General features: G+C 60.6%; 45 protein-coding genes and 1 pseudogene. 12 read left to right on the forward strand and 34 right to left on the reverse strand.

Annotated features, from left to right (window positions below):
- On the reverse strand, nt 1–464 hold a 464-nt coding region (locus tag J4G14_12615), incomplete at its 3' end, for an AMP-binding protein (GenBank protein ID MCE2458633.1).
- A gap of 573 nt (nt 465–1,037) precedes the next feature.
- Nucleotides 1,038–1,817, reverse strand: coding sequence for a YceI family protein (locus J4G14_12620; protein MCE2458634.1), 780 nt, complete (start codon nt 1,815–1,817; stop codon nt 1,038–1,040).
- A 174-nt stretch (nt 1,818–1,991) separates the two neighbouring features.
- Here J4G14_12620 and J4G14_12625 point away from each other — a divergent pair, with 174 nt between their 5' ends.
- The 6 genes from J4G14_12625 to J4G14_12650 all read left to right on the forward strand — a co-directional run bounded on the left by J4G14_12625 (nt 1,992) and on the right by J4G14_12650 (nt 7,837).
- Nucleotides 1,992–2,723 (forward strand): intradiol ring-cleavage dioxygenase, encoded by a 732-nt coding sequence (locus tag J4G14_12625; protein ID MCE2458635.1) that lies wholly within the window; start codon nt 1,992–1,994, stop codon nt 2,721–2,723.
- A 220-nt stretch (nt 2,724–2,943) separates the two neighbouring features.
- On the forward strand, nt 2,944–3,705 hold the full coding sequence (locus tag J4G14_12630) for a trypsin-like peptidase domain-containing protein (protein MCE2458636.1): 762 nt from the start codon (nt 2,944–2,946) through the stop codon (nt 3,703–3,705).
- A gap of 150 nt (nt 3,706–3,855) precedes the next feature.
- Nucleotides 3,856–4,857: a MoxR family ATPase gene (locus J4G14_12635; protein ID MCE2458637.1), complete on the forward strand. Its 1,002-nt coding sequence runs from the start codon at nt 3,856–3,858 to the stop codon at nt 4,855–4,857.
- Complete coding sequence (locus J4G14_12640) at nt 4,832–5,749, forward strand: DUF58 domain-containing protein (protein ID MCE2458638.1); 918 nt, start codon at nt 4,832–4,834, stop codon at nt 5,747–5,749. The genes J4G14_12635 and J4G14_12640 overlap by 26 nt, the downstream gene beginning before the upstream one ends.
- An 11-nt stretch (nt 5,750–5,760) precedes the next feature.
- Nucleotides 5,761–6,747, forward strand: a complete 987-nt coding sequence (locus tag J4G14_12645; protein MCE2458639.1) for a VWA domain-containing protein — start codon at nt 5,761–5,763, stop codon at nt 6,745–6,747.
- 13 nt (nt 6,748–6,760) lie between these two features.
- Nucleotides 6,761–7,837, forward strand: a complete 1,077-nt coding sequence (locus J4G14_12650; GenBank protein ID MCE2458640.1) for a VWA domain-containing protein — start codon at nt 6,761–6,763, stop codon at nt 7,835–7,837.
- 294 nt (nt 7,838–8,131) lie between these two features.
- On the opposite strand, the gene J4G14_12655 is transcribed toward J4G14_12650, so the two are convergent.
- The 10 genes and pseudogenes from J4G14_12655 to J4G14_12700 all read right to left on the reverse strand — a co-directional run bounded on the left by J4G14_12655 (nt 8,132) and on the right by J4G14_12700 (nt 18,938).
- Nucleotides 8,132–8,551 (reverse strand): PIN domain-containing protein, encoded by a 420-nt coding sequence (locus J4G14_12655; GenBank protein ID MCE2458641.1) that lies wholly within the window; start codon nt 8,549–8,551, stop codon nt 8,132–8,134.
- Entirely contained in the window at nt 8,548–8,826 is a 279-nt protein-coding gene (locus J4G14_12660; GenBank protein ID MCE2458642.1) for a type II toxin-antitoxin system Phd/YefM family antitoxin, read from the reverse strand. The genes J4G14_12655 and J4G14_12660 overlap by 4 nt, the downstream gene beginning before the upstream one ends.
- 218 nt (nt 8,827–9,044) lie before the next feature.
- On the reverse strand, nt 9,045–10,277 hold the full coding sequence (locus J4G14_12665; protein MCE2458643.1) for an amidohydrolase family protein: 1,233 nt from the start codon (nt 10,275–10,277) through the stop codon (nt 9,045–9,047).
- 29 nt (nt 10,278–10,306) lie between these two features.
- Entirely contained in the window at nt 10,307–11,185 is an 879-nt protein-coding gene (locus J4G14_12670) for an ABC transporter permease (protein ID MCE2458644.1), read from the reverse strand.
- 30 nt (nt 11,186–11,215) lie between these two features.
- Nucleotides 11,216–12,110: pseudogene (locus J4G14_12675) on the reverse strand (ABC transporter permease).
- Nucleotides 12,111–12,267: 157 nt separating this feature from the next.
- Entirely contained in the window at nt 12,268–14,073 is a 1,806-nt protein-coding gene (locus tag J4G14_12680) for an ABC transporter substrate-binding protein (protein ID MCE2458645.1), read from the reverse strand.
- Between the two features lie 196 nt (nt 14,074–14,269).
- Nucleotides 14,270–15,370, reverse strand: a complete 1,101-nt coding sequence (locus J4G14_12685) for an aryldialkylphosphatase (GenBank protein ID MCE2458646.1) — start codon at nt 15,368–15,370, stop codon at nt 14,270–14,272.
- Nucleotides 15,371–15,400: 30 nt separating this feature from the next.
- Nucleotides 15,401–16,501 (reverse strand): aryldialkylphosphatase, encoded by a 1,101-nt coding sequence (locus J4G14_12690; GenBank protein ID MCE2458647.1) that lies wholly within the window; start codon nt 16,499–16,501, stop codon nt 15,401–15,403.
- Between the two features lie 43 nt (nt 16,502–16,544).
- Nucleotides 16,545–17,504 carry a hypothetical protein gene (locus J4G14_12695; protein ID MCE2458648.1) on the reverse strand — a complete coding sequence of 320 codons (960 nt, stop codon included), beginning with the start codon at nt 17,502–17,504 and terminating at the stop codon, nt 16,545–16,547.
- 333 nt (nt 17,505–17,837) lie between these two features.
- Complete coding sequence (locus J4G14_12700) at nt 17,838–18,938, reverse strand: aryldialkylphosphatase (GenBank protein MCE2458649.1); 1,101 nt, start codon at nt 18,936–18,938, stop codon at nt 17,838–17,840.
- 288 nt (nt 18,939–19,226) lie between these two features.
- Between J4G14_12700 and J4G14_12705 the strand changes: the two genes are divergently transcribed.
- The 3 genes from J4G14_12705 (at nt 19,227) to J4G14_12715 (ending at nt 21,948) form a co-directional block, all read left to right on the forward strand.
- Nucleotides 19,227–19,943, forward strand: coding sequence for an NERD domain-containing protein (locus J4G14_12705; GenBank protein MCE2458650.1), 717 nt, complete (start codon nt 19,227–19,229; stop codon nt 19,941–19,943).
- 112 nt (nt 19,944–20,055) lie between these two features.
- The gene (locus tag J4G14_12710; protein ID MCE2458651.1) at nt 20,056–20,256 is read left to right on the forward strand and encodes a hypothetical protein; all 201 of its coding nucleotides are present in this window, start codon (nt 20,056–20,058) and stop codon (nt 20,254–20,256) included.
- A gap of 3 nt (nt 20,257–20,259) precedes the next feature.
- Entirely contained in the window at nt 20,260–21,948 is a 1,689-nt protein-coding gene (locus tag J4G14_12715; GenBank protein MCE2458652.1) for a thiamine pyrophosphate-binding protein, read from the forward strand.
- Between the two features lie 123 nt (nt 21,949–22,071).
- On the opposite strand, the gene J4G14_12720 is transcribed toward J4G14_12715, so the two are convergent.
- Both J4G14_12720 and J4G14_12725 read right to left on the reverse strand, forming a co-directional pair.
- The gene (locus J4G14_12720) at nt 22,072–22,902 is read right to left on the reverse strand and encodes an NAD(P)-dependent oxidoreductase (GenBank protein ID MCE2458653.1); all 831 of its coding nucleotides are present in this window, start codon (nt 22,900–22,902) and stop codon (nt 22,072–22,074) included.
- A 169-nt stretch (nt 22,903–23,071) separates the two neighbouring features.
- Nucleotides 23,072–23,902: a DUF1989 domain-containing protein gene (locus J4G14_12725; GenBank protein MCE2458654.1), complete on the reverse strand. Its 831-nt coding sequence runs from the start codon at nt 23,900–23,902 to the stop codon at nt 23,072–23,074.
- 220 nt (nt 23,903–24,122) lie between these two features.
- Here J4G14_12725 and J4G14_12730 point away from each other — a divergent pair, with 220 nt between their 5' ends.
- Nucleotides 24,123–24,419 carry a hypothetical protein gene (locus J4G14_12730; GenBank protein ID MCE2458655.1) on the forward strand — a complete coding sequence of 99 codons (297 nt, stop codon included), beginning with the start codon at nt 24,123–24,125 and terminating at the stop codon, nt 24,417–24,419.
- A 35-nt stretch (nt 24,420–24,454) separates the two neighbouring features.
- Here J4G14_12730 and J4G14_12735 read toward each other — a convergent pair whose 3' ends face one another.
- The 10 genes from J4G14_12735 to J4G14_12780 form a co-directional block, all read right to left on the reverse strand.
- Complete coding sequence (locus J4G14_12735; protein MCE2458656.1) at nt 24,455–25,360, reverse strand: ABC transporter permease; 906 nt, start codon at nt 25,358–25,360, stop codon at nt 24,455–24,457.
- Nucleotides 25,357–26,298: an ABC transporter permease gene (locus tag J4G14_12740; protein ID MCE2458657.1), complete on the reverse strand. Its 942-nt coding sequence runs from the start codon at nt 26,296–26,298 to the stop codon at nt 25,357–25,359. Before J4G14_12740 ends, J4G14_12735 begins: the two co-directional genes overlap by 4 nt.
- Nucleotides 26,298–28,106 carry a hypothetical protein gene (locus tag J4G14_12745; protein MCE2458658.1) on the reverse strand — a complete coding sequence of 603 codons (1,809 nt, stop codon included), beginning with the start codon at nt 28,104–28,106 and terminating at the stop codon, nt 26,298–26,300. The genes J4G14_12740 and J4G14_12745 overlap by 1 nt, the downstream gene beginning before the upstream one ends.
- Nucleotides 28,107–28,377: 271 nt before the next feature.
- Complete coding sequence (locus tag J4G14_12750; GenBank protein ID MCE2458659.1) at nt 28,378–29,478, reverse strand: PQQ-binding-like beta-propeller repeat protein; 1,101 nt, start codon at nt 29,476–29,478, stop codon at nt 28,378–28,380.
- Between the two features lie 334 nt (nt 29,479–29,812).
- The gene (locus tag J4G14_12755; protein MCE2458660.1) at nt 29,813–31,513 is read right to left on the reverse strand and encodes a CocE/NonD family hydrolase; all 1,701 of its coding nucleotides are present in this window, start codon (nt 31,511–31,513) and stop codon (nt 29,813–29,815) included.
- 139 nt (nt 31,514–31,652) lie between these two features.
- On the reverse strand, nt 31,653–33,242 hold the full coding sequence (locus tag J4G14_12760) for an NAD(P)/FAD-dependent oxidoreductase (protein ID MCE2458661.1): 1,590 nt from the start codon (nt 33,240–33,242) through the stop codon (nt 31,653–31,655).
- Between the two features lie 45 nt (nt 33,243–33,287).
- Nucleotides 33,288–33,695 (reverse strand): PIN domain-containing protein, encoded by a 408-nt coding sequence (locus J4G14_12765; GenBank protein MCE2458662.1) that lies wholly within the window; start codon nt 33,693–33,695, stop codon nt 33,288–33,290.
- Nucleotides 33,692–33,919 carry a hypothetical protein gene (locus J4G14_12770; GenBank protein ID MCE2458663.1) on the reverse strand — a complete coding sequence of 76 codons (228 nt, stop codon included), beginning with the start codon at nt 33,917–33,919 and terminating at the stop codon, nt 33,692–33,694. Before J4G14_12770 ends, J4G14_12765 begins: the two co-directional genes overlap by 4 nt.
- A 109-nt stretch (nt 33,920–34,028) precedes the next feature.
- Nucleotides 34,029–35,222 (reverse strand): FAD-dependent oxidoreductase, encoded by a 1,194-nt coding sequence (locus tag J4G14_12775; protein ID MCE2458664.1) that lies wholly within the window; start codon nt 35,220–35,222, stop codon nt 34,029–34,031.
- Between the two features lie 244 nt (nt 35,223–35,466).
- Complete coding sequence (locus tag J4G14_12780) at nt 35,467–35,883, reverse strand: hypothetical protein (GenBank protein MCE2458665.1); 417 nt, start codon at nt 35,881–35,883, stop codon at nt 35,467–35,469.
- A gap of 141 nt (nt 35,884–36,024) precedes the next feature.
- Between J4G14_12780 and J4G14_12785 the strand changes: the two genes are divergently transcribed.
- On the forward strand, nt 36,025–37,182 hold the full coding sequence (locus J4G14_12785) for an alpha/beta fold hydrolase (GenBank protein ID MCE2458666.1): 1,158 nt from the start codon (nt 36,025–36,027) through the stop codon (nt 37,180–37,182).
- 247 nt (nt 37,183–37,429) lie between these two features.
- Here the strand turns inward: J4G14_12785 and J4G14_12790 are convergent, their stop codons facing one another.
- The 9 genes from J4G14_12790 to J4G14_12830 form a co-directional block, all read right to left on the reverse strand.
- Nucleotides 37,430–37,987: a redoxin domain-containing protein gene (locus J4G14_12790; protein ID MCE2458667.1), complete on the reverse strand. Its 558-nt coding sequence runs from the start codon at nt 37,985–37,987 to the stop codon at nt 37,430–37,432.
- A 231-nt stretch (nt 37,988–38,218) separates the two neighbouring features.
- On the reverse strand, nt 38,219–38,500 hold the full coding sequence (locus J4G14_12795; GenBank protein ID MCE2458668.1) for a HigA family addiction module antidote protein: 282 nt from the start codon (nt 38,498–38,500) through the stop codon (nt 38,219–38,221).
- A 12-nt stretch (nt 38,501–38,512) separates the two neighbouring features.
- Nucleotides 38,513–38,785 (reverse strand): type II toxin-antitoxin system RelE/ParE family toxin, encoded by a 273-nt coding sequence (locus tag J4G14_12800; protein ID MCE2458669.1) that lies wholly within the window; start codon nt 38,783–38,785, stop codon nt 38,513–38,515.
- A gap of 180 nt (nt 38,786–38,965) precedes the next feature.
- Nucleotides 38,966–40,141, reverse strand: a complete 1,176-nt coding sequence (locus tag J4G14_12805) for an aminotransferase class III-fold pyridoxal phosphate-dependent enzyme (GenBank protein ID MCE2458670.1) — start codon at nt 40,139–40,141, stop codon at nt 38,966–38,968.
- Nucleotides 40,142–40,811: 670 nt separating this feature from the next.
- A complete protein-coding gene (locus J4G14_12810; protein ID MCE2458671.1) occupies nt 40,812–41,279 on the reverse strand; it encodes a Gfo/Idh/MocA family oxidoreductase in 468 nt (155 codons plus the stop codon).
- A gap of 202 nt (nt 41,280–41,481) precedes the next feature.
- Nucleotides 41,482–42,624, reverse strand: coding sequence for a Gfo/Idh/MocA family oxidoreductase (locus J4G14_12815; GenBank protein ID MCE2458672.1), 1,143 nt, complete (start codon nt 42,622–42,624; stop codon nt 41,482–41,484).
- A gap of 170 nt (nt 42,625–42,794) precedes the next feature.
- Nucleotides 42,795–43,817, reverse strand: coding sequence for an SMP-30/gluconolactonase/LRE family protein (locus J4G14_12820; protein ID MCE2458673.1), 1,023 nt, complete (start codon nt 43,815–43,817; stop codon nt 42,795–42,797).
- Nucleotides 43,818–43,833: 16 nt separating this feature from the next.
- Entirely contained in the window at nt 43,834–45,246 is a 1,413-nt protein-coding gene (locus J4G14_12825) for a DUF1800 domain-containing protein (GenBank protein MCE2458674.1), read from the reverse strand.
- Between the two features lie 312 nt (nt 45,247–45,558).
- Nucleotides 45,559–46,401 (reverse strand): MBL fold metallo-hydrolase, encoded by an 843-nt coding sequence (locus tag J4G14_12830; protein ID MCE2458675.1) that lies wholly within the window; start codon nt 46,399–46,401, stop codon nt 45,559–45,561.
- Nucleotides 46,402–46,886: 485 nt separating this feature from the next.
- Between J4G14_12830 and J4G14_12835 the strand changes: the two genes are divergently transcribed.
- Complete coding sequence (locus J4G14_12835; protein ID MCE2458676.1) at nt 46,887–47,465, forward strand: NYN domain-containing protein; 579 nt, start codon at nt 46,887–46,889, stop codon at nt 47,463–47,465.
- A gap of 141 nt (nt 47,466–47,606) precedes the next feature.
- Here J4G14_12835 and J4G14_12840 read toward each other — a convergent pair.
- On the reverse strand, nt 47,607–48,018 hold a 412-nt coding region (locus J4G14_12840), incomplete at its 5' end, for an HAD family hydrolase (protein MCE2458677.1).

The raw sequence follows: 48,018 nt of genomic DNA on the forward strand, positions 1-48,018 counted from the left end.
CTGGCCAGCATTACCCCCTTCGGGTCTCCGGTCGTGCCCGAGGTGTAGGGGATGAACGCCAGGCTGTCAGTGGCGACGTGGGTACCACCGGCTGCTGCATCGAAGCTCCTCCAGGACTGATCACTGTCAATGGACAGTATGTGCGTCCCCATGAATCCGTCCAGTCTGGACAGGTGGGGAGATTTGGTGACCACCACCTTGGGCTGCGATTCTGCGACTATGGCCCGCAGCAAAGGTTCAGGAGAGTCGAGGTCCATGGGCATGAAGGCCCCGCCGGCCTTCAGAGTTCCGATGCTCGCGACGATGTACTCCGGGCAGGTCTCCATGAAAATGCCAACCGGGTCATCAGTTGAAACACCGCAATAGCGAAGGTAGACGCCAAGTGCGTCCGTCGCCTCATCAAGTTGACTGTAAGACATCTCCTCATGGCCGAACACTATTGCCGGCTCATCTGGAGTCTCCAAGGCTTGGGTCTTGAAAAGGTCTTGCAGACTATGCTCTACAGAAATCATAAGCGCTATCTCATCCTGCTCAGACACACATCAGGGAAGTATTGCGGAATTTGACACAATACCAATTGCGTGTGATTACGCCATGTGGTCGTTGGGTAGCCCGTTCGGATCGGCGATGACCTGCGAAGTGGAGCCAGAGAGCCCTGCTCTATGACCACATCGAGTCGTATGCGGCGCGATTAAGGCTAATTGTCATTAGCCTACAAAAGATTAGCCATAAAGTAAACCGGCATGAAGCATAAAGTAAACCGACCAACCGGAGCTTCACCACGGGAGTGGTGCCCCTTAGCTTGGCATTAGGCCACTTTCACCCTCACCCCGAGGGAGCTTACGGGGATAGGCATTCGCAAACCGTCATCCCGCGAAAGCGGGAACCCACGTTAGTGGCTCGCCGCTCGGCAATCCAGAGGACGGGGTGTCCTTCGACAAGCTCAGAGCCTGCGCCGGACTTGATCCTGTGACGAACGAGTTGTCGGTTTACCTACCCCTGTCAGCCCTGAGGAGAGGGGGTTATGCGAAGGAGCCTCAGTTTGCGGGCGTGGCTGACAGCACCACCTCTACCTTGACTTCGTCATCGAGGCTCACGACCGATCTGGCCGAAGGCTTCTGCATCTGCAGATCGTCCCATGTGAACGTCGTGCGGCCCGTTATGGAGATCACGGTCCCTTCGTCAAGTGCCTCGACCTCGAACGTCAGCGGGGCTGTCACTTCCCGGATCAGCAGATCGCTTTCGACATCAGTGGTAACGGTCTCTCCGCTGATGAACCCGCTCGGCAGATCACTCATTCCTTTTACGGTGACCACGCCGGTGGGGTGCTCGCCGAACATCCTGGACCGGATGTAGCGGTCCCGGAAGGAGTTGTCGCTGCTCAGGCTCTGAAGGTCGATCTCGATTACAGAGTCACGCCCGTCCAGGTGGATTTCACCCGAGAGCGCGGTCGTGCTTATCTTGGCATCGAATGGCAGCGGCACAGACGCCAGCTCCTCCCGCACGGAGAAAGTGACCTTGGAGCCCTCTCCAACGGTGAAGGTCACACCTTCCACATCTCCAACGGACCTCGCTTCAGCAACCGGAGCCTCCGTCGGAACTGGGGAGGGCTCTGATGTGGGTGCAGGAGCGGGAGTGTCGGCGGGCGCCGTCGCTGTGGGCTGACTTACCTCCGGTTCGTCCGACCCACAGGCTGCCAGGACGGCCGCCGCCAGGACGACCACCACACCCATCATTGCAATACGAAAGATGCGGGACCCTCCAAGTCGTCGGCGGGATAGGAATGGACCGGCTGTAACTGCGATTCTCTTACTCATTGTCTCCTCGAGTGACAGAAAAAGCTGCCAACTATGTAAACGGGAATCGGCCCCTGGAGTTAGTCCCGGATCGCCCCAATCCTAACCTCAGCCATCGCTGACACGTTACAGGCATTGTTGCCTGCGCGCCAAGTTCCGAAGTGCATCGCCCATGTGCAGTTGAGAAAAGACAACATGAGAGTCTCCCGGTGTGTCCCCGCTCTATTGCTGTTGCTCCTGACCCTGGCGTTCTCAGCCTGCGGAGATGATGCCGAAGACTCTTCAGGCAATGCTGCTCCAGCCGAGGTCAACACCGTCGTGACGCCCGCTGCTTCCACCGACGTGGCTCAGCCCTCCTGCGATCTCACCCCCTCGAAGACCGAAGGGCCGTTCTACTTCGACGCCGGCATGGTGCGGCGCGACATCACTGAGGGGAAGCCCGGCACGCCGCTGCTGGTCTCGTTCCGCCTGGTCGAGGCGGGCTCATGCGCGCCGATTCCCGACGCGTTCGTGGACATCTGGCACACCGACGCGGCAGGCCTCTATTCCGGCTACCGTGGACAGGGTGACGATGGCGCAGACACGTCCGGCCAGACTTTCCTGCGAGGAAAGCAGATTACCGACGCAGACGGACTCGCCGAGTTCGACACGATCTATCCCGGCGCGTATCCGGGCAGGACCATTCACATCCACTTCAAAGCCTATACAGACGAACAACGCCTGCTGACATCACAGATGCACTTCCCGGATGAAGTCACGGACGTCGTCCTGCAGTCGGAGCCCTACTCTGAGCATGGGCCTCGCAGCACGACGAATGAGAGCGATCGGCTGGTTAACGATGACTCGGAAGATCAGGCGCTGCTGGGGCAGGTGAGGCAGGACGGCGACGGGTATCATGTCGCGCTGACGATAGCAGTCAGGCGTTGAGAATGAGTCAATGCTGCTGTGTTACTCTCAGATAGGTCATGCAGCGTTCAGCGTGCGTGCAAGAGGCACTTAGGAGGCGGTACTGCGCCGCGGAACAATCCAGTCATACAGTCCTGACTCCGAGCCGCCGACAGCGGGGGAGTCCGAAGACAGATCGGCTTCCCGGCCCCTGGCGTGGGTGAGTCGATTCCGGTCGCTGCTCAGGCAGTCTTCGTTCTGGATGTATCTCGGCCTCCTGTCAATCCTGTTGCTGGTTACGCTGCTGCTCTGGAGGACTTACAGTAGCGACGAGGCCCAACCGGCCACTGCGAACGTGGACGAGGCGGTTGCGGAGGCCCTGGCATCCATGGCTGAGACGTCAGAGCCGGCCATATCGGCGCTGGTGTACCGGGCCATTCTGCCGTCCCTGGTTATCGTGCAGACGGACAGGGAAGACGAGGAAGAGGGATTCGGCATTGGGACCGGCGTGGTCGTCAACGCCGACGCCACGGTGCTCACATCGCTGCATATCGTCGATGGAGCGTCGGAGGTCCAGATCGCCTTCGCGGACGGGAGTGAGTCTCACGCCATAGTTTCCGGTGTCGATCCCGAGAGGGACATCGCGGTCCTGACGCCCACCTCGCTGCCGGGCCTCATAGTTCCGGCCACCATTGGCAGCTCGGCCGGACTGCGAGTGGGAGACGAGGTGTTTACGGTAGGCAACCCACTGGGTCTGGTAGCCTCGATGAGCGCCGGCGTGGTGTCTGGGTTGGACCGCGACTTCAAAGTATCGGGCAGCGACCAGGTCCTGAGGGACCTGATCCAGTTCGACGCGGCGGTGAACAAGGGGAACTCAGGCGGACCGCTTCTGGACCGCCGAGGCCAGGTGGTTGGCATAGTTACCGGACTGGTCAACCCTTCCGAACAGGGTGTCTTCATTGGTATAGGGTTCGCGGTGCCGATCGACATAGCAGCGGGCGCCGCCGGAGGCCCGGAGCGGTAGTGTATCAAGAGGTCTGACAGGGGTATGTATTTCAAACCGTCATTCCCGCGAAAGCGGGAATCCAAGGGCTGGGGGTGTCCTTCGACAAGCTCAGGACGAACGAATTGTCGGTCTACTCACCCCTGTAAGATCAAGAGGTGAAGAGCGTATATGACCAACACTGAACTAAACCAACCGATGGAACGGGTCCTCTACGAGGTGAAGAAGGTCATCGTGGGCCAGGATCACCTGCTGGAGCGCATGGTGGTTGCGTTGCTGGCCAGGGGCCACATCCTCGTGGAGGGAGTGCCGGGTCTGGCGAAGACCATGGCAGTCAAGACGCTCTCCCAGGCGATTGGCGGTGAGTTCCAGCGCATCCAGTTCACACCCGACCTCATGCCGGCCGACCTGGTGGGCACCCGCATCTACAACCAGAGGACGGGGGAGTTCAACACGTCGCTGGGACCTGTCTTCACCAACCTGCTGCTGGCCGACGAGATCAACCGCGCGCCGGCAAAGGTCCAGAGCGCCCTGCTCGAGGTGATGCAGGAGCGGCAGGTCACCATCGGACGCGAGTCCTTCCCTGTGCCGAATCCGTTCCTGGTCATGGCAACCCAGAACCCCATCGAGGCCGAGGGCACCTACCCGCTGCCCGAGGCGCAGGTGGACAGGTTCATGATGAAGGTGCTCGTCGGCTACCCGAGCGCGACCGAGGAGTTCGTGATCGTGGAGCGCATGACGACCACGCTGCAGGACGTGCAGCCGGTGGTCAGCGTCGACGAGATGCTCGAACTCCAGCGCCAGGCGGACAGGGTCTACGTGGACCCGGCTCTCATGGAGTACTCGGTCAGGCTGGTCACGGGGACTCGCGAGCCCGAACAGTACGGCCTCGAAGACCTGAGTCGGTACATACTGTTCGGGGCAAGCCCCCGCGCGTCCATCAACATGATACTCGCGGGAAGGGCCCTCGCCTTCGTACGTGGACGCGACTACGCCCTGCCGGAAGACGTTCGCGACGTTGCACTCGACACCATAAGGCACCGTCTTGTGCTCTCGTACGAAGCCCTTTCGGACAACATCGAAAGCGACGATATTCTTGCCAGGCTAATGGACGCCATCCCGATGCCGGATGTGCCGTTGAGAGAGTATGCAGGCGCCCGTCCAGTCAGATAGCCCACAGACCCCGGAGCGGGTGCTGCAACGCCTCGAGTGGCAGGTGCTGCGCCGTCTCGACGGGATCCTCCAGGGAGACTACCGCAGCCTCTTCATGGGTGGCGGCCTGGACTTTGCCGAACTGCGCGAGTACCAGCCGCCGGACGACGTTCGCCACATCGACTGGAACGTCACGGCCCGGATGGACAGGCCCTACGTGCGCCAGTTCATGGAAGACCGCGAGGTCACGGCATGGTTCCTGCTAGACATGAGTCCGTCTATGGCTTTCGGCGCCGTCGAGAGGCATAAAGAGTCGGTCATGGTCGACTTCGTCGGCATGCTGGCGCGCCTGCTCACGCGAAACGGGAACCGGGTAGGGGCCATCCTGTATGACAACGATGAGCAGGTCGCGATTCCTCCCCGCGGCGGCCGGGCTCAGGTGCTCCGCCTGATCAACGACATCCAGAGACAGCATCAGGCGCCCGGCGGGACGATGACCAACCTGACGAAGCTGCTGGAGTCCGGGTTCAACAGCATCAGGCGAAGCTCGCTGGTCTTCGTGGTGTCCGACTTCATCTGCATCCCCGGCTGGGACAGTGCCCTGGACCGGCTTGGCAGGAAGCACGAGCTGCTCGCCGTGCGTCTGTGGGACCCGCGCGAGATGGACCTGCCAGACGTCGGAGTCGTGCTGGTCGAGGACTCGGAGACGGGCGCGCAGCTCAGCGTGGACACGAGCGACAGAGGCTTCAGACGACGGTTCAGGGAAGCGGCGTTGCAGCGGGAGGAGGAGCTGGCGCAGACCTTCAAGCGCGCTGGCGTGTCCGAGCTGCCGCTGTCCACGGATGAGGACATCGTGCAGTCCATAGTGCGGTTCGTCGCACTGCGCAGCCGGATGCGGCTGCGTCCGCGGTAGGGGTGCACATAGTGTCTTTCATCTGGCCCTGGGTCCTCGTCTCTCTCCTCGCAATACCCGTTTGCGTCTACGTCTATATTCACCTGCAGCAGAAACGGACCAGGGACGCGGCCAGCCTGGGCACCCTTGGGATCGTGCGCGAGGGCGTTGCCGTACAGGCCGGATGGAGGCGACATCTCCCGCCAATCATATTCCTCGTCGGAGTGGCGCTCCTGGTGATTGCATCAGCACGCCCTGAAATCGAAATACCGCTGCCCCGCATGGAGGGCACCGTGCTGCTGACGTTCGACGTGTCGGGCAGCATGGCCGCCGATGACGTCGAACCGACGCGGATGGACGTCGCCAAGCAGGTCGGTCGGACCCTCGTCGAACAGCGTCCCGGCAGCGCCAGGATAGGAGTCGTGGCCTTTGGAGAGGGCGGGCTGGTTGTTCAGCCGCCGACCGACGACGACGAGGCGCTGATCGCGACCATCGACCGCCTGGTGCCCCAGAGCGGGACGTCGCTGGGACGTGGCATACTGACCGCGCTGAATTTGGTCTATCCCGAGTCCTACCTCGGCTCCGAGGGCACGGCCCCGCTGGCTGGGGATGCTCCTCAGACCGGCCTTGCGCCGTCCATCATCGTGCTGCTGACCGACGGTGAGAACACGGACCCACCTGACCCGCTTGAGGCCGCGCAACTGGCCATCGACCGGGGTGTGCGGGTCTACACCGTGGGACTGGGCACCTCGGAGGGGGCTGTGGTCGAGGTAGACGGCTTCAACCTCTTCACAGTCCTGAACGAGCCGGTCTTGCAGGAGGTCGCGCTGACTACCGAGGGAGAGTACTTCAGGATCGAAGACCTGGACGACGCGCCCCGGGTGTACGAAGAGATGGAGACCGAGTTCGTCGTCGAGTCGAGGGAGATCGAGATTACGGCGATTCTGGGTGCCGTAAGTATGCTGGTTCTGCTTGTTGCCGGAGGCCTGTCACTCTTGTGGTTCGGCCGGGTGCCATAGACGGAGGGGATGAATGGGACTGCTCTGGCCTGCCTACCTGCTGCTTCTGATCGCGATACCACTGGTCGCACTCGTCTACCTGCTGGTGCTCAGGCGGAGGCGACGGTTTGCCGTCCACTACTCCAGCCTGTCGCTGGTGAGACAGGCCATGCCCGGCAGCACGCGCTGGAAGCGACACCTCCCCTTCGTCCTGGTCCTGCTCGCCCTCATGCTGCTCGTCGTGGCGCTCTCGCGTCCCTTTGCCAACGTGACGGTCGCCTCCAGCAGGACCACCGTCGTACTGGCGCTGGACGTCTCGCTGAGCATGTGCGCCAGCGACGTCGATCCCAACCGGCTGACCGTCGCCCAGGAGGCGGCGAAGAGGTTTATCGAGAGCCAGGAAACGGATACGCAGGTCGGCCTCGTCGCCTTCGCTGGAATTGCGCAGCTCATCGTCCCGCCCACCACCGACACGGAAGCGCTGACCGAGGCGGTGGACGGCCTCATCACCGCACGCAGGACGTCTGTGGGCAGCGCGATCATGCGCTCCATCGACGCGCTCGCCGAGGTGAACCCGGACATCTCTCCCGTCACCGTGTACTCAAGTCCTGCTGAAATGGACTCGGACGCAGACACCGAGGTTGTACTCCAGCCTGACATCGTCGTGCTGCTGACCGACGGCGCGAGCACCAGAGGCGTCAGCCCGGTGATCGCCGCGGAGTTCGCACGCGACCGCGGAGTTCGTGTGTACACGATCGGCTTCGGCACCGAGAGCCCGCTGGTAATGAGGTGCACACCCAGCCAGCTAGGAAGCGACGAGCTGAACAACCGCATCGGAACGGGAGGATTCGGCACCTTCGGCGGCAGGTTCGGAGGCCGGAACTACCTCCAGCTCGACGAACGGGCGTTGATTAGTGTGGCCGAGATCACCGGCGCCGAGTACTACGCCGCCGGGAGCGAGGACGAGCTCATCGAAGTCTTCGCCACGATCCCCATACAGACCGAGAAGAAGAAAGTGCGCATGGAGGTCTCAGCAGTCCTGACCGCCATAAGCGCCCTGCTCACCCTCTCAGCAGTCGCCCTCGGCCTCCGCTGGAGCCCCCTACCGTAAGCCGGACCCCCAATTCGGAGCGCGGGCGGGACGCCCGCACCCGTCCCCCTTGAGCCCCTCGAAGGATGGAGGGTGCCTCGCTCGCCTCCGTTCACCCTGAGCTTGTCGAAGGGCCCCGATCATGGTTCGACAAGCTCACCACGAACGATTTGCTGGTCTACACACCCCCTCTCCCTTCATGGGAGAGGGCGGGAGCGTCAGTGAGAATTAAGTCCAGGCCGTATTTTACGGTCCAGCCGAGTCACTCAAGCAACTTGAAGGCAAGCTGTTCAGCTTCGGACTCGGAGAAGGTGGTCATCCATACTCCCAGGGATTCACGATTTCCAGGTCCACTGATTCGAAATCTCCCACGTTGCGGGTGGCTATTGAGAGACCGTTGGCTCGGGCAATTCCCGCTATCAGTGCGTCGCCGACATCCATCGGGCGGTCCGCCCGCCTGGACCTGGCACGGAACCGTGCTGCCCATTCAGCGGCGTTCCGGTCCAGCGTCAGCACACGGTCGTCGAATGCTGCAAGGATGTCCGATTGCACCGCCCTCAAAGTCTCCAGCCGGCGCCCGTAGGGAAGCAGCGCAAGCCCATACTCCATTTCGTAAACGGTCACAGTCGACAGCCAGAGATCGCCCTCCGCAGTCAGGAACCTGATGACTCGGGGATCTGGCGATTCACGCGACACCTCGGAGATGACATTGGTGTCCAGCAGGAATCCGGTCAACTAGTGTCCTCGTCAGTGAAGGGGACTCTCCGGCCCGATTGGCGGTCCCGGGGTATGTCCCAGTCGAGGCCTCGGGGGACATTGTTGACGAGCCACCGGCCCAGGTGCACCGGGGGCTCCTGGCTCCTGTACCAAGTTTCTGCGGGCACCACCACGAAGGTCTTGCGCGTGCCGATGTGCTGCGGACCCTCGGACTCGGCGAGGCGCAGGACTTCCGACAACCGGGCCTTGGCCTCAGCCACGGTCCAGACGCGTTTGGATTCTGTACCCGCCATTGAAGTCTCCCAATCGATATAGTCCATTGTAGACTATAAATTGCGAGGGTGAAAAGGGGAACGGTTCAAAACCTCACCGATCAAAGACCCCCTCTCCTGGGGGAGAGGGTTGGGGTGAGGGTGAAAGTCTTGGAACGATACCCCCTCATCCCCGGATCAAGCCCGGGGCAGGCTCTAACCTTCTCCCGCAAGGGGAGAAGGGACTCGTCAGGGACCCTCTAAGAAGCCCGCTCGTCCACGAACGTAACCCCGTCCTTCATGACGAACCGCACGGCGGCGCCGCGCTCCAGCATCGTCACGTCATCGAGTGGGTTGCCCTCGACGAGGATGACATCGGCCCTCTTGCCCGCCTCGATGCGACCGATCTCCCCACCCAGGCCCATGCAGTCGGCCGCATCGCCCGTGGCGGCGACTATGGCCTGCATGGGAGTCATCCCAGCCTCGACGAGGCAGCTTATCTCGTGCGCGTTGTTGCCGTGCTCCCAGCCGCCCTCGTCGGTGCCCGCGGTCACCGTGACTCCGCGCTCCAGCGCCATCTCCAGGCTTCTGACGTGGTGCTCGCGCAGCGCAGCGGCGCGCTCCCTGCCGTGCGGCGTGCCCCGTGTCGTGTGGAACGTGTACACCCCGAAGGTCGGCGTGAAGCAGATGCCCTTCTCCGCCATCATCGGCAGCAGCTCCGGGTCTTCGTCGAGGTACGAGCCGTGCTCGATGGAGTCCACGCCCACCTCGATCGCCATCCGAAGACCCTCGCCTCCGAGCGCGTGGCACATCACGCGCTTGCCCCTCTTGTGCGCTTCGTCGACCAGCGCCTCGAGTTCATTGCGCTCGAACAGCACGTCCCTTGGGCCCAGCCCTGCGCCGGAGCTTGCGCCGCCGGTGGTCGCTGTCTTTATCACGTCCGCGCCTGCGCCGACCATCTCGCGCACCTTCGCGCGCATGGCCTCCGGCCCGTCAGCGACTCCCCAGGGCAGCCCGGAGTCGTCCCCGGCGGGAGCCCTGTAACCGAGCGGGCTGACGCTGTCGGCCATGCCGCCCGTAGGCGTGATGAAGCCCAGCGCGACGTGCAGACGTGGCCCCGGCACCAGACCCTCGTCCACGGCCATGCGAAATCCCGCGGCCAGCCCTCCGGCGTCCCTTACGGTCGTGTAGCCGGTCTCGAGCGTCTGACGAAGCACGGACGCGATTCGCAGGTGGCGTGTGCTGCGCGGCTCCGTGATTCCCCACCTGCTGGCGATCTCGTACGCAAACGACGCCAGGTGGTCGTGCGTGTCGATCAGTCCTGGCATCACCGTCATTCCGGGAGCCTCGATCAGCTCCGCGCCGTCCGGGACCTGCATCGACTCGGCACTGCCCACGCCGATGATGTCGCTGCCTTCGATCAGCACAACTGCGTCGGACACCGGCGCGCTGCCTGTGCCGTCTATCAACGTCGCCCCGGTGATCGCCTTCATGCCAACTCCTCCAGTGGTATGCGGCCGGACTATATCTGTCTCAGCCGGGGGTCGAACCAGTCTCTCAGCCAGTCTCCGAGGAAGTTGAACGCGAGCACCGTCAGGAATATGGCCATGCCGGGGAAGAAGGCGACCCACCACGCCGTGGCCAGGTACGACCTGCCGTCGGCGATCATCACGCCCCATGCCGGCGTGGGCGGCGGGATCCCGACTCCGAGGAAGCTCAGGATGGACTCCGTCAGGATGAGCTGGCCGACGCGCAGCGTGGCGATTACCAGCAGCGTGCTCGACACACCCGGAAGAATGTGCCGGTACATGATTCTCCAGGTGGATGCCCCGGCGACGGTCGCCAGGGCGACGTAGTCTGCGGTCTTGAGCTGAAGGGTCTCAGCCCGCACCTGCCTGGCGAAGGCGTTCCAACTGAAGGCGACAAGAAGGATGATGATGATGGTAAGGCTCTGACCAGCCACGATGACTACCACCATGGCGACCAGGATGAACGGCACGGCCAGGGTGATATCGACGAAGCGCATGATCAGCTCGTCAACTATCCCTCCTGCGTAGCCTGCGATGAGTCCCAGTATGGTCCCGCCGATGCCCCCTGAACACAGCACCACGGCGGCTATGATCAGCGAGATCCTGGCCCCGAATATGATGCGGCTGAGGATGTCTCTTCCCTGCGGGTCCGTGCCAAGAACGTGACTGGTACTTCCCTCTGCAGACCATATCGGAGGCACGTTTCGCTCTCGCAGGTTGCCCCTCTCGGGGTCGTACGGGGCCAGCAGACCGGCGAACGCCGCGCAGAGAATGAGCAGGACGACGATACCGACGGGGATGATGGGCCACCTTCGGATGAACTGGTAAGCTCTGGAGACCACCGAGCCATCGGAAGATGGGAGATCGCTCATATTTGGAACGTGAAACTCGGCCATGGCTGCCTAGTCGTACCGGATGCGGGGATCGATGAATGCGTAGGCGAGATCGGTCAGGAGATTGAGAAGCACGTACACTCCCGATCCCAGCAGGACCACCGCGCTCATGATCGGGAAGTCGTTGTTGAAGATCGACTGCACGGCCAGTCGCCCGAGGCCCGGCCACGAGAATACGGTCTCATTGACCACCGTTCCCGTGACGAACCCGGCGAGAATTAGCCCGGCGAAGGTCAGCGGGGGAATCATCGCATTCTTGAATGCGTGTTTCCAGATGATCATCTTTCCGGTCACTCCCTTGGCCCGGGCGAGCTTGATGTACTCGGAGTCCAGGACGTTCAGCATCGACGACCGCACCAGCCGCAATAGCCCTGATGGCCGGCAGTATGTAGTGCTTCCAGTCGCCTCTGCCTCCGGTCGGAAGCCAGTCGAGCGCTACCGCAAAGAGCAGTATCATCATGATGCCTAACCAGAACGCCGGAAGGGCCTGGCTGAAGAGGGCGAATGTCCTTCCCGCATAGTCCAGGTAGGTCCCCCGTTTGACCGCTGACAGCACTCCGAGTGGTATGCCGATGACAAGGACTACGAGGAAGCCGACTCCTGATAGCTGCAGCGTGGCGGGTACAGTCTCGGCGACAACGTCGAGAGCTTCGCGGCGGTGGCGGAGGGACTGTCCGAACTCGCCCCTGACGGCCTTCGACGCCCAGATGAAGTACTGGACGGCGAGCGGCTTGTCGAGGCCCATCGCCTTGCCCCACGCTTCATACTGCTCGTCGGTAGCATACTCGTCAAGGTAGTAGTCCCTCGGGTCTCCCACGAGCCGGGACAGCCCGAAGATGAGCATGCTCACCACCACCAGGACAATGGCGATATAGACTAGCCGGAATGTTATGAAACGTACCATGAGATCGGTAGAGCCGCGTCCCTCACCCAGTCGGAGCTAGCGCGCACCGCCTGTCATAGATCTGACCGATGGCAAGGTGAGGGCGACACATTCACCCTCGCCCTAGCCCTCTCCCTCAAGGGAGAGGGGATTTCTGTTCTCGGATGGGCCGGCCGCTTTACTTCAGTACAACGGTCTCAGGCGAGTTGATTTGTCCAAACGTGTCCGTATAGGGAGTCCACTCCGCGACCTGTGGGCTGACGGCAATGAAGTTCAGCCGCAGCACCAGGGGCGAGTTCAGCATCCACCTGGAGAGGTAGTCTTGGATGGCCACGTTGTTGGCTATGCGCTTCTCTTCGCTTGGTTCCGAAAGGCTGGGATAGTAGAACTCGTCCAAGATGTCGTTCGGAAGCTCGATGCCACGGTTCGCCCCTCCCTTTTCAGGGCTGATCAGCCGGCCCTGGGGGTCCGTATGGTCACCGACGGCGTTGCCTGACATGTATGGGATCGAGATGTTCCGGTTGATCAGGGTCGGGCGCCTTGCGCCGTAGGCCGTAACCTCCATCGAAACATCGACGCCTATGTCACCCCACATCTGCGCGATGGCCTCGGCTATCTCCTGTGACGCGCCTCCAGGCGTGGTCCAGAAGTCCGTCTTGATTCCGTCTGAGTATCCAGCTTCATCCAGAAGCTGCTTCGACATGTCGGGGTCGAACGGTATCTTCCAGCTATCCATCCACTGCGGCTCGTCTTCCGTGAAGCCGATGAAGGTGTAGTGAGGCGGAGCGAGTCCCTGCTCGATGGCTTCGCTTATCAGGTCGCGGTCGATGGCCATTGCCAGCGCCTGGCGCACCTTGAGGGAGCGGTCCATGCTTGCGTCGTCTGCCGGGTCGCCGATCCACGGATGATCTTCATCCGGCTTGAATCCCTCTCTCGGGAATACCGTCTCACCGGACGCTCTCGCGATCTGAGCCCAGTAGTTGCCTCCGAAGGCCACGAAGACGCTGCTACCCAGGCCGACCCTCTTCTTGGTGCCGTCGATGTTTCCCAGTACGTCATTCAGGAACTGGTTGGGGATCGGCGCAATGTGGACCTCTCCGGCCTCGAGAGCGGCGATCTGGCTGGCAGTCTCCGGGATTACGCGGATCTCCAGGCTCTCCACCTTGGCGGCCTCCCTGTAGTGGGTTGGGAGGGCTTCTGCCTGGAGCACCTCGTCGGGCACCCACTGCATGACCTCGAAGGGGCCCGTGCCCGCAAAGGTCAGGTTGGCTTCGTCCTGGCCGAGGTCGTCGAAAGCCTTCTTGCTCTGGACGGAGCCCGTGTTTCTCCACTGGTTGGAAAGCTCCACGCTCCACCTGACGCTCAGGTTACCCTTTACGTGCATGACGGCGGTGTTGTCGTCGATAACCTCCCACCTGTCGGTGTACTCGCCCCAGAAGCCGGAACGAGGGTTGGTGTTGCCCTCTGACTTGGCGTTGTTGAAGCTCCACACCACGTCATGGGCAGTCACGTCGCCCCATCCCTTGTGGAACGGGACCCCCTGCCGGATCTTGAATGTGATCGAGGACTGGTCAGGGGAGACCTCCCAGGCCTCTGCCAGGCTCTGGTCCGTGTTGATGGCTCCGATCTGTGGAATCGGCGCCCTCTCACGCCACAGTAAAGGCTCCTTGCTGCCATAGTGGTCGCTCACCGCCGTGAAGAACGGGACGTAGCTCGGCACATCGTTTGGATGACTGAGCTGGCAGCACCAGACAAGATTGCCGGACTGCTCCATCGCCATGGCCGGAGGCGCTGCTGCCGGAGCGGGAGCCGCCGTCGGTGCGGGAGCTGGCTGAGCCGGAGCCGCCGGAGCGGGAGCCGCAGGCGCCGTTGTTGGCGCGGGTTGAGCCGCCGGGGCGGGAGTTTCCTCCTCCCCGGCACATGCGACTGCCACAAGTGCCAGAACTACGATCGAACTCAAGAGCAAGAAAGACGTCAGCTTCATTATCTGGCACTCCTCAGTATCTACCCATCGCTACCGTTTGCCTATGACGTAATCGTCGATCCCGTCATGAAGCAGGTCTGGCGGCAATACTAGTCACGAGATTCCTGAAAGTCAACGACAGACACTTGCTTCCGCAGCGGCTACAGGTACAAGTAGAAGCCAGGATGCGTGTCGAGTAGCCTGCTATCCGGTGGGCCTAGTCCTGCGGCTCCGCGAACGTCAGGATACGCTGGGGGTTCTCGACCATCATCATCTGGATGTGCTCTTCCGAGACGCCCCGTGAGCGCATTTCAGGCAGGAACTTCTCCACGATGAACGAGTACCCGGTGCCGCCGTACTTCTTGAGATGCGCCTTGGTGCATACGTCCTGGGACAGCAGGATGCGGTCGGCGTGTCCGGCTTCTATCAGCCTGGGTATCGCGTCGGCCACCGCGGCAGTTCCGGCGCTGGTCGAGAACGAAAGGAGGTCGTCGCCCACCGGCGCGTATCGTAACGGCACGCCCACACGTCCCAGCAGGTCGAACTGGATGTAGACCCCGTGGCTCAGCAGCTCCAGCATCAGCTCCGTATCGGTGGCAATGGGATCGCTGTGACCGAAGATCACGCGGGAGAGGTCCGTGCCCTCCTCGCCGAGCATGCCGATCACCGCCAGCCTTTCGCGTCCCCGGCCGCCGCGGTGGAACGAGATTGGAGCGCCCGTTGCGCGGCTGGCCCTTCCGGACGCGCGTATGCTCTTGACCTCGTTCTCAGTGATCGGCGCGCCTTCGATGCCGACCTCTCCGATAATGCCCGACCGTATTCCGGTGTCACCGACGCCAACGGTGACGTCCCTGACAATCTCGTCGGTCAGGTCCTCGACTGTCCGCTGGTCCATGTCTTCCGGATGGTAGAGCTTCTGGTACCAGCCCGCGCCCATGACGACGTTGAGACCGGTGGCATGGGACACGCGAGCTATCGCCATCGGGTCTCGCCGGATGCCGATGCTTGTGACCTCCACGATGGTGCCGCCACCGCGATGCCGGAACTCCAGGGCCTCATCAATTGCCGTCTGCTCGTCGATCAGCAGCCAGTTGTCGCGGATCGGCTTGCGGTCGCGGGCCAGGTCGAGCTTGTCCATGGTCAGGTCCTGCTCCCACAGGCACCACTCCGTGGCCGGCGTATAGTGGTCCGGCTCAAAGGCCCTGTAGAGAGCTATGAACAGGTGCTCATGCATCAGAGTGGCCCCAAGCTGGTCCGGGTCAATGGGCCCCCTGACCGTCATCACCTTGCCAGCCATGTTCGGAACGTTCGCAGTCATGGTCTCCTCCTCGCTTTCCTGCTTCTCACCCTACCCCTGCGGCTCCACGAACGTCAGGATCCGCTGCGGATTCTCCACCATCATCATATCGATGTGCTCTTCGGCGACACCTCTGGAGCGCAGTTCGGGCAGGAATCTCTCCATGATGAAGGAGTAGCCCGTTCCGCCGTATCGCTTGAGCTGTACCTTGCCGCACACGTCCTGGGACAGCAGGATGCGATCTCCGTACCCGGCCTCGATGAGCTGCGGAATCGCCTCAGCCACCGCAGCCGTTCCGGCGCCGGTGAAGAACGTCCCGAAGTCGTCGCCATCCGGCACGAACCGCAGGGGCGAGCCAAGCCGACCCAGCAGGTCGAACTGGATGTAGACCCCTTGGCCCAGCAGCTCCAGCATGAGGTCGAGGTCTCCAGCGATAGGGTCGCTGTGGCCGAAGATCACGCGGGACATGTCCGTGCCCTCTTCGCCGAGCATACCAATCACCGCCAGCTTCTCCCGTCCAACGCCTCCGCGGTGGAACGAGATTGCGGCGCCGGTGGCGCGACTGGCACGACCGGCCGCCCGTATGCTCTTGACCTCGTTCTCAGTGATCGGGTCGCCTTCGATGCCTACCTCTCCGATGATGCCTGAGCGGATGCTGGTGCCCCCGACGCCAACGGTGACGTCCCGGATAATCTCGTCGGTCATCTCCTCGACGGTCTTCTCGTCCATATCGACGGGGTGGTAGAGCTTCTGGTACCAACCGGCGCCCATGACGATGTTGAGACCGGTGGACTGAGATACTCGAGACAGTGCCAGTGGGTCTCTCCCGAGGCCGATGCTGGTGACGTCGACGATCGTTCCTCCGCCGCGATACCGAAACTCCATCACCTCTTCTATCGCCGCCTGCTCGTCGATGAGCAGCCAGTTGTCCCGCAGTGGCTTTCGGGCCCGCACCATGTCCAGCTTGTCCATGGTCAGCTCCTGCTCCCACAGGCACCAGTCGGTGGCGGGTGTGTAGTGGTCCGGCAGCACGCCCCTGTAGAAGATGATGAACAGGTGCTCATGCATCAGGGTGGGCCCCAGCACGTCCGGGTCCCTGGGGCCCTGGACGGTCATCACCTTGCCAGCCATGTTCGGTACGTTCGCAGTCATGGTCTCCTCCTCCACTGCTTTGAATCACATATTGCGTAGGTCCTTACACCTCCGCGGACTCCTCATACTCCCCGATGATGCTGTCGCTCATGTGGGCTAAGTGCTGTTGCTCTGATAGCCGGTCGATTGAGTCATAGGGCAGGAATGAACACTGTTCGTACAACGGGCCTCGATCCAGTAGCGAAAACACCGGCCTCCTGATCTCGCGGAGGACCCTTTCACGTTTGTCCGGTGGAGCCACGATGTGCAGGCGAATATCCATATTGGGCTGAAGGGCCAGCAGGTCTGCCTTCCGTAGTAGACCTGAATAGATGGCAGTCGTGTGCTCGATTTCAAAGGCCCTTGCCATGGATCTTCCCTTGAGCCACAGCACGTCGATCTGCTCAACGGTCCTCAGTGTCGTATCGTCATAGTTCAGTGGAAGTGCGTCCAAGAAGCTCTCGTGTATAGCCCTCGGGATGTGTTCCAAGACACGTGACCTATCGTTCCTCGGCACCCAGATGTGAAACCCCATCTGAGCACCAATCTGTGCCACCTTCGCCTGGTACCGTATCGACTCCCGGCTGCCAGGTGCCACCGTGGGCTCCAACATTCCTGGCTCGAGTGAAGGTTCATCGTCCTCGTCGTCCAGTACCTCCACCTCCACCTCTCTATCCAGAGTGCGTACCTTCCTGCGGCTGACTAGTTGGCGCCTATCCTTGGCGGTGAAGGGGAAGCTCCTGGGATTTTCGCGCTGTTGGTTAAGCAACTCGACGAGGTACCTGCCATCACTCTCCTCAAATTCATTGAGCGACGCCCTGAAGAACCCGGTCCAGACCGGAGTGCCCCTAGTGTGCTGGTTCGTGATGCTCAGCGTGTTCCAGACCTCATCATCGTAGATCGGTATGGCGGATTCGGGGTCCAGCATAACGATTGGCTTGACCTTGACGTGGACTGTGAAGGGGCTGAGTTCATCGTGTAGTGGGCTGTCGTCGCGGTATGCCTCAGATTCGGCTTGGAGCACCCCACACCATCGCGACAGTCGAGTTAGGTAGCAGACGAAATAGTCTCCTGGGCTGATTCGCTGCTCAGCTAAGTGCTGGTGTCATTCACGAAATGCAGTCACGGTCGCGCCAACCTCACGGAAAGCGGCCCATGTCTCCGGAGTGAACAGGTCTAGGAGATATGCCATCTATGCTTACCCTGTCGTGTCGATGCTGTCGCACGGCGCAAGTCCTTCGGAGACACCTCGGCAAGCAACTCCTCCTTGATTGCCTCGATTCTCTGGCGCCGCTCTGGACTGAAGCCTTCTCTCAGTTCTCGAAATGAGTGTCGTCCGCTCACTTGATCAGTCCTTTTAACTCTGAGGTTCTACAAAGGTAAGAATACGCTGCGGGTTCTCGACCATCATCATCTCTATGTGCTCTTCGGCGACGCCCCGGGAGCGCAGTTCGGGCAGGAACCTCTCCACGATGAAGGAGTATCCCGTACCACCGTATCGTTTGAGATGGTTCTTGTTACACACGTCCTGGGACAGCAGGATGCGGTCTGCATGGCCTGCCTCTATGAGCCTGGGTATTGCGTCTGCCACCGCAGCCGCTCCGGCGCTGGTCGAGAACGACTGGAGGTCGTCGTCGTCCGGCGCATATCGCAGCGGCGCGCCCACCCGCCCAAGCAGGTCGAACTGGATGTAGACTCCGTGGTCGAGCAGCTCCAGCATCAGGTCCAGGTCGCTGGCGATGGGGTCGCTGTGACCGAAGATCACCCGAGACATGTCCGTGCCTTCTTCGCCAAGGATGCCGATCACCGTCAGCTTCTCCCGGCCAACGCCGCCGCGGTGGAATGAGATTGGGGCGCCCGTAGCGCGGCTGGCCCGACCGGAGGCGCGGATGCTCTTGACCTCGTTCTCGGTGATCGGATTGCCCTCGATTCCCACCTCTCCGATAATGCCTGAGCGGATGCCAGTGTCTCCGACGCCAAGTGTAACGTCCCGGACGATCTCGTCGGTCATCTCCTCGACGGTCTTCTGGTCCATGTCTGCGGGATGGTAGAGCTTCTGGTACCATCCTGCGCCCATGACGACGTTGAGGCCGGTGGCATGCGATACTCGGGACAGGGCCAGCGGGTCTCGCCGGATGCCGATGCTGGTGACGTCGACGATGGTGCCGCCGCCACGGTAGCGGAACTCCATGGCCTCATCTATCGCCTCCCTTTCGTCCACCAGTATCCCGTTGTCCCGGATCGGCTTGCGGGCGCGGGCCAGGTCGAGCTTGTCCATGGTCAGTGTCTGGTCCCACAGGCGCCAGTCTGTGGCCGGAGTGTTATCGTCCGGCTCTAATGCCTTGAAAATAACGATGAACAGGTGCTCGTGCATCAGGGTTAAGCCCAGATCGGCCGGGTCGATGGGACCTCTGACAGTCATCACCTTGCCGGCCATGTTCGGCGCGTTTGTAGTCATGGTCTCCTCCTCCCCGTAGTACCTGCGTCGCGATGGCGTCGATACTAGGGGATGGGAGTAGGGAAAGCAAAGAACGGGGGATACACCGAAACTGGACGAGAATGAGCCGGTTTGCAACAATCTCGCGAAGACACTGTTGCTATAGGATCGAGTCCGTATGACCAACCATATCATCGCCAGGAGACGACCTCCGCAGAGCGTACATCCGAAGAATACTGATCGGGAGCCGCTGACGATACCGGCTGGGACCCACCTGCTCCCAGTTGGGCCGTATGCGGGGAACGACTCATGAAGACGATAGTCCTGTCCGATCACACCGGCGACATGATCGCCATGCAGGAGCGTCAGCACTACCAGCAGTATGACGTTGAGATGGCCCGGTACGAGAGAGAGTCCGAAGCCCTCACCAGGCGTGTTGAGGACGAGTACGAAAGCCGGATGTCCGCGTACCAGCGCGAACTCGTGGACTGGAACGCCATGAGCTGGGTGCGGAAGTTCGTCGATGGGGTATCGAAGTGGAGGGTGTTGTTACTGCTGTGTCTCGCCGTGATGGTCGCCTCCGTTTTCGCCTACGTGATGATGCCGGAAAACTGGGAGATCCTGCTGGCGATTCCGGTGACGGTCGGGTTCATGGGGCTCTTCTTCCCGACCCGTGTGCCGAAGCAGCCATCGCGGGAGCAGATCAGCATGCGCTGGGTGGAGCCCCCGCGACCCCCGCGAGGGGAGTCCAGCGACGAGGAACTGATGTGGCAGGCCGGAAACGAGGGAGAGCGCAGGGTGACTGAGCACCTGTCCAGCCTGCTGGACGATGACTGGACACTTATCTCAGGCTATCGGGGTCCGGGCGGCGAGGTCGACCAGATACTCGTCGGGCCGCTCGGAGTGTGCGCGCTGGAGACGAAGTACCTGAACGGCAGGGTGTTTGTCAGCGGAGACACCTGGGTACGGCAACCTCGTGGAGTCGGAACGGCCCATCGAGGACCGCAGAGGTCGCTCACCCAGTGAACAGGTCAATGGCGCGGTCAAGCCACTGGAGAGGTTCCTGTCGAAACGGGACCTGGTGAATCGGGTCAACCGTGCCGTCGTCCTGACTCACGACAAGTCAGAGGTGGGCAGGGTGGAGAAACAGACCGTGGACTACATCGGTACTCTCGATGAGGTTACGGTAGACTGCCTGTTCTCGCGACGCGCCCCACGCCTGGACCGCGAGTCAGCAGTCAGCGTGGTCCAGCGCATACAGGGAGACCACGAGTTTCATAGGAAGCGCTCGAGCAACCGTTCCAGCCGCCCCAGGCGGGCTGGGCGCAGGAGACGGTGAATCATGGTGCAAATGAGTGGTGGAGAAGCCCTCGCCAAGTCTCTGGTTAGAGAGGGAGTCGAGGTCGTATTCGGCATCCCGGGCATACAGATCTACGGCATTGTCGACGGGCTGAGAAACGAGCCCGGCATTCGGATGATCTCGACGCGCCACGAACAGGCCACGACATACATGGCCGACGGCTACGCTCGTGCTTCAGGCGAGCCCGGAGTCGCGCTGGTTGTCCCTGGGGCGGGTCTCTATAACGCAGCGTCCGGCCTGACCAACGCATACTCCCGCTCCATGCCCGTGCTCCTCATCGCGGGCCAGATCCCACGAGGCGCCATCGGCAAGAACCTCGGAGCCGTGCATGAAATCGCAGACCAGTCCGGCACGGTGCGCTCAGTGACGAAGTGGCAGCGACAGGCGTCCAGACCCCGCGAGGTCCCAGACGCCGTGTTCGAAGCATTCAGGCAGATGCGCACCGGCCGACCCCGTCCGGTCCTTATCGAGATGCCCCCCGAAGCCGGGGTGGAGCGGGAGGAGGTCCAGCTCAGAGACCCAGCCCGTATCTCGCGCATAGTGCCGAGTCCGGATGACCTTCGGGAGGCGGCGCAGATCATCGCGCAGTCCAGCACGCCCCTGATATTCGCAGGGGGCGGAGTGGCGCGCTCCGACGCTGAGCAGGCACTTGTCAGGCTGGCCGAGGCGACGAACATCCCTGTGATTACATCCAGCGGCGGCAAGGGGGTCATCCCCGACAGCCATCCGCTGTCCTACGGCTCCTGCTTCAGTCCCAGGGGCGAGAGACAGGAGATGAACCAGCTCTTCGGGGTGATGCAGTCTGCCGACGTGGTGATAGGAATCGGAGCCCGCTTCTCGCTGGGCAATCCTGCCGGCGAGGCGTCCACGCTGGTGAACATCAATATAGATGACACGGAGCTCACGAGGGTCCAGTCCAACACCATTCCGCTGCACGGCGACGCCAGGGTGACGATCGAAGCGTTGCTTCCGTACCTCATGGAGGCAGGGGCCGGAGAGCGGCCGTCGACTGCCGAAGCGGTGAGCGCAGCCCGCAGCCTGATTGGCCACTACGACACCGAACTCAAGGAGCCCCTGTACGAGGTACTGGAGGCGATAAGGGACGGCACTCCTGACGACGCGTTCATAGTCTGGGACGTTACGCAGTTCGGCTACTACGCCCGCACTCACTGGCAGGTGAATCAACCGAAGACCTACATAGACTCGGGCTACTCGTTCAACCTGGGCTACGCGTTCCCGACGGCTCTGGGTGTCAAGGTCGCGAAGCCGAACCGTCCCGTCGTCTGCATGGCCGGAGATGGCGGGTTCATGTTCAACTCGTCCGAGCTTGCCACCGCTATGAAGTATGGGATCAACGTTGTGACCGTGCTGTTCCGAAACGACTCATACGGCAACGTCGCTCGCGACCTCGATGACGCATTTGGCGGATCCTATGGCACCGATCTGCACAATCCCGACTTCGTGAAGTTCGCAGAGTCGTTCGGCGCAGTGGGGATGAGGGCAGACGACCCGATGGATCTGGAGAGGCTGATACCGCTCGCCCTGGAGCAGCAGGCCCCGGTCGTCATCGACGTGCCGTTCGGAGATTTGCCGATGCCGCGCGCGCCTCAGTTCGCACCGTTCTACAACCTGCCCTGGACCATGCCGCAGGAGGGCCTCATCCAGTCCTGATGCGGCGTTCAATATCCGATACCACTGAAACATTTCGCGTGGATATCGCGGTATGCGCAGGCAACTGACGTGATAATCTAACCCTCAGCCCAGACGAGCAAGACAGATGGGACGGGCCGCCAGTCACCGCCAGTCGAAGCGAGGTCTCCAGCCCAGTAGTCGCTGCGCCTTTTCCGTGCTGATGACGCTGGCGGTGCCTTCCAGGCCCTCACGTATCTCCACGCGGTCTCCGAAGTTGCTCCTGGCTAGGTCGACCGTGGGCTCTGCGAATCGGCTGGATGGCTGCGCGAGCATGAAGGCCTCGTACTCTTCTATCTCCGCGTCCAGCGCCAGCACATGCGCCTCGGCCACGCCGCTGGCCTCTGCGTATGCCCACATCACCAGCGTCAGTGGGTCCTCCGGTGTGGGCGCTGGCCAGGGGAACTCCGCTATGACCTCGGGAAGCGCCACGTTGGTGAACCGCAGGTTGACGACGGTGGTGTCCGAGTTGCGGGCGATCATCCTGCCGATGTCCTCTCCAACCTGCTTGGACAGCCCGTAAGGCTCGAAGGGCATCATGGGATGCTCCTCGTCGAGCGGCAGGTACAGCGGCACGAAAGCGTTGCCGTCGTGTGCCCACCCCATGCCGAAGGCACTGGATGAGAAGACCACGCGCCGCAGTCCAAGCTCCGCCGCCGACATCATGACGTTGAAGGTGCTGGCGACGTTGTTGTCGAAGATAACCCTGGGGGGATCACGCATCGGCCCAGGTATGGCGCCCATGTGAATGACGGCCTCGGCATCCTTGAGGATGTCCCCAACCGCCTCGGCGTCCACGAGATCACAGCGAACAAACTCCGCCGGAAGGTCATCGGCATCCAGCTGGTCCGTCGCCAAAACTTCCCGGCCCTGGTCCACCAGCAGTTGGACCACCATCCGTCCCAGCCTCCCCGCCGCTCCGGTTACCACTATCATCTCATCCTCCGGCCAGTTCCTCTGAGCCTTTCACAGCATCGCTGACGAGGGTAGGAACAAGTGCACACCAGCCTACACGCCCCCTCTCCCTCGGGGAGAGGGTTGGAGCCTGCCCCGTACTTGATACGGGGGTGAGGGTGAAAAGGTCTGGTCACATGCCACCCGAATTTCACGAACGATCCAGTCCATGAATCCCCCGGTAGTCGATCGTCGGAGGCGACTCCCAGCCCTCCAGCAGCTCAGAACTGGGCTGGTAGATCTCGACCCCCAGCGGATTGCAGGTTTCGATGGGATCGATGGCGTCGTCCTCTCCCCAGACCTGTACCGACAGGTCTCCATGCGGACAGGTGGAGATTGCGCAGAGCAGGTCTATCTCAGCGAAGAACTCGAAGTAGTCCCCCTGCCTCGCGGGCGATGGCTTAACGAAGTAGCGGTCGTCCCTGGTGAGTCCAGTCACCTGGAAGATGTTGAGCACGTCGTGGACGTCGCTCTCGTCGAGGTGGTACGGAGTGACGGCCCGCACCAGGTTCGAGTGGCAGCAGTAGTCAAAGTCCTCCCCGTTCAGCAGCTTGTGTACGTACGGGTCACAGCGGGTGCCGAGCAGGTCGTGACATCCGGCGCCGTCCTCGTCCAGCCCGTAGTCCACCGAGTCGCCGGTGATGGTGAGCATTGGTCGCAGGTACGGAAGACTCGACCACAGCCGGTCGAACTTGGTCACATGCGCCCTGTGCAGCTGCTTGGTGCGCGCCGCCCAGAACCTCTCGCGTGGATTGTTGAGGTTCCACGCGTTGAAGTCGGCGACCTGCGCGCCCTCCACCACGACGATGCGGCATATCTGGCCTGCAAGCACCGGCCACGCCCTGCCGGAGCGAATCGGCACCACGAACTGATCGACCAGGCTGCGGGACTCCGTCTCGTCGCCCAGCCGACCGTAGAACTCCCTGTCGACGTCGATCGGACTTCCCGGCTTGGGCAGGTAGATCACTCGAGGAGCAGGCATGTGGCCCTCCTGGGGCTGGACTTGGTGGACCGCGGCGGTCAGGCTTGGGAGCGATTAGTCGGTATCAATATCGATGTCTGTGGCGACAATCGGCAGACGGCCCTATTGTCAGTGATCAAGGCTGATGGTACAACTGAGCCGTTGCCCTTCATCAGAAGTAGGGCGGTTGGAGATCGACCGGGTCGGTCTGCCCCTTACTCACACCACAAAGGAGACTCTCTTGATCATCGTTCGACGAACCTACACACCAAAGCCAGGCGGGGGCGGACTTCAGCGACACCTCCGCGACCTTCAGGCGGCCACGGTCGATGCTGGCTTCCCACCCCTGAGCGTGTATCGAAAGGTGCTGGGCCCCCACGGGACGATGGTCACCACTCAACCTTGGGAATCCGTGGCTGCCTACGATGCTTCGCGCGACCAGGTCCGTGCCACGCGATCGATAACCGAGATCTTCGAGAAGATCTACCCAGTGCTCGCGTCCACCCACGAGACAGAGATCTACGAGGAGATCGGGTAGGGGTTGGGGCTATCGACTGTTCGCCAACGGCCTCACTAGCCCCGGTGCCTCAGGCGAGGGTCCAGAATGTCGCGCAGGCCGTCACCTGCGAGATTTATCGCCAGTACGGTCACTGAAAGGAACAGGCCTGGGAAGAACGTAATCCAGAACGCTACCTGGAGATACTGGCGGCCCTCTCCCATTATGTTTCCCCAGCTGGGAATGATAGGCGGCGTGCCTGCTCCGAGAAAGCTAAGGGCCGCCTCTGTGAGGATCGCTGCTGCGAACACGAACGTGGCCTGCACCAGTACAGCCGCAATCGTGTTGGGAGCGATGTGAAATACCAGGATGCGCCACACCGGCACACCGACCGCCTCTGCGGCGTCCACGAACATCTGCTCCCGTAGGCTGAGTGTCGCCCCGCGTACTATTCTCACCATGCGGGGCGTGTCTACTATCGTGATAACGATTATGACGTTCTGTACGCTCGACCCCAGCAGCGTGATGATGGCAAGAGCCAGAAGTATGGTCGGCATGGCCATCATGCCGTCCATGACACGCATCAGGACGTTGTCGACTACTCGAATGTACCCGGAGATCAGGCCAAAGATAAGGCCGAACACGGTTACAAGTAGCGCGACTGAGAAACCGACCAGCAGTGAGATGCGACTTCCCTGCAAGGTGCGAGCGTAAACGTCCCGACCGAAGTTGTCCGTCCCGAACCAGAACCCGTCTATTGAAGGAGAGATCAGCCGGTCTTCGAAGCTGGTGAGAATGGCCTCGCCTGTAATGAAGGGCGATATTATCGCAACTACCGCCATGATGACGAGTATGATGAGGCCAAACGCGAGCGTGGGATTGCGCTGGGACCCTATGAGCGTCCTGGAAAGGAGGCGCCTCCAACCCCTCTGTGGGGAAACGGCTGATTGCGCCTCCGCCAGCTCCATTTCCTGAGAGCTCATTGATAGCGAATCCTTGGATCAAGGTAAGCGTACGCGATGTCTACGAGCAGATTCACGAAGATGTAGAGCACTGAGAACACCATGAGCATTCCCTGGATTATGGGGTAGTCCCTGCGAACCAGTGCATCTACCACCAGCCGACCCATTCCGGGAATTGCGAAGACTACCTCGATCACCACCACGCCAGTGAGAAGTAACGCGAACGAGAGACCAATCACTGTGACGATGGGAATCGAGGCCGCTTTGAGCGCGTGACGCAGTAGCACCAGTCGCTCCGCAAGTCCCTTGGCGCGGGCAGTCCTCACGTAGTCCTCGCTCAGCACTTCGATCATGATTGACCGGGTCATGCGGGCGAGCAGCGCTGCCGCCACGAGCGCGATGCTCAGTGATGGCAGCACTAACCCTCTCAGGTACAGCCCAATGTCCGTTGAAAATGGCACATAGCCAAGTACCGGCACGATTCCAAGGTTCACCGAGAACAGCCAGATGAACATGAACCCGACCCAGAACGCGGGGACTGAAAAGGCGATGACTGCGAAGACCATCGCCAGCCTGTCGATCACCCCCCGCGCCTTCCATGCCGCAAGGACTCCCAGTGGTATCCCAATGAGTATCGCCATCAGCTGCGCCATCACTGCCAGCCCCACTGTTGCTGGCACGCGTTGCGCCATCAGCTGCACGACAGAGCGCCGGGAAAAGACCGACGTTCCAAGGTCACCTCTCAGCAGGTTGCCCACCCAGATGACAAACTGCTCGTAGAGAGGCTTGTCCGTCCCAAGCGCCTCGCGTATCTCTGCAATCTCCTGCTTAGTGGCTTCCTCTCCAGCTATGATTGCCGCTGGGTCGCCAGGCGCCAGGTGCAGAATCGTGAACGTGATAAGGCCTACCATCGCCACTACGGGAATAGAGGCCAGGAATCTCTGTATGATGTACGAGATCACTCTTCAAGCCATGCATTAGGCCAGAAGGGTGTGTGCTTGTTCGCGAAGTTCTTGATTCGAGCAGACCTGCCGTTTGCCCACGTCTGCTGTCCAAAGTAGAACATGGGAACGTCCTCATAGAACTGCGCATGCACTTTGTCTGAAATGGCCTTGATCGCTTCGAAATCGCTCTCTCTCGCCATTTGGTCGAAGTACGTCTTCATATTGCCGCTGGGGTCCGAGTACCCGTTCCGTGCCCCGTCAGAGGTTAGGAACCAGTCAAACTGCAATGGGCTCACATTGTACCCTAGCTTGGTGCCGGTGATGCCGAGGTCGAACGAGTCGGCGTCGTTATACAGTGCAGCGACCGTACCCCAGTCAGTGGCTATGAATTCCACCTCGAAGCCGAGTACCTCAAGTAGCTCCTTGAACGGCCTGGTGGTGTCCTTGAACATTGCGAGGTCCTCTGGGCTGGTCAGCTTGACCTTGACGCCGACCATTCCCTCTTCCTCGATGATCTTCTTTGCGGTCTCAACGTCCTTGACATTATAGGGCTCGGTACCAGGTACTCCTGTAGAGTCCCACACGGTCTGGTTGATGCCGCATCCCATGAAGCCGGAGCACGTGTCCCAGAACTGACCCTTGGGTCCACCGGCGGCTATGCCGAGGATCTTGTCGTTGTCCATGGCCATCTGAACAGCCTGCCTGACGCGCTGGTTGTCGAATGGAGGATGGGTGTGGCTTGGCCACATGCCAACGAGCCTTCCGGGTCGGCCGGTAGTGAATACCGAGTTGGCGCTCTCCTCAACTCGGGAGGCAAAGTCGGACGGATACTCGTCGACCCAGTCAACCTGGCCTGTTGTCAGCGCTGCGACGCGTGTTGCGAAGTCTGGGACTTCCAGCCATTCCACCTTGTCGATGTAGGCAGTGTGCCCACCGGACATGTACGAAGCCGGCTCAGTTCTGGGCTGGTAGTCTTCCCATCGTTCCATGATTACCCGGTCGCCAACGTACCAGTCCACGAACTTGTACGGACCGGTGCTGCTGATATAGTCGACCGCGGTCGTGGAAGGAACCTCCCAGATCTCTCGTGGCTGTACCCAGGGCCCACGATGTCCCGGAGGCGTGGTCAGCGCCAGAATCGGCAGGCCGGATGGTTCGCTGAGGTGGAAGCTGAGGCTCAGTTCGCTGTCCGCAGTTATCTCATTAGTGACATCGTTGGTTCGTCTTATGAAGGCTGTATTTGCCCTTTCGTATGAGCCAATAGCGTCCTCGGCTGTGACCGGCTCCCCGTTATGGAACGTCAACCCTGAACGCAGGTTGAAGGTCCACACCAGCCCGTCGTCACTAACAGTCCAACTCTCTGCCAGCATGGGCTGGATCTGGTCCTCGAAGTCTCGTGTAAACAGGGTCTCCGACATGTTACTCGGTAGGTACTGGACTACAGTGGCTCCCGTCCACTGTGAGTCAACGGCGGGGAAATTCGCCTGTCCTATTCCTGAAGCGGTACCCCCAAACTTGGCTTCACCCTCTTGCGTGGAGATTTCGACGGATGAGATGCGCGTGACTGGCGGAATTGCAGTCGGAAGAGGCCCCGCTGGAGCTGGCTGCACTGGTGCCGCCGCGGGCGCTGCCGCTGCGGGCGCCGCGGGCTGCTGTGGCTGCTGAGGTTGGGTCTGGGCCACCGCCTGAGCTGGCGCCGCTGGCGCAGCAGCAGCAGGTTGCTGTGGTGCCTGAGGTTCAGACACCTCGGCGCTGCTACACCCCAGCACAAACGCCAAAAGGCCGATTATGGACAATATCGCGATGGTAGTCGTTAACTTCACAACTGACACTCCTCTTCCCTGAAAAACTCAATCGCCACATTCCGCCGCAAGTCCCGGTGAGTGTTCCTGTGTTGGCAGGTTCAACTTGAACCTGAGACTTGGAACAGCCTAAAGGGAGTGGATGTCCGTTGTTCGCTAAGTTAACGAGCGGGATGCGCAAAACTTACGATTTCTGGCTTTTCTTGTCAAATCATTCCTGACTTATTCATCAGGTGTCGGCACACGTCCCGTCGTCGGCAGTAGAGGGAAGAGTCCGCTAACGATTTCGAGTTTATCTAAGACACAGCAGGGTGCCTTCACTTGTAGTCAGATAGAGAACTCCGCCGGACACAATGGGAGCAGAAGCCAGGGGCGACCCTATGTTGTATGCCCAGACCTCCCGCCCTGTCAGAGCGTCAACTGCGTGCAGAGTCCCGCCGGCATCAGCGGCCAATAGCGTGCCTTCCCATACAGATGGGGAGACTTCAAAGGGATGCGGAGATTCGAATCTCCACCTCAGATCTCCCGAGTCTCGATCCAGAGCAAGAGTGCTGCCGGACCTCGACGTCGCATAAACCAGGTCGTGAGCAACAGTCGGAGTAGTTGTGAATCCGGAGTCGCGTTCCAGGAAGAACCAGTCAAATCCCTTCTGCTGACCCACAGACTCAATGAACCCGAAGTGCCTGAGTTGAAGTCGAATCCACACCAGGTTCTTTTCGAATGGGAACTCGCGCTGACTCCAGTCGACTGACCTGACTCGTCCTCCCAGGTCAGCGAAAAACAGCCTGTCTCCATGAAACGCCGCACCCCCTTCCGCCCCGTTGACTCCCTTATAGTCAAAGCGCCTCTTCCCTGTATTCAGGTCCAGCAGGTATAGCTTCCCTTCGATGTCGGTAAACCCTACAACAGGGGGGTGTACGGCCGGGTCTGAACGAATCACGTCATCGGCGCGGAAACTCCATCTCTCCTTACCCGTGGCTGCGTCCAGGGTATATAGCCGCCAGTCGTTAGAGCCGATATACAGCACACCTTCATAGACCACCGGCGAGGACAGAATTGGATTTCCTGTCGAGAATTCCCAGATCAAGTCTCCTGTTTCGGCGTTCAATGCTATGACCCTGCCGTCCTGCAGGCCAGCGAACACGATGCCGCCTGCGACGGCCGGGGTCGTCTTCACGGCATCACCCGCTGTGAATTCCCACCGGGTTTCCCCACTCTCGGCGTCCAGGGCCACAAGCCGGCCATCGCCTGTGCCGACGTAGACCCTGCCCGACACTATCGCCGGAGACGCGAACAGGCCCAGCCGACTCTGGAATTTCCACTGGACGAGCCCCTGAGGTGTGAAGGTCTCGCCCTCTAGCACCGCGTTCCTGTCTGGAGATCCCTGCGACATGGCCCACTCGCCGGGTCCCGATATCGAGCTGATACTCGTAGCTGGAGGAGGCAGAAAACGATACGGACCGACATTCACATAGACAGCCCACAGCAGCAGGACACAGATCACCGCGGCAGAGGCAACCCTTATCGTGTAGCGACGCCATGGCCACGAGGAGTACGCTGGACCCTCAGGTGTACTCGCTACTGGATTGGCCGAAGTCGGGACTGTAGGAAGCCGTGACCTGCACGAGCCACAGAAAGCCGCGTCGGCCCGACAGCTTTGCCCGCAGACCGGGCAGACGAGGACCTGTTCGGCATCTCGCATTGACCGCGTCCGCCCCCATCCTGCCCTATGACACTATCGGCAGGGTGACTCGCGATGGGCGCATGGCGTCGTGATGCACAGTCTGATGTGCAATTACGAGAGTGGACTCGAAGTAGTCGTCGCCTCCGGTGTTGTGGTTGCGGTCGAAGTTCGGGAAGTCGCTGCTGGAAACGTCCAGTCTGATGCGGTGCCCTCGCTTGAACAGATTGCTGGTGGGATGGACTTGAATTGAGTACTCGTACGGCTTTCCGGGTTCGATCAGCGACGGAGATGTAAACGAGTCGCGATACCTCGCACGAACTATTCCGTGGCACAACTCCTGTACGAATCCATCGGGCCACACATCCATCAGCTTTACGACGAAATCGGTATCCCTCGCCGAGGAAGTGGCCCACAGATTGACCGTCACCGGACCCGTCACCTCTACCGGCTGGTCCAGCGGAGGAGTCTGATAGATGAGAATGTCGTGGCGATCGTCCAGTTCACGCTGGTTGTACGGCTCCTGCTGGCATACCGGACTGAACAACGTCATCACGGGATCGCGCGGATCGTAGTCGTAGGAATCGCCGGGTTCATCTCCCGGAGGCTGAGCGTTCAGCAGCCCGTCTGAGCGCAGGTAGTAGTCTGTGTATTCCGTTCTGGCCAGGGGCCACTCGTTCTCCGCGCGCCACCTGTTTGCACCCATTACGAACAGCTCGATTTGGGGCCATTCAGTTATCCCACTGTCTTCACCCTTCAGCCAGTATCTGAACCAGTCGTCGGCGATCTGGAAGAAGTCCCGGGCCGCTTCCGGGCCAAAGTCGATCTCCCCGACTTGGGAGGTGAAGTCAAGGGTGTGCGACCAGGGCCCCACTATGAGCCGTTGCCAGCTTCTGGCTTCCTCGGTCATGCCATTCTGGCGCATCCCTGTGAAATGCTTGATCGCCCCGATCTGTTGGTCGTACCAGCCGGTCGTGGTCAATGCAGGTACCGACACGTCCTTGTGCCGGTCCATGAACTTGAAGTTGTCCACGGCGTGGTCCTTTAGCCAGCTCCGCCAGTGCTTTCCCATGCCGGACAGTGAGTAGTCCGGAAGGTCGCCGAGCGGAAGGTACCACTGCCACTTGTATCGGTCTCGCTCCACGTAGAGCCTGTCCGCCTCGTCGACCGTCACAGGGCCAGGCGAGTCCCCGAGACGATTCCGGAAGTCCGGAGCCAGCGTGTTCATCGTCCACCAGAGAGCTCGTCCGAGTCGGAGCACCCCGGACAGCTCCCTGTCCAACAAGTCTGCCGCAATTGCGCTCGGCATCATTGCCACGAGATGCGGTGGCCGCTTGTGGGCAAGCTCCCACTGTGTCCAGGCATTGTAGGAAATGCCGACCGTCCCGACTCTTCCGGTGGACCAGGGAAGCACGGCCGCCCACTCCACCGCGTCGTAGCCGTCCTCGGAGTCCATGTGTTTGCTGGTCAGCAACGCGGGCATGAACTCACCTTCTGATCGATAGCGTCCACGAATATCCTGCTGGACGACGACATAGCCCCTCTCGGCGAGCTTATGGCCCTGCTCCACAAGTACTTCACCGTTCTTCGAATAGGGCGTCCGCTGCACCAGTGTCGGGAACTTTCCAGTTTCATTCGGACGATAGATGTCAGAGCGCAGGATCGTTCCATCCCGTACCTGCATCTCGACGTCGCTGTCAACTACCACGCTGTGTGATCTGCGGTCGCACCCCTCTGTCTTTTCCAACTTCATCCTCCTCCCCTCTCATATTCGATGCCCTGAAGAGAGCATTGGTCTACATATAGGACAGCTGCCTATGCTTGCGATCCTGTCATTGACTCCCTCTGGTCAAGAATGCGGTCGCATAGGGGTCGAACAGTCCAATCTACCTGAGATTCAACTCCTTATACCCGCCCTGCGCCACCTCTTCGCAGCGGCGTCTGAACGATGGCTGACCGCCGGCGTACATGAGAGTCATTCGGGTCTGCCTACCCTCCAGGTTGATGTTGATGCCCGTCTGCCACGAATCTACGTCGTTCCTCAGCAGGTTCTTGCCCTGGTCCAGTACATACTCATGCCAGCTATCCTGGGCTTCCGGCGTGGCTTCGGCACGAGTGAGGCCACGGTCGTTCATGTGCCTAATGACCTCTATCACCCAGTCCACCTGGTATTCAATGGAGCGAGGGTTGTTTCCTGCCATTGCATGGGGTCCCATAATCATGAAGAGATTGGGGAAGCCGTTGGTCTGAAGCCCCAGGAAGGTCGCCAGTTCCTCTTCCCACTGCTCTTTCAATCTGCGCCCATCGATGCCACGTATGTCTATCCTGTTGTAGCTGCCGAATACCGCGTCGAACCCTGTGGCATAGACTATGAAGTCGAATTCGAACTCTTCCTCAGTGGTCAGGACGCCTTTGGGGGTGATTCTCTGTATGGGAGTCTCACTGATGTCTATAAGTTCGACATTGTCCTGGTTGTAGGACTCAAAGTAGTTCGTTTCCAGGGGTACCCGCTTGGTCCCAAAGCCGTGATCTTTTGGAATCAGCTTCTCCGCCACCAGGGGATCGTTCACGCGCTCCCGTATCTCTTTGTTGGCCTCGGGGTTGGTCAGCATATCTCTGAAATTGCCCTGCCAGATGCCGAACCCCGGACTGGCGTACAGCCGCTCCCAGAACGCATATCGCTCTTCCTCGGTCACTTCGAAAGTGTCCCTGGGATCGACGTCATGTATGAATGCGGCCGTAGTCTGGGCGCAATGCTCGAACATTTCGTCATAGCCAGCTCTGATTGTTTCCATCTCGTCCGACTCTATCTTCGAGTTGTGAAGAGGAGCACACCACTCTGGCCGAAGCTGGAAGACAGTGAGATGCCCGACGTTCTTGGCTACTTCCTGGATCGTCTGTATTCCCGTTGCCCCAGTGCCGATAACCGCCACTCTCTTGTCCGAGAAATCTAGGGGAGTATGAGGCCACCGAGAGGTGTGAAAGGACTGTCCCTCGAATGACTCGATCCCATCGATTCTCGGCAGAGTGGGCTCAGAGAGGATACCAACGCCCGTGATCAAGAACCTGCTTGTGTGTGTGCTCCCGTCTTCTAAACAGATCTCCCAACTGCGAGAATCTTCGTCATAGAAGGCAGACTTAACGTCACTGGAAAACTGGATGTCCTTCCGAAGGTCGAACTTATCGGCCACGAATTGGAGGTATCTCAGAGTCTCCGGCTGTGGCGAGAAGCGTTCGGACCAGTCCCACTCATCGAGCAGTTCCTGTGAAAACGAGTACCCATAGGAGTAGCTTTCCGAATCGAACCGGGCGCCCGGGTACCGGTTCCAATACCAGGTGCCTCCCACTCCCGTCCCTCTCTCAAAGACCCGGACCGTCATACCCAGTTCCCGCAGCTTGTACAACTGGTACATGCCTGCAATACCGGCTCCGATCACGATTGCATCGTAATCAAGATCAGTATTTGAAAGAGACATTTTCGTAACTCCAAGTGGTTTGAGTGAGGACTGGGCCATCTTACGTTAGAACAGTTCCCCAAGCGCTTGTTGAGGGTTGACCGCACGAATTGGAGACCGCTCGTAATCTCTGATGTTCCTGGTGACTATGAATCGAGCCCCACAGGACTGGGCGGCAGCCACCTGCATGGCGTCCTCGAAGTCTGCCATGGGTAGGCCCGCAGCATAGTGGATTCCTTCCGTGCCAGTCGTGGCCACTGAGACAAAGCGGGTTAGCTCGACGATGAATTCGCGAGCGTTGACCGCTCCAAATGTCGGAGCTATGAGGTAGTAGAGGTTCGACACAGAGTGCCACGCGATGTATGCGGCCTCCGCGCCGTTTTCGATCCGGTCCATAAGCTCTGAAGCCGCTTCAGAGTGTGGGTGCCTGTCGAGTGCGATGTCCACGAGAACGTCCGTGTCCAGCAGTATCACTGAAGGTACTTTCTGGCCAGCGCGTCGTATCGTGGATCGTCCTCACGGTCCGCTGCCTGGAACTTGCCACGCCATCGTGAGGCGAAGGTTGGCCTGTTCTCTCCCGATATTTCCCTGAGCGATTTCTCGATCAGCGAAGAAAGCGAAACGCCCTTGGAACGAGCGTATCGCTTGGCCACGGGGATCAGTTCCGCGTCCACGGTGATGGTGAGTTTCTGCTTCATCTTGATCCTGCACTCTCAGTTATTTCATACGGATACTAGATAGCAGTATACGTATATGGGAGTCGCTGCTCAAGTTTCCTCAACAGCCCGGCTGCAACAGCCCGCAACCCTACTCCTCCACCGCCTGCGCCGCCGGCAGGAAATCAGCATCGGCGAAGTCTGCGAAGCGGTTGGGCAGGAACTCAGCCATGTCGGAGACGACCTGCGTCGAGCCACGACAGACGTAGTCTGCGATTACCAGCCCGGTGATGGGCCCCAGGTGGATGCCCTTGGTCGTGTGTCCGGTGGCCAGCAGGACGCCCTCCCAGCCGGGGACCGGGCCGATGATGGGGTTGCCGTCCGGACTCAGGGGCCGCGAACCGGCAAGCTGCTGCACCAGCTCGGCACGCTCCAGGTCGGGCAGGACATCGATGGCGCGCTGCAGTAGTTCCATCCGGGCGCTCGCCGTGGGCTGACGGTCGAACTCCTCGCCCGCGAAGAGAAGTCTCTGGTCGTAGTCCCGGCCGCCGGTGCTGCCGACGCTGGTGAATCCGTCCATCCGGCTGATCATGTGACCTCGCTTCGGCGAGCTGATCAGCACCGGAAGGGGATCGCCGGGATAGCTGAGCAGCAGGCGCTCTCCCTTCAGCGGTCGGACGGGAACTGGGAAGCCCAACCAGGGAGTGAACGCCCGACTCCAGGTGCCTGCGGCGATTACCACAGTGTCGCAGTGTATGTCCGCGGAGGCGGTCCTGACGCCGGAAACCGTGGACCCGCTCGTGACAAGACCGGTCACCTCACGGTAGATGATGTCGGCGCCCTTTAGCTCGGCACCGCCGCCAAGGGCCAGGTTGAGACGGTAGCTGTCCAGCTGAGCCGTCTCGTCCTCGTACACGGCGCCGACGACAGAAGGGGAGAGGCGCGGCTCGATCGAGTGCACTTCCTGGGTGTCGATCCAGCGCATCTTCACGTGCGGCTCCTGCCAGACCATCATGCCCTTGATCAGGTCGGCCTCTTCATCGTCCAGGGCCAGCCGGAGGGAGGGACGACGCTGGTAGAGCAGGTCCATGCCAGTGGCGGACTCCAGCTCCGGGACGATCTGCTCGAACTCGGAGAATGAGGCACGGGCTAGCTGGAAGGATGGGCCAGGCGTGAACTCTGCGCCCAGCAGGCTGAGGGAGCCGGTGGCATGAGCGGAAGCCCCGCTGCCGATGGCCTCCCGCTCGAGGACGGTCACGCTGACGCCCTCACGGGCCAGGTAGTAGGCTACCGAGCACCCGACCACACCGGCCCCTATGACAACTACGTCCGCACTCTTTGCCAACCCCTCGCTCCCCAGATGAAGTCCTCGCGATTATCACCGTGGGCAGAACGAGTGTCAAACCGGGTCAAAATCAGAGACCTTTGCATGACTTCGTCGTTCCGGCGAAGGAACGTCACCCCGTACCACGATACGGGGCCGGAATCCAGAGGTGTGTTAGCAATGACCAGTTGCTGGCGATCAAGGCTTCTCACCCTCACCCTAACCCTCTCCCTGAGGGAGAGGGGACTATGCGAAGGTCTGGAAATCACTCCGGGACGGCCCAGGTTGGTGTCGTCGACATCTGGTTTGGAGGTGCGAGGGAATACGCGTAGGCAAGATAGGAGACTGCCGAGTCGGAGCTCAGTCCCATTGCCATCCTGGTGAGCCAGACAGCGATCCCATTCTGGTCCGTGACTGTCGCCGGGTATGCGCGTGACGGATCGGGCACTGCATCTTCGCCGCCGGGACCGGATGCGGCATCCTCGACGTCTATGCTCGAAACCTGGGAGCCCTGTTGACTTGCAGACCGCGACTCTGCGAAAACAAGGTTGTCTTGGGAAGCGATGAGCGCGGTCCAGGTAATGGCCATTAGAATCGCGCAGACCGCCACAAACGCCATGGCGATTCCTATGCCGAATATCAGAGGCTTCCAAATGCTGGCTGTTGTGTCTGTGGCTGTCATGATGCCTCCTTTCGGCATCTCACATGAGATTAACAGCGATTTATTGTTAATAGCTTTAAATATAAAGTTAAGTCTGTATTAGACTGCGGTCTATGGAAGTTCAATTCGGTATTCGCGGGGGATGAAAGAAAGGGAGAGAAGATGCAGCCTGAACCATTCAACGTAAACATCAGCGACGACGTACTCGAAGACCTGCGCAGGCGTCTCAGCGCCACGCGCTGGCCGGACGAGCTTGACGGCGTGGGGTGGGACTACGGCTCCACGGTCGACTACATAAAGGAGCTGGTCGACTACTGGCTCAACGACTTCGACTGGCGGGCCCAGGAGCGCCTGATCAACTCATTCAGCAACTACAAGGCGACAGTCGGAGACCTGGGGATACACTTCGTTCACGAGCGAGGACAGGGTCCCGACCCGATGCCGCTCGTCATCACCCACGGCTGGCCCGGGACGTTCTTCGAGATGTACAAGCTCATCCCGCTGCTTGTCGATCCGGCATCGCACGGCGGCGATGCCGGAGACTCGTTCGACGTGGTCGCGCCGTCGCTGCCCGGTTTCGGATTCTCGGACCATCCCACCGAGCCCGGCATCGAGGTCGCCAGGACAGCCGCGCTCTGGGTAGATCTGATGACGCAGGTGCTCGGCTACCCGCGATTCGCCGCGCACGGCGGAGATATCGGTGCCGGTGTAACCGCGAACCTGGGATACGGTCACGCCGACAGCATGATCGGCATACACCTCACAGCGATCACGAGGCCAATGCCCTACCTCGGCGAAGGCGTTGCACCGCTGACAGACGCCGAGAGTGCCCACATGCGCCAGCGCGAGGAGTGGCAGCAGAATGAGGGAGCCTACGCGCACATGCAGGGCACAAAGCCGCAGACCCTCTCCTACGGTCTGAACGACTCTCCTGTGGGTCTCGCCGCCTGGATAGTGGAGAAGTACCGCACCTGGAGCGACTGCGATGGCGACGTCGAAAGTCGCTTCACCAAGGACGAGTTGCTGACCACCATCACCATCTACTGGGCCACCGCAACCATTGGCTCGTCCACGAGGATGTACAAGGAGAACCAGAGACACACGTGGACCATGGAGCGCGACGAGAAGATACAGGCCCAGACGGGAGTGGCTGCGTTCCCGTTCGAGCTCAGTCGTCCTCCGAGAGAGTGGGGCGAGCGCTCATACAACCTGCAGCGCTGGACGCCGATGCCACGAGGCGGCCACTTCGCCGCCCTGGAGGAGCCCCAGATCCTCGCCGAAGACATCCGCGAGTTCTTCCGACCCATGAGAGGGGGCTAGCCGACTAGCCGCGTCAGGAGACCTTTGTACAACCCCCTCTCCCTCACGGCTGATAGGGGTAGGTATTCACAAACCGTCATTCCCGCGGAAGCGGGAATCCAGGGGCTGGGGGTGTCCTTCGACAAGCTCAGAGCCAACGAACGAACTGTCGGTTTATCTACCCCTGTAAATTCCCTCACCCTCCTGGATTCCGGCCTTCGCCGGAATGACGGAGTTGTGCACGAATCTCCGTCAGCGGGATCGCAGACTAAAGCCCTCTCGCAAGCTGCTCCTGCTGCCAGGTGTAGTCGACGTCGCCTTCGTAGAACCTCTCCGGGTTCTCCACGGCCCAGATCTGCTTGCGGATGAGGTAGTTGTCTGGGTCGAGCTCAAGTCCCTGTCGCCAGCGCGCCAGCGCCTCGTCAGTGCTGCCGGCGTTGAAGAGTTCCAGTCCCTCGCGGAAGATCGCGTTGGCCTCCGAGTGCCCGGAGTCCACGTCCGTCGACTCTTCTCCGACTGGTGCCTCACCCTGACCCGAGAGCCAGCGTTCCAGGACCTCAGCCGTCTCGCTCCGCCGGATGTCGAACCCGCCGAGCGCACTGAAGTGCACGATTCCATCTTCGTCGATCAGGAACCCGTTCGGAATGGCCCTGAAGCCGTAGAGGTCGCTCAGTACGTTCTCCTGGTCGACGACAGTCGTGAACGTGGTGCCGGCCTCTTCAACGTAGTGTCGCGGCTTGTCTGACGACTGCGCATCGATTGCTACCGACAGGATCTCGACACCGCGTCCCCTGTTCTCTTCACTAAACCGCTGCCAGCCTGGCAGCTGCTCCCTGCATCCTCACCAGGACGCCCACATGAACAGGACGACCTTCCTGCCCCAGTCACCTGCCAGAGAAGGCAGCTCAAAGTCCGGGGCCGGGTCCCCCGCCACGATCGTTCTAAAGACAGTAGATGCCATGGTTGCAACTCCTCCTATATCTCGCTGTTACAGGTCCTCGATGGGACTATTTCTGATGAAGATAGACATCGCCGGCGGATGAAGATACTTCCCTAGCTAGGATTCAACTGCAGCGATGTCTGCTTCACTCGGCGAGTTCTGCAGACGAAGCTGTGCCAAGTCGTACTGGGCCTGTAGTCGCATCCAGAACTCCGCGTTGCTCCAACCCAAGCTCTCAAGGCCCAGGGCAACCTTCGGAGAGATCCCAATGCGTCCGTTCACGAGCCTGTACATGTTGTTCGGAGTAACCCCGATTCGCATGGCGCACTCCTTCACCGTCATGCCGACCTCGTCTATGCACTCCCGTACGCTCTCCCCCGGGTGTGGTGGGTTAATCATGGGGGGCCTCCTTCAATGATAGTCAACCAGGTCCACATCTACTGCCACACCTTCCTCAAATCGGAAGACTATTCGCCAGTTGCTAGTTACTCGAACACTCCATTGACCGGTACGATCACCTGTTAAAGGGTGTAGACGCGCACCGGGTAAGTCCATATCCCGAGAGGAGCGTGCGGCCGCGAGTTGCGCCAGGATTCGCCTGATACGACCAAGTAACTCCGGAGGTAGTCGACTCGGATCGTCGTGCTCCGCTAGTCGCCTCAGCCCCCGATGTCTGAACTCCATAAGGCATATTATGCCTTAAGAGGCCTAAGGCTCTCAATATGGATCCGGCTAACTATGTGGACTAAACCCAGCATGCAGAGTGAGTTGCCGTAAGGTCGAGGAGGTTGTGACCCGATACCACTGGGACGTCGGATATCGCAGCACACTCCTCGTCGCTCATATATACATTCCACCTACACCCTACATCCCCAGCTCCGTCATCGACCTGTCCAGTATCTCCACCCCGCGGTCCAGCTCTTCGTAGGTTGCCGTCATTGGGGGTGCTATGCGCCAGACGTTGGCGCTTGAGGCGTAGGACGCCTGCTGTAGGATGAGGCCGTTCTCCAGGCACTTCTTGGTGAGCTTCTGTGTCTCCTCTCCGGCCGGCTCCTTTGTCTCCGGGTCCTTGACCAGTTCCATGCCGAGCAGCAGTCCGCGTCCCCGCACGTCCCCGATGATCGGGTGGTCCTCTTTCATACTCATGTACGCATCCTTCAGGTACTGACCCTTGGCCCTCGCCTCGTCTGCCAGCCCCTCTGTCACCAGCACCTCTATCACCGCGAGCCCTACCGCCGCCGCGAACGGATCATTCTGGTGTGACGATATGAAGGCCATTCCCTTGTCGTGGCAAGTCTCCTCTATCTCCTTGGAAGTGATCATCGCCGACAGGGGAAGCCCCGCTCCGAGTGTCTTTGACAGCGCCAGGATGTCCGGTACGAAGTCGTCCTGCTCGAAGGCGAATGTGGCCCCCACTCTTCCCATGCCCGTCTGCGCCTCGTCCAGGATGAACAGCATCCCGCGCTCCTCGCACATCTGCTTCACCAGCGGGAAGTAACCTGGCGGAGGCTCGAGGATACCCGCCGCGCTGAGGATGGGTTCGGCGATGAAGGCAGCCAGGGACCCTGTGGACTGGGCCTCCACCATGTCGAACCCGAGCCTCGCGCAGGCGTAGTCGCAGGACGGGAAGGTCAGGTTTAGGGGACATCGATAGCAGTAGGGCGTGGGTATGGCGATACCGCCCGGCACCCAGGGGCCGTACCCGCCTCTCCGGTTGGAGAAGGTGACGCTCATTGCCCCGCCCGTGTGACCGTGGTATCCCTGCATCAACCCGACCACCTCTTCGCTGACGAAGTTGGTATTGAGGTGGAGGATGCGATCGGAGCTCCGCCTCAGGGCCTCGGTGATGGCCGGATGGTTGTGCCCGATGCTGGCGGCCATCTGACCCGAGCCGAAGTCGAAATACTCCTTCTCATCTGTGTCGACCACGGTTGCGCCCCGTCCGTGAGCGATGATGGGCTCCCCGAAGTCCTTCGAGGATCGGAACAGGTGCGCCTTAGCCTGTTCCAACAGTTCAGCTTTGTGGGAGTCTTCGGGCATTTCCTGATCCTTCCGTGAACAATGCATTCCGGCTTTGAGTAACGGGACAAAGAAAACGCCTAAACGTGGAAGACGTACATGCTCCTGTTCGACATTGGCAGGTCCACCCACGCGCCGCCCTGACGGTGGCTCTCGGCCACCGCTAGACACGCTTCGGTGAGGTTGTGGGCAACCCCGATCGGACCGCCACGCGGAGCCCGTCCGCTCTCGTACGCGTCTACGAGGTCTTCGATACAGGTGAAGGTTGACTGCTTCGTAGGGTTTTCGATCGTTGGAATCTCGAGGAATTTGATATGTCCAGATGTCATCTGGCTCGGGTCCACAGACTCAGGCTCCCTGTAGATCGCGCCTGCGCCCTGGTTCAGTGACCTGATGGACCCCTCGGTGCCGATGATCTCGAAGTCACGGGGACCCGCCGGAACTGACCACGCCTCGACGCCGTTTGCGAAGCGTATGTGGTAGGCGGAGTCCGGGTCTTCGTCCAGCCGGTTGTCCCTGATCTCCAGGTTGCGCGGAAGAAGCTCTCCGCGCACGGAGACGATGCCCGGGTCGCCCATCAGGTACGACAGCATGTCCATCGAGTGGATCTGCATGTGCATCAGGCTGCTGATTCGGGTGTAGGCAACCGCGTGTGTCGGCTCCCCGATGTCACCCCTCGCTATGGCGTCCTTCACGATGCCGAACCGGTCGTCGAATCGCATGAGAACGCCGGTGTTGACGATGGTGCCGTTGGCCCTGCACGCTTCCAGGATGCCGTCAGCGGCAGTTGCTGAGCTTGCGATGACCTTCTCGACGTAGAGCATGGGCACGCCGGCGTTGGCGGCGTGAGTCGCGACTTCGGCGTGGGAGTCCTCCCGGAAGTCCCTGTTGGGCGCCTTTTCGACAGGCTTGGGCAGTCCGGAGGCTGTCGTACAGACCGCGACATGTCGGGGCTTTCCCTGGCGATCATCTCCCTGTAGTCTTCGTAGACGCCGTCGATGCCCCACGTCTCCCCGAAGGCATCGCGCCTATCAGGAAGGATGTCGGCGCCAGCCACAAGCTCCAGCCTTTCCGAAGCGGCGCACGCGTTGGCTATGGACTCGTCGAGAGTGCTTCCGATCCGGCCAAGCCCGACGATTGCTACCCGGTACCTCTTCATTGCTTTCACCCTCTCCCCAGTCCTCTCCCAGGGGTAGATCAACTGATATTCGTTCGTCCCCGGATCACGTCCGGGGCAGGCTCTGAGCCTGTCGAAGTACACCCCCGTCCCCTGAATTTCCGCTTTCGCCGGAGTGACGATTTGCGGATACCTACCCCTACCCCTGTCAGAACCCTATTCCTGAGAGAGCGGGTATATGTGGTCAGACCGGCGCGTCTGCCCTCTCCCGCCGAACACGGGCTGGCACGTCGTCGTCCACGGTCTCGACAGACACCATCTTCAGGCTGCGATCCTCGAGGGGCAGGTCCACGCGGACGAAGCCGCGCCGGTGCGACTCTCGCATCGCGATGGCGATCTCGAGGCCCTTGAGCGCGTCCTCACCTGAGCACTTTGGATGGTGTCCGTTCTCGATCGACGAGAGGATGTCGTCGATTATGGTCAGTCCCATCCCCTGTATGTGGGTGGGCAACGGGAACTGGTGCCTGATCGGATTCTTGCGATCTATCGCCCCCGGTCTCTTGGGCGCCACACGTGGGAACGGCTCGTCAACAAAGCTGGTGAGCTCCCAGGACTGTGCGTCGTCAGGCGTGCGGATCCTGCCGTGCTCGCCTATGACATCGAAGTCCCACTCGGCTCCGCCCGACTCCATGCTTCTTACGAAGGCGCGTGCGCCGTTGTCGAACGCCAGGTAGCCGTTGCCCATTATGTCATCGTCGGAGCCGGCAGCCTCATTGGATTCCATCTCGCCGAGTACCCACTGCACATCGCCTCCCGCCAGGAATCTGATCGTGTCCAGTAGGTGGACGCCGTTATGGGACAGGGTACAGGCGGCGTGGGCCGTGATCTGCAGCACGTTTCCCAGGTGGCCTTCCTGAATGATTCTCCGCGCCTCGCTGTACATGGGATTCCATCGCCTGGCACAGTTCACGGCCAGCGACACTCCCTCATCATGGCAAACGCGCACGATCGCGTCAGCCTCCGAGAGACTGACTGCCAGGGGCTTCTCGGCCCATATCGCCTTCACACCGGCCTTTGCGACTCTCTGGACGATGTCGGGGCGGACTCGCGCGGTCGTGCAGATCGAAACGATGTCCGGCTTCTCTCTGTCGAGCATCTCCTCGAAGTCCGAGTAGAGGTGATCGTCGGTGAGTCCCCATCGCTCTCCGAATATCGATCGCTGCTCGTCGTGGATGTCTGCGCCAGCGACAAGTTCCACCCTCTGCGAATGTGTGTAGGCCGGAGCGTGGCAGTAGTGCAGGTACAGCGACCCTCCACGGGTGATCTCGTCGTCGAAGGTGCTCCCCATGCGGCCAAGGCCGATGATCGCAGCGCGATAGGTGGACATGTTGGCCTCCCTTTGCAGGTACAACCTTGAGGCTGTCTCAAATGTCCCTTCTCCCCTGGCGGGAGAAGGTTAGAGCCTGCCCCGGACTTGACCCGGCTGGACTGGTGCGGCCTATGTTCTACCTGCGGGGCAGTTGGGCGCAACACTGGACTGAAGGCCGTAATACCCGTCTACGAGCGCTGGTACACCTGTACGCGGAACCGGCAGCTTTCCACCACGAACAGCCTGCCCTCGTCGTCCACCTTCACCGAGGTCGGACCCCAGAACAGCTTTTCGATGTTGGCCGACTCCTCCCGCGAGCTGCCCTGCGCCATGGGCCCAAGCTCCGGCTCCATGTCCGACTGTAGACGCTCGCGCAGCTCATTGGCGTTGGCGTCGTAGTACTCGTAGCCCCACTTGGATATGCCAGACTCGCCGCGCATCTTGGCAAGAAAGCTCCCGTCTGGACGCAGCACCTGCACGCGCTCGTTGCCCCAGTCGGCGATAAGTATGTTCCCTTCGGAGTCCGTGGTGACCCCCGCCGGACGGTTGAACTCACCGTCACCGTCGCCCGGCGTGCCGTAGGTGGCCATATGCCGTCCCCCGGCGTCGAAGCGCTGCACGCGGTCGTTGCGCCAGTCTGACACGAGCACGTCCCCATCGGCGTCGACGTGTATGCCCCAGGGCAGGTTGAACTCGCCGTCCGCCTGTCCTGGACGTCCCCACGACTCCAGGAAGCGCCCCTCGCGAGTGTAGCGCTGCACCCGGCAGTTGAGGCTGTCGGAGACAAGCAGGTTGTCGTCGGCGTCGAAGGCTATGCCCGAGGGACGGTTGAACTCGCCGTCCCCACGGCCCCTGGTGCCCCACTTACCCAGGTACTGCCCGCGGCTGTCGAAGATCGTGATTCGCTGCAGCGCCTCGTCGGATACGTACACGTTGCCGTCACGGTCTGTGGCGATCGACGACGGCCACATCATCTGGCCGTCCTCCACGCCGCCGGTGCTGAACTCGCCCAGGTACTCCTCGTTCGCCCTGCACATGGTGACGCGCTTATAGGCCAGCCTTGACGAGACCTCGGGCCCGGCCCGGTTGAGCACGTACAATACGCCGTCTTTGCCGAAGGTCATGTCGACCGGGTTGTTGAACCCACGTCCCTGTAACGAGTACAGGCCTATGGTGTGGCTGTAGCTGTAGAGTTGGTCCGTGGTGACCATGGCGTGCCTCCGAGCCTCATGCCATCTGGTATTCGCGGGTCGCGACTATGAGCTGCAGTAGCTCCATTACGCTCTCGGACGATTCGCCGTCGTCGTTGGCATTCGCCGCGTGCTTGACGAGCTCCTGGCGTGTGCTTGGCGAGACGCTCATCGACCCCATGAACTCCAGGCAGCTGTCCACCATCTGATCAGGTGTGAGTCCCGGTCCGCGAGCCTGGACGCGCTCGACGATGGACCTGACTCCTGGCTTTGTGTCGTCGGTGAACTGCTGCACCGCGAAGTTGACGCGGTTGACGAGACTCGCGGTGGTGACCCATTCCCGACCGCTGTGCCAGCCCTCCACGCTCGGCGGATCGACCAGCATCTGGCCCATGCTGCCGGTCTGGAGCGCAAGCTGAATGTCCTCGACCTCGGGGAACGCGAAGCCGCCGGACTGCCGCGCGGCCCCGGCTACCATCTCCGCTGGGCTCTTCACCTTCTCGAACCTGGCGCTCTTGAAGAAGTCGGAGTTGAAAAGGGTGCGCAGCATGGCGCGAATCTCTCCGCCGCTCGCGAAGTAGCTGTCGACCAGCGTGTCGATCGCGGCAGGGTCACGAGGCGGCACGGTCTCCCACGCGGGCACCTGCGCCTCGTCGGCGACGAAGAAGTTGTAAAGATGACGCGATATGAACCGCGCAGTCGCAGTCTGCTCGCAGATGATGTCGATGACGTCCTCGCCGTCGAACTCGCCCTGGTGCCCCAGGAACGTCTTCTCACCCTCGTCGTGGTCGTCGTCACGGTACTCGTACTGCCAGTCGAGGCGGCCGTATGGCCACACAGAGTCCACCGAAGCTCGCACCGTGTGGTGTGTGGCGTTGCGGATGGTCCAGCCGGTGAACGCTCGCGAGCACTGCCTTACGTCGTCCTCGGTGTAGTTGCCGACGCCCATCGAGAACAGCTCCAGGATCTCCCGGCCGTAGTTCTCGTTCACGGCGTCTTTGTGGTTGTCCTTGTTGTCGAGCCAGAAGATCATCGCAGGGTCTCTGGAGACCTCGACCAGCAGCTCCCGGAAGCTTCCGAGCCCGTTCCTGCGGAACATCTCTATCTGGTTCAGAATCGACTTGGGCTGGTTGAGCTTGGTGTAGCCCGTGGCGAAAATGCTGTGCCAGAATAGGGCGAGCTTCTCTTCGAGCGGGCGGCGCGTGTTGATCATGCGGTAGACGAGGTACGCCTGGCAGCTATCCACGATCAGCAGGCCGTTCTCGTCGACGTGGTAGCGTCGGATGAGGTCTTCGTCCTCAAGCGCGGGCGGCATGTTCTCAGGATGCAGCAGTTCCTCGACAGACGCCTCGTATCCCATGTCGGCGTAGCGATCGAGTTCATCGGGCGTCGCCCCAAACCCGGCGCGGCGCATAAGGTGTGCTAGCAACGCGATGTCCTGGTCAGGCATGGCGGGTACCCTCCTTGCTGAGATGGCTGCGTGCGAAACGAAGGGGCTTCGTCCCCATTGTATTGCGACTTGAGAGTATGCTCAAATCGCGCGCTTAGGGGCATAGGGTCTTTTCGTTTTCGCCCCATCGTTCATACTCTCGTTCACCCTGAGCTTGTCGAAGGGCCGCTCGTTCATGGTTCGATAAGGTCTCGTGAACTGGACGAACGGCTCACCACGAACGAGCTGCTCATCTGATACTCGAAAACGAAGAGTCCTTGCTTAGAGGTAGCCTATGCTTTCGTAGCGGCGGTCCCCTGTCGTGGCCCCGCCTCAGGCCATCTTTTGGTACACGTCCGGAAGGGTCTCCTCGAGGCGCTCGAAGCTGCGCCAGCCTCCGTAGCGGGGAGTGAGCGCGGCAACCACCGAAGACGCCGCATCCTGGGCGTTCCTGCCCTCACTGATCGCGGTCCTGAGACTGCCGAAGAGGTCATTGATGAAGTCCCTCGCCTCCTCCAGCGCAGAGTGCTCTCCGACCGGGCCGTGTCCGGACATGAATCGCTCGATAGGCAGACCGACCAGCCGGTCGTCCGTGTCGGGCCACTCATCCGGGTAGCTATCGCCCAGATAGGGGACACCGCCGTCCTGCGCGACGTCACCGCAGAAAACGATGCCGTCGTCCGGAAGGTGTATGTGGACGTCGCCGCTCGTATGTGCCTTCCCCAGGTACCTGAGATGCAGCTCCCTCCCGCCGAAGTAGAGCCTCATGCTGGTCTCGAACGTGAGATTGGGAGGCGTGATGTTCACCAGCCCTGCCTCTTCGGACCAGGAGTCGCCTGAGCTCATCACACTCTCACGCCACTGCCTGTTCCACTCGACGTCCACCATCTCGTTGTAGCAGTTCTCGTGCCCGATGATCGTGGCGTCAGGAAACTCCTCGTTGCCCCACGAGTGGTCCCAGTGCGAGTGGGTGTCCACAACGTACTGAATCGGCTTGTCGGTGATGTGTTTGACGTCCTGAATCAGGTCCCGCGCGAACGAGGGAACGCGCAGCGAGTCGATCACCAGCACACCGTCATCGCCGATGATGATGCCTGCGTTGGTAAGACCCTGATGCAGCCGTGCAAATACGCCCGTTTCCAGTTCTATAAGTTCAGTCCCCGGTGTCATGGTCATTCGGATGCTCCTTCTCCTTCAACGTTCGCCCAGTATATTACACGCCCGCGATCGTCTCGTTCGGGGTGGCATATGCGGTAGTGGGCGTCAGCGACGGTGCTTATGAGCGTATTGACTCCACTGTGTTGTGTGCGCAAGAGGGAGACTGTACCAGAACGACGGGTGGAGTATCGTTCGTCATTCCGGCGAAAGCCGGAATCCAGGGGTTGGTGGGGCAGCTTTCGTTGACACTGCCTACTAATATGAGACAGGTTCCCACGCGGAAATTCCATTGACACCCATGAAAGACCGTGCTAATACTGTATGCAACATACCCCCTGGCGTCCCCTCAAGTGCGGAGCCCGTCCCTCAACCATAGGCAATTACGCCAATAGGTGGCCGGGCAAAGCCCGATGGCATGTCAGGTTAGAATGCATGAGAGCCGAAGCGTGATTTCTTCGGCTCTCTGTTCGTCTGGGTTCTACCAAAGGAATGACATGGCTAGATTGGCGATCTACATTGACGGTGGGTATTTCGAGCAAATCTCGCGTCAACTTGGCGTCAGGGTCCACTTTGCCAAGTTCGTTGATGAGATCCTGAACATTGTCACCGATAGGACGTCTGGCACCCTCGACCTGTTGCGGACGTACTACTACGACAGTCTCCCATACCAGGGTGATCCAGCTACGCAGGAGGAAAGTGAGAGGTTTGCACGCAAACGTAGCTTCTTCCAAGTATTGAGACGAATTGAACGTTTTCAGGTAAGAGAGGGTCGGCTGGCACTTCGCGGCTACGATCAAAGTGGAAGGCCTATGTTCCAACAGAAACGTGTTGACTTAATGCTGGGGCTCGACTTTGCTCTACTCAGCAGCAAGAGGCAGATCACTCATGCGGTGTTGATTGCAGGGGATAGTGACTTCATCCCAGCCGTCGAGGTCGCCAAACAGGAAGGAATCGCAGTTTGGCTCTTCCACGGCCCCGGTCGTACTAGCGAAAGGCGATCTACTCACGCTGAAGAACTTTGGGTAGCTGCTGACGTGCGCTTCGAGTTAACACGAGAGTTTCTATCACGATCCGCGATGTGACCTCTGTACCTCTGTCAGCTTCTCCCATATCGAAGGAAGCCTTCTTTAGAGTCGGTTTACGCCGCACGATTGTTCCTGAACCGAGAGGCGAGTTTATTCTTCATGACCACTCTCTCACGGATGCTGGCGTAGGCTCCTGGCTTAACTTGTTAAGTCCTTTATGGCAGATGGCAGTTCCCTGAACGTAGCGACCTTGGCAGTTACTTTGGACAGATCGTGAGCCGCAGTGAACTCGTTTGCAACCACGATGCAGTCAATACCGGCCGCTATTGCCGACTTCAACCCTCTCGCCGAGTCTTCAATAGCCACCGTTTCAGCGGCAGTAGCGCCAAAGCGTTCGAGTCCTCTCAAGTAGGGCTCAGGATGTGGTTTGGCTCGCTCGTAGTCTTCCCGAGTCAAATAGAACTCCATATGATCCAGGATGGATCGCCTCTCGTGTATCAGGGCGAAGTCAGGCGGTTTGGAGGTGGTGACTATGCCCATCCTGTACTCACCTGCGAGTACGTCCAGCGTTTCCAGGACACCCTCGATTTCGATGTCTTCGGTCATCAGG

The organism is Dehalococcoidia bacterium (genome assembly GCA_021295915.1).
Taxonomy (GTDB): Bacteria; Chloroflexota; Dehalococcoidia; order Lucifugimonadales; family UBA1123; genus VXRN01.

Bases quoted from the DNA above. Each gene is read 5' to 3' on its own strand.
- J4G14_12620 (MCE2458634.1), bottom strand. From the start codon at position 1,817: ATGAGTAAGAGAATCGCAGTTACAGCCGGTCCATTCCTATCCCGCCGA.
- J4G14_12625 (MCE2458635.1), top strand. From the start codon at position 1,992: ATGAGAGTCTCCCGGTGTGTCCCCGCTCTATTGCTGTTGCTCCTGACC.
- J4G14_12630 (MCE2458636.1), top strand. From the start codon at position 2,944: ATGTATCTCGGCCTCCTGTCAATCCTGTTGCTGGTTACGCTGCTGCTC.
- J4G14_12635 (MCE2458637.1), top strand. From the start codon at position 3,856: ATGACCAACACTGAACTAAACCAACCGATGGAACGGGTCCTCTACGAG.
- J4G14_12640 (MCE2458638.1), top strand. From the start codon at position 4,832: ATGCAGGCGCCCGTCCAGTCAGATAGCCCACAGACCCCGGAGCGGGTG.
- J4G14_12650 (MCE2458640.1), top strand. From the start codon at position 6,761: ATGGGACTGCTCTGGCCTGCCTACCTGCTGCTTCTGATCGCGATACCA.
- J4G14_12660 (MCE2458642.1), bottom strand. From the start codon at position 8,826: ATGGCGGGTACAGAATCCAAACGCGTCTGGACCGTGGCTGAGGCCAAG.
- J4G14_12665 (MCE2458643.1), bottom strand. From the start codon at position 10,277: ATGAAGGCGATCACCGGGGCGACGTTGATAGACGGCACAGGCAGCGCG.
- J4G14_12670 (MCE2458644.1), bottom strand. From the start codon at position 11,185: ATGAGCGATCTCCCATCTTCCGATGGCTCGGTGGTCTCCAGAGCTTAC.
- J4G14_12680 (MCE2458645.1), bottom strand. From the start codon at position 14,073: ATGAAGCTGACGTCTTTCTTGCTCTTGAGTTCGATCGTAGTTCTGGCA.
- J4G14_12685 (MCE2458646.1), bottom strand. From the start codon at position 15,370: ATGACTGCGAACGTTCCGAACATGGCTGGCAAGGTGATGACGGTCAGG.
- J4G14_12690 (MCE2458647.1), bottom strand. From the start codon at position 16,501: ATGACTGCGAACGTACCGAACATGGCTGGCAAGGTGATGACCGTCCAG.
- J4G14_12700 (MCE2458649.1), bottom strand. From the start codon at position 18,938: ATGACTACAAACGCGCCGAACATGGCCGGCAAGGTGATGACTGTCAGA.
- J4G14_12705 (MCE2458650.1), top strand. From the start codon at position 19,227: ATGAAGACGATAGTCCTGTCCGATCACACCGGCGACATGATCGCCATG.
- J4G14_12715 (MCE2458652.1), top strand. From the start codon at position 20,260: ATGGTGCAAATGAGTGGTGGAGAAGCCCTCGCCAAGTCTCTGGTTAGA.
- J4G14_12720 (MCE2458653.1), bottom strand. From the start codon at position 22,902: ATGATAGTGGTAACCGGAGCGGCGGGGAGGCTGGGACGGATGGTGGTC.
- J4G14_12725 (MCE2458654.1), bottom strand. From the start codon at position 23,902: ATGCCTGCTCCTCGAGTGATCTACCTGCCCAAGCCGGGAAGTCCGATC.
- J4G14_12735 (MCE2458656.1), bottom strand. From the start codon at position 25,360: ATGAGCTCTCAGGAAATGGAGCTGGCGGAGGCGCAATCAGCCGTTTCC.
- J4G14_12750 (MCE2458659.1), bottom strand. From the start codon at position 29,478: ATGTCGCAGGGATCTCCAGACAGGAACGCGGTGCTAGAGGGCGAGACC.
- J4G14_12760 (MCE2458661.1), bottom strand. From the start codon at position 33,242: ATGTCTCTTTCAAATACTGATCTTGATTACGATGCAATCGTGATCGGA.
- J4G14_12770 (MCE2458663.1), bottom strand. From the start codon at position 33,919: ATGAAGCAGAAACTCACCATCACCGTGGACGCGGAACTGATCCCCGTG.
- J4G14_12780 (MCE2458665.1), bottom strand. From the start codon at position 35,883: ATGACAGCCACAGACACAACAGCCAGCATTTGGAAGCCTCTGATATTC.
- J4G14_12785 (MCE2458666.1), top strand. From the start codon at position 36,025: ATGCAGCCTGAACCATTCAACGTAAACATCAGCGACGACGTACTCGAA.
- J4G14_12795 (MCE2458668.1), bottom strand. From the start codon at position 38,500: ATGATTAACCCACCACACCCGGGGGAGAGCGTACGGGAGTGCATAGAC.
- J4G14_12800 (MCE2458669.1), bottom strand. From the start codon at position 38,785: ATGGAGTTCAGACATCGGGGGCTGAGGCGACTAGCGGAGCACGACGAT.
- J4G14_12805 (MCE2458670.1), bottom strand. From the start codon at position 40,141: ATGCCCGAAGACTCCCACAAAGCTGAACTGTTGGAACAGGCTAAGGCG.
- J4G14_12810 (MCE2458671.1), bottom strand. From the start codon at position 41,279: ATGAAGAGGTACCGGGTAGCAATCGTCGGGCTTGGCCGGATCGGAAGC.
- J4G14_12815 (MCE2458672.1), bottom strand. From the start codon at position 42,624: ATGTCCACCTATCGCGCTGCGATCATCGGCCTTGGCCGCATGGGGAGC.
- J4G14_12820 (MCE2458673.1), bottom strand. From the start codon at position 43,817: ATGGTCACCACGGACCAACTCTACAGCTACAGCCACACCATAGGCCTG.
- J4G14_12825 (MCE2458674.1), bottom strand. From the start codon at position 45,246: ATGCCTGACCAGGACATCGCGTTGCTAGCACACCTTATGCGCCGCGCC.
- J4G14_12830 (MCE2458675.1), bottom strand. From the start codon at position 46,401: ATGACCATGACACCGGGGACTGAACTTATAGAACTGGAAACGGGCGTA.